General features: G+C 52.0%; 46 protein-coding genes and 7 pseudogenes (1 of these 53 running past the window's edge). 21 read left to right on the forward strand and 32 right to left on the reverse strand.

Annotation, left to right across the window (positions count from 1 at the left end):
- Positions 1 to 84: 84 nt before the first annotated feature.
- From panB to ACK3SD_RS20570, 7 genes and pseudogenes are all read right to left on the reverse strand, one after another.
- Positions 85 to 885, reverse strand: coding sequence for a 3-methyl-2-oxobutanoate hydroxymethyltransferase (gene panB / locus ACK3SD_RS20540; RefSeq protein WP_064357890.1), 801 nt, complete (start codon positions 883 to 885; stop codon positions 85 to 87).
- Between the two features lie 42 nt (positions 886 to 927).
- On the reverse strand, positions 928 to 1,218 hold the full coding sequence (locus ACK3SD_RS20545) for a hypothetical protein (protein ID WP_060210599.1): 291 nt from the start codon (positions 1,216 to 1,218) through the stop codon (positions 928 to 930).
- A 65-nt stretch (positions 1,219 to 1,283) separates the two neighbouring features.
- Positions 1,284 to 2,607, reverse strand: a pseudogene (gene brnQ, locus ACK3SD_RS20550) (branched-chain amino acid transport system II carrier protein).
- A 112-nt stretch (positions 2,608 to 2,719) separates the two neighbouring features.
- Positions 2,720 to 3,340: a LysE family translocator gene (locus ACK3SD_RS20555; protein WP_481128081.1), complete on the reverse strand. Its 621-nt coding sequence runs from the start codon at positions 3,338 to 3,340 to the stop codon at positions 2,720 to 2,722.
- Positions 3,341 to 3,576: 236 nt separating this feature from the next.
- Positions 3,577 to 3,984 carry a DUF2000 domain-containing protein gene (locus ACK3SD_RS20560; RefSeq protein WP_060591430.1) on the reverse strand — a complete coding sequence of 136 codons (408 nt, stop codon included), beginning with the start codon at positions 3,982 to 3,984 and terminating at the stop codon, positions 3,577 to 3,579.
- 59 nt (positions 3,985 to 4,043) lie between these two features.
- On the reverse strand, positions 4,044 to 4,919 hold the full coding sequence (locus tag ACK3SD_RS20565) for an AraC family transcriptional regulator (RefSeq protein WP_060591435.1): 876 nt from the start codon (positions 4,917 to 4,919) through the stop codon (positions 4,044 to 4,046).
- Positions 4,913 to 5,491: a recombinase family protein gene (locus ACK3SD_RS20570; protein ID WP_481128082.1), complete on the reverse strand. Its 579-nt coding sequence runs from the start codon at positions 5,489 to 5,491 to the stop codon at positions 4,913 to 4,915. The genes ACK3SD_RS20565 and ACK3SD_RS20570 overlap by 7 nt, the downstream gene beginning before the upstream one ends.
- A gap of 148 nt (positions 5,492 to 5,639) precedes the next feature.
- Between ACK3SD_RS20570 and ACK3SD_RS20575 the strand changes: the two genes are divergently transcribed.
- Positions 5,640 to 8,687, forward strand: coding sequence for a Tn3 family transposase (locus ACK3SD_RS20575; RefSeq protein ID WP_481128083.1), 3,048 nt, complete (start codon positions 5,640 to 5,642; stop codon positions 8,685 to 8,687).
- A gap of 323 nt (positions 8,688 to 9,010) precedes the next feature.
- Here the strand turns inward: ACK3SD_RS20575 and ACK3SD_RS20580 are convergent, their stop codons facing one another.
- The 3 genes from ACK3SD_RS20580 to ACK3SD_RS20590 all read right to left on the reverse strand — a co-directional run bounded on the left by ACK3SD_RS20580 (position 9,011) and on the right by ACK3SD_RS20590 (position 11,670).
- Positions 9,011 to 9,361: a hypothetical protein gene (locus tag ACK3SD_RS20580; protein ID WP_481128084.1), complete on the reverse strand. Its 351-nt coding sequence runs from the start codon at positions 9,359 to 9,361 to the stop codon at positions 9,011 to 9,013.
- A gap of 346 nt (positions 9,362 to 9,707) precedes the next feature.
- Positions 9,708 to 10,001 (reverse strand): hypothetical protein, encoded by a 294-nt coding sequence (locus ACK3SD_RS20585; RefSeq protein WP_481128085.1) that lies wholly within the window; start codon positions 9,999 to 10,001, stop codon positions 9,708 to 9,710.
- 745 nt (positions 10,002 to 10,746) lie between these two features.
- Positions 10,747 to 11,670 (reverse strand): Replication protein, encoded by a 924-nt coding sequence (locus ACK3SD_RS20590; RefSeq protein WP_481128086.1) that lies wholly within the window; start codon positions 11,668 to 11,670, stop codon positions 10,747 to 10,749.
- Positions 11,671 to 13,587: 1,917 nt separating this feature from the next.
- Here ACK3SD_RS20590 and ACK3SD_RS20595 point away from each other — a divergent pair.
- Positions 13,588 to 14,016 (forward strand): annotated as a pseudogene (locus ACK3SD_RS20595) (transglycosylase SLT domain-containing protein).
- Positions 14,017 to 15,348: 1,332 nt separating this feature from the next.
- Here ACK3SD_RS20595 and ACK3SD_RS20600 read toward each other — a convergent pair.
- Entirely contained in the window at positions 15,349 to 16,071 is a 723-nt protein-coding gene (locus ACK3SD_RS20600) for a replication initiation protein (protein WP_481128087.1), read from the reverse strand.
- Positions 16,072 to 16,885: 814 nt separating this feature from the next.
- Here ACK3SD_RS20600 and sopA point away from each other — a divergent pair.
- On the forward strand, positions 16,886 to 18,052 hold the full coding sequence (gene sopA, locus ACK3SD_RS20605) for a plasmid-partitioning protein SopA (protein WP_481128088.1): 1,167 nt from the start codon (positions 16,886 to 16,888) through the stop codon (positions 18,050 to 18,052).
- Positions 18,052 to 19,020: a ParB/RepB/Spo0J family plasmid partition protein gene (locus ACK3SD_RS20610; RefSeq protein WP_481128089.1), complete on the forward strand. Its 969-nt coding sequence runs from the start codon at positions 18,052 to 18,054 to the stop codon at positions 19,018 to 19,020. Before sopA ends, ACK3SD_RS20610 begins: the two co-directional genes overlap by 1 nt.
- A gap of 527 nt (positions 19,021 to 19,547) precedes the next feature.
- On the opposite strand, the gene ACK3SD_RS20615 is transcribed toward ACK3SD_RS20610, so the two are convergent.
- Together ACK3SD_RS20615 and ACK3SD_RS20620 are read right to left on the reverse strand one after the other, a co-directional pair.
- Complete coding sequence (locus tag ACK3SD_RS20615; RefSeq protein ID WP_481128100.1) at positions 19,548 to 20,030, reverse strand: glutathione peroxidase; 483 nt, start codon at positions 20,028 to 20,030, stop codon at positions 19,548 to 19,550.
- Positions 20,031 to 20,226: 196 nt separating this feature from the next.
- Positions 20,227 to 20,484, reverse strand: a pseudogene (locus ACK3SD_RS20620) (hypothetical protein); the annotation flags it as partial.
- Positions 20,485 to 20,749: 265 nt separating this feature from the next.
- On the opposite strand from ACK3SD_RS20620, the gene ACK3SD_RS20625 reads away from it, so the two are divergent.
- From ACK3SD_RS20625 to ACK3SD_RS20635, 3 genes are all read left to right on the forward strand, one after another.
- A complete protein-coding gene (locus ACK3SD_RS20625; RefSeq protein WP_481128090.1) occupies positions 20,750 to 21,046 on the forward strand; it encodes a chorismate mutase in 297 nt (98 codons plus the stop codon).
- Between the two features lie 304 nt (positions 21,047 to 21,350).
- On the forward strand, positions 21,351 to 22,328 hold the full coding sequence (locus ACK3SD_RS20630; protein ID WP_481128091.1) for a tyrosine-type recombinase/integrase: 978 nt from the start codon (positions 21,351 to 21,353) through the stop codon (positions 22,326 to 22,328).
- 384 nt (positions 22,329 to 22,712) lie between these two features.
- Positions 22,713 to 23,153 carry a hypothetical protein gene (locus ACK3SD_RS20635; RefSeq protein ID WP_481128092.1) on the forward strand — a complete coding sequence of 147 codons (441 nt, stop codon included), beginning with the start codon at positions 22,713 to 22,715 and terminating at the stop codon, positions 23,151 to 23,153.
- Here the strand turns inward: ACK3SD_RS20635 and ACK3SD_RS20640 are convergent.
- Positions 23,117 to 23,239 (reverse strand): helix-turn-helix domain-containing protein, encoded by a 123-nt coding sequence (locus ACK3SD_RS20640; RefSeq protein WP_481128093.1) that lies wholly within the window; start codon positions 23,237 to 23,239, stop codon positions 23,117 to 23,119. The genes ACK3SD_RS20635 and ACK3SD_RS20640 overlap by 37 nt on opposite strands.
- A 61-nt stretch (positions 23,240 to 23,300) precedes the next feature.
- Here ACK3SD_RS20640 and ACK3SD_RS20645 point away from each other — a divergent pair.
- Positions 23,301 to 24,008 (forward strand): annotated as a pseudogene (locus ACK3SD_RS20645) (tyrosine-type recombinase/integrase); the annotation flags it as partial.
- 498 nt (positions 24,009 to 24,506) lie between these two features.
- On the opposite strand, the gene ACK3SD_RS20650 reads toward ACK3SD_RS20645, so the two are convergent.
- From ACK3SD_RS20650 to ACK3SD_RS20670, 5 genes are all read right to left on the reverse strand, one after another.
- Entirely contained in the window at positions 24,507 to 25,508 is a 1,002-nt protein-coding gene (locus ACK3SD_RS20650; protein ID WP_481128094.1) for a LacI family DNA-binding transcriptional regulator, read from the reverse strand.
- A 30-nt stretch (positions 25,509 to 25,538) separates the two neighbouring features.
- Positions 25,539 to 26,945 (reverse strand): sucrose-6-phosphate hydrolase, encoded by a 1,407-nt coding sequence (locus ACK3SD_RS20655; RefSeq protein ID WP_481128095.1) that lies wholly within the window; start codon positions 26,943 to 26,945, stop codon positions 25,539 to 25,541.
- Complete coding sequence (locus tag ACK3SD_RS20660; protein WP_481128096.1) at positions 26,942 to 28,315, reverse strand: sucrose-specific PTS transporter subunit IIBC; 1,374 nt, start codon at positions 28,313 to 28,315, stop codon at positions 26,942 to 26,944. The genes ACK3SD_RS20655 and ACK3SD_RS20660 overlap by 4 nt, the downstream gene beginning before the upstream one ends.
- 33 nt (positions 28,316 to 28,348) lie before the next feature.
- Positions 28,349 to 29,890 (reverse strand): carbohydrate porin, encoded by a 1,542-nt coding sequence (locus tag ACK3SD_RS20665; RefSeq protein ID WP_481128097.1) that lies wholly within the window; start codon positions 29,888 to 29,890, stop codon positions 28,349 to 28,351.
- Positions 29,891 to 29,973: 83 nt separating this feature from the next.
- Entirely contained in the window at positions 29,974 to 30,927 is a 954-nt protein-coding gene (locus ACK3SD_RS20670) for an aminoimidazole riboside kinase (RefSeq protein WP_481128098.1), read from the reverse strand.
- 1,052 nt (positions 30,928 to 31,979) lie between these two features.
- Here ACK3SD_RS20670 and ACK3SD_RS20675 point away from each other — a divergent pair.
- The 4 genes from ACK3SD_RS20675 (at position 31,980) to ACK3SD_RS20690 (ending at position 36,453) form a co-directional block, all read left to right on the forward strand.
- Positions 31,980 to 32,677 (forward strand): IS1-like element IS1A family transposase gene (locus ACK3SD_RS20675; RefSeq protein ID WP_481128057.1). Its coding sequence is split into 2 segments (ribosomal slippage): positions 31,980 to 32,229 and positions 32,229 to 32,677, totalling 699 coding nucleotides; the frame shifts between segments, so codons are not numbered across the junction.
- Positions 32,678 to 32,798: 121 nt separating this feature from the next.
- The gene (locus ACK3SD_RS20680) at positions 32,799 to 33,365 is read left to right on the forward strand and encodes a sugar dehydrogenase complex small subunit (RefSeq protein WP_048783522.1); all 567 of its coding nucleotides are present in this window, start codon (positions 32,799 to 32,801) and stop codon (positions 33,363 to 33,365) included.
- 23 nt (positions 33,366 to 33,388) lie between these two features.
- A complete protein-coding gene (locus tag ACK3SD_RS20685; protein WP_481128099.1) occupies positions 33,389 to 35,044 on the forward strand; it encodes a GMC family oxidoreductase in 1,656 nt (551 codons plus the stop codon).
- On the forward strand, positions 35,041 to 36,453 hold the full coding sequence (locus ACK3SD_RS20690) for a cytochrome c (protein WP_038627221.1): 1,413 nt from the start codon (positions 35,041 to 35,043) through the stop codon (positions 36,451 to 36,453). Before ACK3SD_RS20685 ends, ACK3SD_RS20690 begins: the two co-directional genes overlap by 4 nt.
- Positions 36,454 to 36,555: 102 nt before the next feature.
- Here the strand turns inward: ACK3SD_RS20690 and ACK3SD_RS20695 are convergent, their stop codons facing one another.
- Together ACK3SD_RS20695 and idnO are read right to left on the reverse strand one after the other, a co-directional pair.
- Complete coding sequence (locus ACK3SD_RS20695; RefSeq protein WP_038627223.1) at positions 36,556 to 37,092, reverse strand: gluconokinase; 537 nt, start codon at positions 37,090 to 37,092, stop codon at positions 36,556 to 36,558.
- A gap of 16 nt (positions 37,093 to 37,108) precedes the next feature.
- Positions 37,109 to 37,873: a gluconate 5-dehydrogenase gene (idnO, locus tag ACK3SD_RS20700; protein ID WP_102046934.1), complete on the reverse strand. Its 765-nt coding sequence runs from the start codon at positions 37,871 to 37,873 to the stop codon at positions 37,109 to 37,111.
- A gap of 232 nt (positions 37,874 to 38,105) precedes the next feature.
- Here idnO and ACK3SD_RS20705 point away from each other — a divergent pair, with 232 nt between their 5' ends.
- The 3 genes from ACK3SD_RS20705 to ACK3SD_RS20715 all read left to right on the forward strand — a co-directional run bounded on the left by ACK3SD_RS20705 (position 38,106) and on the right by ACK3SD_RS20715 (position 41,613).
- Positions 38,106 to 39,098: a LacI family DNA-binding transcriptional regulator gene (locus ACK3SD_RS20705; protein WP_481128056.1), complete on the forward strand. Its 993-nt coding sequence runs from the start codon at positions 38,106 to 38,108 to the stop codon at positions 39,096 to 39,098.
- A 156-nt stretch (positions 39,099 to 39,254) separates the two neighbouring features.
- On the forward strand, positions 39,255 to 40,202 hold the full coding sequence (locus ACK3SD_RS20710) for a 2-hydroxyacid dehydrogenase (RefSeq protein WP_038627229.1): 948 nt from the start codon (positions 39,255 to 39,257) through the stop codon (positions 40,200 to 40,202).
- 88 nt (positions 40,203 to 40,290) lie between these two features.
- Positions 40,291 to 41,613 (forward strand): MFS transporter, encoded by a 1,323-nt coding sequence (locus ACK3SD_RS20715; protein ID WP_038627231.1) that lies wholly within the window; start codon positions 40,291 to 40,293, stop codon positions 41,611 to 41,613.
- Positions 41,614 to 41,745: 132 nt separating this feature from the next.
- On the opposite strand, the gene ACK3SD_RS20720 is transcribed toward ACK3SD_RS20715, so the two are convergent.
- The 3 genes and pseudogenes from ACK3SD_RS20720 to ACK3SD_RS20730 all read right to left on the reverse strand — a co-directional run.
- A complete protein-coding gene (locus ACK3SD_RS20720) occupies positions 41,746 to 42,861 on the reverse strand; it encodes an L-dopachrome tautomerase-related protein (RefSeq protein ID WP_038627233.1) in 1,116 nt (371 codons plus the stop codon).
- Positions 42,862 to 42,985: 124 nt separating this feature from the next.
- Positions 42,986 to 43,683 (reverse strand): IS1-like element IS1A family transposase gene (locus ACK3SD_RS20725; RefSeq protein ID WP_481128057.1). Its coding sequence is split into 2 segments (ribosomal slippage): positions 42,986 to 43,434 and positions 43,434 to 43,683, totalling 699 coding nucleotides; the frame shifts between segments, so codons are not numbered across the junction.
- A 56-nt stretch (positions 43,684 to 43,739) separates the two neighbouring features.
- Positions 43,740 to 44,078, reverse strand: a pseudogene (locus ACK3SD_RS20730) (multicopper oxidase domain-containing protein); the annotation flags it as partial.
- A 291-nt stretch (positions 44,079 to 44,369) separates the two neighbouring features.
- Between ACK3SD_RS20730 and ACK3SD_RS20735 the strand changes: the two are divergent.
- The 3 genes and pseudogenes from ACK3SD_RS20735 to umuC all read left to right on the forward strand — a co-directional run.
- Complete coding sequence (locus ACK3SD_RS20735; protein WP_052246553.1) at positions 44,370 to 44,600, forward strand: hypothetical protein; 231 nt, start codon at positions 44,370 to 44,372, stop codon at positions 44,598 to 44,600.
- Between the two features lie 294 nt (positions 44,601 to 44,894).
- Positions 44,895 to 45,221: a four-helix bundle copper-binding protein gene (locus tag ACK3SD_RS20740; protein ID WP_033755879.1), complete on the forward strand. Its 327-nt coding sequence runs from the start codon at positions 44,895 to 44,897 to the stop codon at positions 45,219 to 45,221.
- A gap of 349 nt (positions 45,222 to 45,570) precedes the next feature.
- A pseudogene (gene umuC / locus ACK3SD_RS20745) lies at positions 45,571 to 46,614 on the forward strand (translesion error-prone DNA polymerase V subunit UmuC); the annotation flags it as partial.
- A 261-nt stretch (positions 46,615 to 46,875) separates the two neighbouring features.
- Here the strand turns inward: umuC and ACK3SD_RS20750 are convergent.
- A complete protein-coding gene (locus tag ACK3SD_RS20750; protein WP_481128058.1) occupies positions 46,876 to 47,472 on the reverse strand; it encodes a DUF2913 family protein in 597 nt (198 codons plus the stop codon).
- 477 nt (positions 47,473 to 47,949) lie between these two features.
- Here ACK3SD_RS20750 and ACK3SD_RS20755 point away from each other — a divergent pair.
- Positions 47,950 to 48,270: pseudogene (locus ACK3SD_RS20755) on the forward strand (DUF2726 domain-containing protein).
- Positions 48,271 to 48,485: 215 nt separating this feature from the next.
- Here ACK3SD_RS20755 and ACK3SD_RS20760 read toward each other — a convergent pair.
- A complete protein-coding gene (locus ACK3SD_RS20760; RefSeq protein ID WP_481128059.1) occupies positions 48,486 to 48,707 on the reverse strand; it encodes a plasmid partition protein ParG in 222 nt (73 codons plus the stop codon).
- 47 nt (positions 48,708 to 48,754) lie between these two features.
- A complete protein-coding gene (locus ACK3SD_RS20765) occupies positions 48,755 to 49,378 on the reverse strand; it encodes an AAA family ATPase (protein ID WP_481128060.1) in 624 nt (207 codons plus the stop codon).
- A gap of 511 nt (positions 49,379 to 49,889) precedes the next feature.
- Here ACK3SD_RS20765 and ACK3SD_RS20770 point away from each other — a divergent pair.
- Positions 49,890 to 50,855, forward strand: coding sequence for a tyrosine-type recombinase/integrase (locus ACK3SD_RS20770; RefSeq protein WP_481128101.1), 966 nt, complete (start codon positions 49,890 to 49,892; stop codon positions 50,853 to 50,855).
- Positions 50,856 to 51,112: 257 nt separating this feature from the next.
- Here the strand turns inward: ACK3SD_RS20770 and ACK3SD_RS20775 are convergent, their stop codons facing one another.
- The 4 genes from ACK3SD_RS20775 to ACK3SD_RS20790 all read right to left on the reverse strand — a co-directional run bounded on the left by ACK3SD_RS20775 (position 51,113) and on the right by ACK3SD_RS20790 (position 55,863).
- Positions 51,113 to 51,529, reverse strand: coding sequence for a type II toxin-antitoxin system YafO family toxin (locus ACK3SD_RS20775; protein ID WP_481128061.1), 417 nt, complete (start codon positions 51,527 to 51,529; stop codon positions 51,113 to 51,115).
- Positions 51,520 to 52,047, reverse strand: coding sequence for a hypothetical protein (locus ACK3SD_RS20780; protein ID WP_481128062.1), 528 nt, complete (start codon positions 52,045 to 52,047; stop codon positions 51,520 to 51,522). Before ACK3SD_RS20780 ends, ACK3SD_RS20775 begins: the two co-directional genes overlap by 10 nt.
- A gap of 1,387 nt (positions 52,048 to 53,434) precedes the next feature.
- The gene (locus ACK3SD_RS20785; RefSeq protein WP_481128063.1) at positions 53,435 to 54,358 is read right to left on the reverse strand and encodes a TIM barrel protein; all 924 of its coding nucleotides are present in this window, start codon (positions 54,356 to 54,358) and stop codon (positions 53,435 to 53,437) included.
- Positions 54,359 to 54,411: 53 nt separating this feature from the next.
- Positions 54,412 to 55,863, reverse strand: a complete 1,452-nt coding sequence (locus ACK3SD_RS20790) for a sugar porter family MFS transporter (RefSeq protein ID WP_481128064.1) — start codon at positions 55,861 to 55,863, stop codon at positions 54,412 to 54,414.
- Between the two features lie 341 nt (positions 55,864 to 56,204).
- Here ACK3SD_RS20790 and ACK3SD_RS20795 point away from each other — a divergent pair, with 341 nt between their 5' ends.
- Positions 56,205 to 56,678, forward strand: coding sequence for a heme-degrading domain-containing protein (locus tag ACK3SD_RS20795; protein ID WP_481128065.1), 474 nt, complete (start codon positions 56,205 to 56,207; stop codon positions 56,676 to 56,678).
- 24 nt (positions 56,679 to 56,702) lie between these two features.
- Here ACK3SD_RS20795 and ACK3SD_RS20800 read toward each other — a convergent pair whose 3' ends face one another.
- Positions 56,703 to 57,671, reverse strand: partial view of a c-type cytochrome gene (locus ACK3SD_RS20800; RefSeq protein ID WP_481128066.1) — the 3' portion only. The gene runs 345 nt beyond the window's last position; only the last 969 of its 1,314 coding nucleotides appear in the window; the start codon falls outside the window, past its right edge; its stop codon occupies positions 56,703 to 56,705.

Raw genomic sequence — 57,671 nt, forward strand, 5'->3', positions numbered from 1 at the left:
GGGGTTCTACGCCGGAACCGCCGAAATTTCCGGCATGAGCCGGGACGTAATGCCCCGGCTCATACTCAACAATGAGGAACAAAGTTATTCTTTATAACAGTGTTCACTGGCTGGAAATGAACCGTTTTTTACTGCGGAGACATAGGATCTGATTGCTGCGCCAATACTCTCCTGCCCGGACATAAAGTTGCGCACAAATTTAGGTGTATGACCGGATAAACTGAGGCCCAGCATATCGTGCAGAACCAGGACCTGCCCATCGGTATCAACCCCGGCACCAATACCAATAACGGGCACCGATACGGTTTTACTCAACATTCTGCCAACAGAGGCTGGAACTGCTTCAACCAGGATCATGGCCGCTCCTGCGTCTTCCAGTTTTTTGGCTGTAGCGAGCAAATCATCAGCCTGCTCCTGGCCTCGCCCCTGAACCTTAAACCCACCGAAAACGTTAACGGATTGTGGCGTGAGCCCAATATGAGCACAGACGGGTACTCCCTGTCGGGTCAACTGGCGGATTACGTCAGCCAGCCATTCGCCCCCTTCCAGTTTGACCATCTGTGCTCCAGCCCGCATTAACTTTCCTGCGTTACACAATGTTTGTTCGGGGGATATACTGGACATGAATGGCATGTCAGCGATGATAAAACTCCCGGTATTACCTTTCCTCACACAATCTGTGTGATAAACCATGTCATCCACAGTGACAGGCAATGTGCTGTCATGTCCCTGTAAAATCATACCTAATGTATCGCCGATGAGCAGCATATCCACACCCGCAGTACTGGCTACGTGTGCAAATGTCGCATCATAGCAGGTCAGCATGGCAATCTTTTCGCCCTGCTGTTTCATCAGTTTCAGTTGTGTCAGAGTGGTCTTTGCCATATTCAGCTTCCTGGTTAACTTTTATTAACTGTCATTACACATTTATTCAGTCCGTCGGACATCAGGGACAATTATTCGCCAGACGCCCTCAATCCCCGGTGTTCCGCAGCGTAAATACAGGCCGTTTCGTTTTTTCTTTAACTCCGGAACAGGACGCTGATTGCCACATATGTCTTTCATTGCGGTCGGGATCAGCAGGGTAACATTATCAACGTCGCGTACGCCGGCAAGAAACGAGGGGTAATAATCTGTGGTTCGCCATAGCAAATTTTCTCCGCCCGCAAACAATATCGCCAGCGCAGTTACAATGCAGGGGATCATAACGGTCTTCATGCCTGTTTCCTCTGCATATGGGCTGATTGATGATGAAAGCGAAGAGCCCGCGTTTATATACCCATTCATTTTTTCACCCCGGATAATATCGACGGCGTTCTCATTATTCGCGACATAAAATACCCTATCAGCAGGACCACAGCGGTGGGCAACAGCCAGCTCATCTGTTGATCTGAGAGAGGTAAACGGAGGTAAACGGATGGTACCCAATTAGTCAGTCCTGCCGCATGAAGACCATCAAGAACTCCGCAAACAAATGCGACAGCTGTTGCCGGTGCGATCACCTTCACCGGTTCCGGCAAACGCTCTTTGAAGAAGCCACACACGATTAATGTAATAAACGGTGGATACACCATAATAAGTACCGGGATGGAGATCCGAATCAACGCATTCAGCCCCATGCAGGAAACCAGGAAAGATAATGTGGCGAAAAAAATCACCAGGGTTTTATAGCCGAAGGGAGTCAGTGTACTGAAATAACTTGCACAGGAGCATGTCAGTCCAATTGCCGTGACAATGCAGGCCAGCGACATCAGCACGGCTAAAAAAGAACTCCACGGTCGCCAAAAACATGTTGCACGAAGGCATGTAATACCTCAGTACCGTTAGCCGCATCCGGTATCAGGGAAACACTTTTCAGCCCAAGCGTAAAAAGACTCAGATAAGCGACGGCCAGGCCGGCACCGGCAATAATTCCGGCCCTGGTTGTGTAACGGGTAATATGGTGCCGGTCATGAAGTCCCCGGGCACGGATGGCATTCACCACAACAAGACCAAACGCCAGTCCGGCCAGGGTATCCATCGTCAGGTAGCCATTCACAATCCCACCCGAAAACGGGGAAGTGATGAATGCATTTCGGGGGCCGGTGCGGGAACATCCGGCAGCCAGAAGACGGCACAGCACAATACGATAAGGGCTACGATCTTCAGTGGTGCCAGCACCTGCCCCACAGACTCCAGTAATCTACCGGGGAAAAGAGAAATCAGTGCCGCCAGCGTGAAATAGCAAAAACTGTAGATAACCAGTGCTGACTGGCTATGACCAGCCAGAGGTGCCAGCCCCAGTTCATAAGCAACTGTTGCCGTCCGGGGAGAGGCAAAAAGAGGTCCAATGAAAAGGTAGCAGGCAATAATGAGCAGATTCCCCGCCACGTGGCCTACCGGACTGATGATATTCCCCAGTTCACCGCCCGCCCGGGCGAGTGCGATAATGGCCAGCACCGGCAATCCTACTCCCGTCAGCAGAAAGCCGGCAGCCGCCGTCCAGACATTACTCCCTGCCTGAATACCGATAAACGGCGGGAAAATAATATTTCCGGCACCCAGGAAAAGCGCAAATGCCATAAATCCGAGAGCGATCATCTCCCGGATATTCAGTTCTGATTTCATAAACAGTCCGCAGATATTTTTTAATTCTGTTCAGTTGTGTGTTGTCTGAGTTCGTTCGAACTAAATAGTGCCAGTCAACAATGAGCTGTTTGTGTTCCTTTTCACTGTGAGTTTAATAATGTGAAAGTTGACGATATAAAAGGAAGGCACCGAGTAATAACATAATGATCCCTGACACCCGACCAACAAAACAGGCTGCCGCCGGTCGGGTGCTGAGTACGATGCTTGCGCCATAACCCACGAGCATATAGACGACAGAACAGCTGACGGTATAGACCATTCCGAGCGTGAAAAGCTGAGTCGGGATCTGCCAGGCGGCGTCTGAGACGGTAAAGGGAGGGAGGAACGCCAGAAAGAACATAAAGGCTTTGGGATTCAGCCCGCTGACAAGAGCACCTTTCATTGCTGCCGAGCGCCAGCTGACCTGGCCTACCTCTTCTCCCACAGCGATGGGGGCCGGAGGGTGACGGAGCATACCAATGCCAAGCCACGCCAGATAGAGAGCCCCCATGACGGTGAGTAATGCCATCGCCGCTGTGTTACCTGCAACCAGGGGACCAATTCCGGCCGCGACAACGATTGTCAGGACAACATATCCGAAGACCAGCCCTGTTACTGCAGGAACCTGACGTCCCCGGATTCCGGCAGTAATGGCATATGCCCAGTCAGCACCTGGTGTCATAACGAACATAAGGGAAAAAAACCAAAAGGAAAGCAGGGTTGCAGCACTCATCGAACCTCCCCGTTAAAATCACTGTACGAGGAACAATCGCGATAGCTGTATGAAAAAAAGACGGTTTCGTAGTTGTCTTTATGTGAATTGCAGGTGTAATTTGCCATGGAATTTATACATCTGTAACCAATAACTATGGTGAAGAAAAACGGGTTTACAAGAGATAAACAGAGAGAGGTGATTGCCACCCGTTTTTCATACGATTCTGGTATTCGCCCTGAATAATCAGCCCCCGGTTACGGGTGCAGGGACAACCCTTTGATAACCTTATCCACGGCTTTTTTAGGACCGCGTATAGCCAGTCCAACCAGATCAAGCTGACTGGCATCTTCTTTCAGAAAAACCTGTCGGTTGGCTTCATCATGTCCGGTGGAGAACATGGCATGGATATAAGGGATCAGAACCAGCTCACGCTCAAGTCCTTTGCTGTGTGCTTTCTGAAGTCCGGCAAGGTCTGCTTCAAAAATAAGCATGGGTTGCCCGGACATGTTCCCGTAACGGCGTCCAAGCGAATCGACGTAGGCTTCCCCCATGATTTCAGGCGCAGCCGAAGCGATACCTGTGGCCAGAAAGGCCACGACATTGAGGCGCTGCCAGGTGGGCAGGTCATTACGGACAATAAAGGCAATTTTTGTGTCAAACATGAGCAAAAGCACTCCAGGTGTCATCATTTAATAAAAGATGATCGGAGATCTTCAGTCTGTCAGTCTAGAACGTTTGTGCACAGGCGCTGGTAAGCCGCCGGGGACAACCGGTATGCACGCCGGAACCAGCGGCCCATATGGCTCTGGTCAGAAAAACCGACCAGAGAAGCCACCAGGACAGGCTCTTTTCCCTGTGCAAGCAATCTGCGGGCCGTCCGAAGTCGCAACCGGACAAGATAGGCATGAGGAGACTGCCCGAACACATTCTTGAACTGCCGGCTTAACCTGAAGCGATCGAGGCCACACTGCCGTGATAACTCTTCCAGACCCGTATCCTGAGACATATGATCATGAAGATAATCCCTGAGCTGATAAATTTTCCCCAGTGAATCATTCAAAAAAGACTGAGGGCGGGTATCAATATGGCGTGAGAGAAGAGAAATGAGATGATCCAGACTTTGATCGCGCGCAAGGCGTCCTTCACCATGGTGAACAGCCATAAACGCCAGCTGTATTGCGCTGATTAGCAACGGGTCATCCGTTAACGTATGACGAAATACCGCCTCCAGAGCAGAAACATCACCCAGACCTCGCCGAGCCATCATGTCAGAGACCCATACCTGAGGAAGATACAACATGGAGTAGGTGAAACCTTCATCTTCCGCCGCATGGCCATCATGAACTGCGCCAGGTTCGATCAGTATGGCACGCCCCGGGTGGCTGGTATGGACAGCACGACGACAACTGAAACGCTGCAGTCCCTGCTGAGTGATACCGACCAGAAGCTCATCATGGTCATGTGGATCGTAAGCATGGCCATGAAAGTGAGCACTTATGCTTTCTATACCCGTCTCGTTATCACGGCAGAAATTAAGCCAGTCCTTTTCCCCGGCAGATGTGCCTTTACAGAATTGCGGATCAGGCTGAATCAACATGCCCGCCCCCGGGTCAGGGTCCGGTAAACAGTAGGACGTGATACAGAAAACAATTCCGCCAGATCGCTGATTGAATATTGCCCGGTATCGTGCATACGGCACAGCTCTTTTTGTTGTTTATTAGAGAGTTTGGGTTGTTTTCCTCTCAACTTACCTTTTTCTCTGGCTATAGCCATCCCTTCACGGGTACGAAGGCGAATCAGATCGCCCTCGAATTCAGCAAAAGTGGCCAGCACATTAAAGAACATTTTCCCCATCGGGTCTGCAGGATCATAAAGACTGGTCCCCAGTGCCAGTTTAACGCCTCTGGCCTGTAATGCATCGGCGATCTCCCGCGCGTCAGGAACTGAACGTGCCAGCCGGTCAAGTTTCGATACAACCAGAGTATCTCCGTTACGTACGGCAGCCAGGGCCTGATCCAGTCCGGGGCGTTGCCGGTTTGATCCGGTCAGCCCTTTATCGACATAAATTCTGTCCGGGGAAACACCGAGTTTCATCAGAGCCTCCTGCTGAGCAGTCAAATCCTGCCGGTCTGTGGAGCACCGGGCATACCCGATCCGTATTTCAGTCATAAATGTGTACGTTTAAGGGGCCATGAAAGAGATTGATATCGTACCAGCTATATGAGACAACATCAGCAGTGATTTTCCCTGGATGCAAAATTTCATTTTAACTGTCCGCAGAGCGATCCTCTTACGGACATGATTAATCGGGGTCAGGATGACTACTCGTGGCAAAGCGACAGGCAAAAGTGAACGACTGGCTGTTTTAAATAATGCCGAGCAGGAAGCGCTGTATGGCCTCCCTGATTTCGATGATGCACAGCGGCTGGAATTTCTGGATCTGGATGAAGCTGAGCTGGCACTGGCCTGTAGTCGTCAGGGGCTTCACGCTCAAATTTATTGCATCCTCCAGATCGCTTACTTTAAAGCCAAACACCTGTTTTTCCGCTTCGGGTGGGACGATGTTAAGGATGACTGTAATTTTATCCTGAGCCGTTATTTTCACGGTGAGCCACTTACTGAGCAGACCCTCACTAAGCATGAGCGCTATGTTCAACGGGAAAAAATTTGCGCCCTGTACGGTTACCGGCCGTGGTCATCTGCACTGTTTTCACAACTCGAATATCAGGCCATTCACATTGTTCGTCGTGATGTAACTCCTGGCTTTGTCGCCACGGAACTGATCATATGGCTCAACGAACATAAAATCATCCGCCCTGGTTACACCACGCTCCAGGAGGTGGTGAGCCGGGTTCTTTCTGATGAAAGGCTGCGGCTGGGGCATATTCTGGCGGAGCGGCTTGATGACACGACAATTACCGGGCTGGATAAGCTGATTGAGCGTGATGATACGCTTTCCCGGCTCGCGGTTCTCAGGCAGGATGCGCGTGACTTTGGCTGGCGCCAGATGGTCCACGAACGGGAAAAACGGGCCATCCTGGAGCCACTGCACCGCAAAGCCTGTGACATCTTACCGGCACTGAATATTTCCCAGCAAAACCTTTTGTACTATGCCAGCCTGGCAAATTTCTATACCGTTTACGATCTCCGCAACCTGAAGGCCGGACAGACCCGCCTTTACCTGCTGTGCTATGCCTGGGTTCGTTATCGCCAGTTCAGCGATAACCTGGTGGATGCGATGTTCTTCCATATGAAACAGCTCGAAGATGAGAGCCGCAGCGTGGCTAAACAGCTTATGGCTGATGTACAGGAAAAACACCGACGCGAAACATCCAAAATCGGGCGTCTGCTGTCGCTTTATGTTGATGACAGCGTTCCTGACCCCACGACCTTTGGTGAAGTCCGCCGGCGTGCCTGGAAAATCATGCCACGGGAGGCACTGAAAAGTACCGCGCAGCGCATGAGTGTAAAACCCGTCAGCAGACTGGCGCTACAGTGGCAGGCCGTGGACGGTATGACAGCATTAATCCGTCGTCACCTGCGGCCATTATACCTGTCACTCGACCTCACCAGCGTGGTCCGGGACAGTCCGTGGGCTGAGGCGCTGCACTGGCTCCGAATGGTGTTCGACAAAAAGCAGATACTTTCGCAGCGGTCACTTGAGGAATGCCCGCCTGAAACGTTACCCGCACGGCTGCGTCCATATCTGCTGGAATACGGTGAGGATGGTGAACCCACAGGCCTGAATGCCGGACGCTATGAGTTCTGGCTCTATCGCCAGATAAGAAAGCGTTTTCAGGCTGGTGAATTCCACCTCAATGACAGTCTCCGGCACCGCCATCTTTCTGATGAACTGGTACAGGAAGGGGAACAGGCCTCCGTGCTGGCTGAAATGAACATCCCATTTTTGCAAAAGCCGATTAAAACGCAGCTAAAGGTGCTGGAGTCCGAACTGCACCGACAGTGGAAAGCCTTCAACCGTGAGCTGAAGCAGGGGAAGCTAAAACATCTGGAATACGATAAAGAAACGCAGAAGCTGACCTGGCATAAATCAGTGGTCAGTCGTAATAAGGAGCAGAACAAGCGCTTTTATGAGCAGCTACCATTCTGCGATGTGACCGATGTTTTCCGCTTTGTTAACGAACAGTGCCGATTTCTTCATTCTATGAAGCCGCTACAACCCCGTTATGCCAAAAAAGAAGCGCATGCAGACAGCCTGATGGCGGTCATCGTTGCGCAGGCGATGAACCATGGTAATCATGTCATGGCGAGAACCAGCGATATTCCGTTCCATGTTCTGGAAACCACGTACGAACAGTACCTTCGCCTGGCGTCGTTGCTGACGGCCAATGACTGTATCACCGATGCCATAGAAGCACTGCCGGTCTTCCCGCTCTATTCGTTTGATCCGGAGACTCTTTATGGAGCCGTTGACGGGCAGAAATTTGGTGTTGAGCGTCCGACAGTGAAAGCCCGATACTCACGTAAATATTTTGGTCGCGGTAAAGGCATGGTGGCTTACACACTGCTGTGTAACCACATCCCAATCAACGGATACCTGATTGGCACAAACGAGTACGAAGGCCACCATGTCTTTGATATCTGGTACCGCAACACTTCAGCCGTGAAGCCTGCGGCCATTACCGGAGACATGCACAGCATCAACAAAGCCAACTTTGCGATCCTGCACTGGTTTGGCCTTCGATTTGAACCTCATTTTACTGACCTGAACAGACAGTTGTCGGAGTTATACTGTACCAGAGAGCCCTCGACATATAAGAAGTGCCTGATTCAGCCTGCCGGACAGATTGACCTGGAACTTATTACCCGTGAAAAAAGCAATCTCGAGCGCATTGTCGCCACGCTGGGGCTGAAGGAAATGACGCAGGGAACGCTGATCCGCAAATTATGCACATATACAACGGCTAATCCGACAAGACAGGCAGTATTTGAATATGACCGGCTGGTTCGCAGTATTTACACCCTGAAGTATCTGCGCGATCCCCAACTGGAACGAAACATCCGCCGCTCCCAGAATCGGATTGAATCTTATCACCAGCTCCGTGCTGCCGTCGCCAAAGTCGGTGGAAAGAAAGAGTTAACCGGAAAAAACGACATTGAAACAGACATCAGTAATCAGTGCGGGCGGTTGATCTGCAACGCGATCGTTTATTACAACTCAGCGATCCTGTCGCGATTACTGGAACGGCTGGAAGCAGAAGGAAACGACAAGAGCATTGAGGCTTTGACCCGGATATCGCCGGTGGCCTGGCAACATATCTTGCTGAACGGGCATTATACCTTCCAGAGCAGCAATGAAATTATTGACCTGGATGCACTGGTTACCGGGCTGAAACTGAGGTAACGGAAATTTCGGCGGTTCCGGCGTAGAACCCCATATATGTCCGTGTCGCCACCACTGGTGCGGACCGGCTGCGGCAGAAGTAGGGCTGATTCCCTGCCGCCGCCGCGGGTGCGGACCGCCGGCTGCGGATGAAGTAGGGCTGATTCCCATACATGGCTGTTGCTGCCGTCAGCAGTGGGACAACACAGGAGGCTTGCCGGCCTGACACGGCAGGCCATGAAACGTGTGGGATCGGGCGTGTGTAGCCAGCAGCCTATTCTACCCGTTCCGGCCACTTATCCACCGTTTCTGTGGATAACCCGCGGCCAGGTCTGGTCGGCCATTTACCACAACGCCGTCATGATGCTGGGTTCGCCGTCGGCCAAGCCCCAGAACATCACCTGCAACCGGGGCATCAGGCCCATTTCCGCCATCACCGGGTTCAGGGCCTGGGCCGGATCAGGGTGAGCCTCCCGTTCGGCCTGGAGTATGGTCTGTAACGCCTCGGCGTCAGCCAGATGTTCAAAGGTCAAAGCCCTGGTGACGTTCCGCCCCCAGTGGCCCGCCCCCAGGTAAAACAGATCGCCCGTCACGTCCGGGCAACGCACCACAAACCCCATTGGGCGAATATCTTGTTTCTTGTCTGACTGCACGATGTGCAGCCAGAATTCCCGCGTGCCAGCTTCCTTTCCCATTCTCACCTGCCCATGCGATTACCCCAATCCGGCAGTATGCCGCCAGCGCGGGCTGTCCGGGCACGTGCAGATCGCAGTATGGTGAAAATCAGACGGATGCCAGGGGAAAAAAATGCCGCCCCCTGTCGAAAGAGGCGGCACAAAATGACTACATGACTCGTCCTTATACGCAGCTTCTGGGGGGTGTGCTGCCCGAACACTGTGCCTCGACCAGACGGCCCCGGCCAGCACACAAGCGCATTTTCTCGGCACCGATCACATTTTTTTCATAATTATCCTATTGATAATTATAAATTAAATTCCGCCATCCCCAGGGGGTAGTCTGGCCCGTGTGCCATACGGGGCGTTACCAGAGCACCCGGATATAGCTGACCCGGTTATCCACCTTCCCCCAGAACATCACCTGCAACTGCGGCACGATCCCCAGATCGGCCATCATGGGGTTGATGTCGTCCAGCGGTAGACGATCAGGCTCAGCCTGGAGCTGGTCACACCGCGTAGCGGCGTCCTCAAGCTGCGTGAACGTTCTGGCCTGGCTGAAATCGGCGTCCCATGCGCCCTGTTCGGTGTAGAACAGATCCTGAGTGCCATTGGGCAGGCGGATGACAAAGCCCTGTGGCTGTACCGCGTTTTTTCCCACGGATTTTTAGGCATTCAGCCAGAATTTCAGGGTCTTCTGCTCGGCGTGCACATGCTTGTCTGTCATGGGGGCATCCTTCTGTGATGGCTATGCATCAGCCCAGTGTGGCACCGGATCGGGGAAGCCGGCAACTCGGGTCACACGAAACACCGGGATATCATGCCGGCGGAGGCCCGCCGCAGGCGGTTACCGGCGCGCAGATCCCCCTGGACACCCCCCGCCCTGCTAAGCCCAGCGGCCTGTCAGCAGCACAGGAGCCTTTCTGCGACCCTGTGCCGTTGATTTGGCGCACGTAGTGCGGGAAATCTTTTACGGCACGTTGCGCCGGCTCGCCGGCGCTTATGGTCGCAGGGGCACGGGCTTACCGCCCTGCCCGGCGTATCCCACCAGGCTGGTGTGCGTGATGACACCCTGCCCGGCGCCACGCGTCGGGAGGAACTTTCTATGCCCTGGACGGCAGGACAGGGCAATGCTGTCCTACCTCCTTTTTAAAGGACGTGTTTTGTTATGGAGCAATGTTCGAAACTAAGCTTAGTTACAACAAACCTTCGAAATTAACTGCCTGTTTTAGCATCAATCTGCCCGATGCCGGCTCCGGCGTCGTGTGAACACAGAGATTTTACTAGAATGCTGTAACTAAAAGACGGGGGTTGTGCGCCGAAAAATGCGCGGTTTCTGGCGGCCAGGCAGCACAACACCCGCGACGGGCGCGGGTAACAGGTCAGGGGGCAGGTACGGTGGCAGGCTAACGGATGCCGGCTTTCTCGAGCAGCAGGCGGTAGAAGGTTTCCGCGTCCGTCTGCTTCAGGCCCGGATGGGCGGCATTCAGTTCGGCCTGGAGGCGGGTGCACACCACCGGGGAGACGGTCTTTTCCCAGCGCACAAACGCCTGCCAGTGCGGACGGGTGGCTTTCGGTTTACGTCCGGCGACCCGTTTTTCCAGCGCGCGGCCCAGGTCAACCACCGTGCTCTCTTTCACGCGCAGCAGCTCCGGGCTGACCACCATCCGGCGCAGTTTGATGAGCATCTTTTTCAGCGCATGGTTGCGCACGATGTCGATGCCGTGGCGCGCCATGTTCAGCAGGTGGCGCTGATAGCGCTGCTTCAGGCTTTCACTCAGCCCGTGTTTAATGGCCCACTGACGGTACTGGTGCAGGGTGTGCCGGACTTCCTCAAGCGCAATGCCACGGGAGGTAAAGAAACGCGGCCCGAGCCACATCCGCATGGCCTTGTTCTGGCCGCTGTCGGTGTCTTTGTCACGTTTCACCACAATGTAGGGGTTATCTGCGGTGCCCATCTGCTCCAGCACCGCCAGCGCGTTCAGCGCCACGTCATAGGCTTTGCGGCCGTTCTCATAGACGTGCAGCACCCCCATGGCCCGGGCGATGTCCTCAAACGAGCACATCACCTCAAAGGCGTAGTCGCTGTCCGGGCTGTAGTCGCAGTGGGCGGCCAGCGCCAGGCTCAGCGCCGTCAGCGCCTCGCGGCTTTCGCGCCGGGCGGTCGTCCGCATCGGTTTGGGGGTAAAGGTCGGATCGTTGCGACGGGTATAGGGAATATAGCCCCGCTGGCGCAGCGTGATTAAATCGGGGTTGCGCGTCCAGTCATGGCCGCCGAGGCGGGCCACCATTTTGCTGGCGGCGCCGCGCGGCACGGTGCCGGTAAACACAGGCACGTGCCGGCGGTGGATTTTAGGCAGGCCCTGACGCAGCGCATTGGCCTCGCCGCGCCGCGTTTTGCGGCCAGGACGTGTCTCAGGACAGACGGATAGGGCTAGGGAATGTGTCTGCTCAATCACCCCATCCTGCACTTATGGCAGAATGGAGTTGTTTTAGAGTTGTCATGCGCTATAATCCTTCAAGGTTTATCGCCTAAGCCCCCCGTCGCCCTGGTAGTGTTCCGCCAAGTTCAGAACCAGTGTGCCGGGGGGCTTTCCAATTTCTGCAATAGATAATACTCAGTCGTCTCTGTTCTGCCAAGTTCAAAAACGCCGTTTGTTACCCGCGTACTTCCTGTAATTTCCTGATCTTTCCTGCATTTTCTGCGCTAATTTTGAGCGCCGTCATGGTTTGATGCTGTCCGGCAATATTTGGTTACCGGTTTACATCCTTGTAAATACAGCATTTATTATTTCCGGGTAGCGATACATGTTAAGAAACTTATCCATCCAACTTCTCTTTTAAAATTTTCAATTCGAAATACTGTAATCGCTCAATCGTAATATGTCCTTTAGAATGCCTACCGCGATGGGCCATTCCTTAGGCAGTGTGGTATAGCCAGAAACAAATTCTAGCCATCCTTCTGCTTCGGCCTCTCCTCGCTTTTTAAATTACGACAAATAGGTTATCAATTTTCTATATGATCTGCTGTTTCACCGCCGACTCCGCTTCCCTTGTGGCTTCTTTAGCTTTGTCACATCTTTGCCAGTTAAAATCCCAAATCTCACCAGATATTTATTAGCCTTAGTTAGTATGGCAAGCTGTCATTGATAATGCATTTATGTTTAAGGAGCTTAGCTTCGCCGTATATGCCGTTTTACGGGTGCTGTTAAGCCAGCGATAGTGCACCATACTAATTGTTGAAAATATGCATCACTTGGCCGAAACTACTCTCAAGCGCCGCTTGGCTACGCATTTTCAATCCCATTGAGCAAGCTATCTAAATTTGCAGGTCATACACTGATGAGGCTAGGCAAAAGAATATTTTTGTCTAGGCAAAATACACTAGACTAGGCCCCTGCCTTCTAGGCCAGTGGTTTGATAGGGAGTTCATCCAAGTATACTTTAATCATTCAAATTCTGTCGTTTTTGCCTAAATCCCTTCAAAGCTATTGATACCTATTTTAAATAATACAATCTTTTTAAGAATGTGTCGATAAAATAACCACACAAAAGGATGTACCTAATTTTTAAACACATACAAAAGAGACCACCTGATTTTACATTTTATCCTCAAAGGTTTAAGAGTAAATAAATTAGATGTAAAGTCCCTATGTTCTCCACCACTCATTAATCTTCACTTTAAGAATAGAAGAAGGTCTATTTCTGCGAAAACAAAAAAATTATAACTCATAGAAAGTAAGTCATTAATTACATTGAAAATAAAATAAGCTTGTCGTAATCTCCTAAAAAATCAGGAACACAAAGAACTGAACATTTATTTAAAATAATTGAGAAACTTGACATAAGACACTTAAAATAGCGAGTGCACTCTAGAGTATACCCTAGTCTTTAAATAATTAATTATCCGAGTATACTATAGACTATACTCTACTTAACCCAATGAAATTTTAGCCATAGTATATAGCGGGTATGTCTATACTCGCACAAGAGTACTATACGAGTATAAGGCGAGTATGTTTTCCGCAGACTCGCCATTTCACCCACACTGTTAAGGCCATAACCTCATGAACTAAAGTTAAAATATTGCAAGATGCAATCTTGCGTGGGGTGTGCCCATGACGTACCAAAGAGAAGGATGATCGATTTAATAGCGGCTTTTAAGGCTTGCACATATCCGTGGGGTTCCTTTTTTCCACCAAAATGGCATAGTGGGGTTTATTCCCGGCCCCCAGAAGGTAATGACTATGCGAAAGGTTATGTTATTCTCGGTGCTCGTGCTCTCTTTCGGCACCCAAGCCAATGATTGTTTTGATATAGCGGCGAGCGATTATAAAATCGATTCCGATTTACTCCGCGCAATATCATGGAACGAATTACGGTTCAAGACTGACGCCATTGGTAAGAACCCGGTCACCGGATATGGGGCGAGGCTGATGCAAATAGACTCGCAGAACTTCCCACACCTGGCGCAATTCGGCATTACGCCACAGCAGTTAAAATCATACGCCTGTATGAACATCTACATGGGTGCGTATGGCCTTTAAACGCTGGGGATGAACTGGAATGCCGGGTTCGACTCTGCACCGCGACAGGTAGAATGTCGCAACAGTTATGCGCGGAAAATTTATAACACATATATATCGCTCAAGGCACAAAGACAGACGCCTCACTGACAGAGTTCGAAAAAATTATCCCCATATTCACATGAGATAAAGCCAGTGAGTTTTACCCCCAGCAAGGGGTAAAGCGAACGGGAGCGGTTTTTTTTCGCGGAGCAAGCGAAAAAACGTCGATTGTGAATATGGGGATAATTTTTTTCTAACCAGGGCGTCCCCTCTGGGGATAGCGGGACAACGAAAATTTATTTTCGTTGGGGCGGGCAGGGGGAATTAAAGTCGACCCCCTCAATGGGGGTTGCCTTTGACAGGCGCGGTATTTCATCTTGTCACGAGGCTGAACCCCAAAAGGCAATCACACCTTAATAATAAAAAAGGCTAGAACCTATTCGGCTTTTCTGCATAAAGGTTACCTTTAACTTTTCAGCGCGGGCAGTTTCTCTACCCCGTAAATTGGTGTCTGTTTTTCTAAATTCCTCAACACAACCTTAATGGTCGGTTAAAGCATTAGTCAACGCTCATGGCAAAATTGCAGTACTAGTGAGTAGCACGAGTGCGAATTAGTGCAAACTGGACGGTTAACGAAAGCCGCGGCTGCGACAGATTTCAGCGGAGAAAGGGCCACAGTAAGACAGAATTCACCGGACACAAGACATGTAGACACTCCACTTGTATGGCCAGTGAGCCAGCTGCGCGGGGTTGAATCCTATCGTTCGCCATTTGACCCTCGCCAACAGGCTCGTAACCCGCAGAGGTTCGGCGGAGCTTACCGGCTTGCTGGTTAGCGCAGTGGGGCTGACGACTGGCTGGCCGGCCTGCCGGTTAGGTACCGAAGAGGGCTAGGGGGTGGCCGTGGCTGTTTCAGCGCAGAGAGCATCAGAGATACCGCCGCATGAGATGCTGTGGTGATTTTTTCCCTGACAGGTACAGATACTCCCTCAGAAGGATAAGCAGCAGGGACAGGATGGCAGGAGGAGCTAAGCGTAGGCGTAGGGAGGGCCGGTCAACTATTCTCGGCCAGCAACGCCGCTAGTGGAGTACAAGCCCATTGATAACACCGGCGTGCAACAGTACTTGTCATACAGCTTGAATAAGACAAATTGCGATCGCATCATTCACATGTAGACCGAGCCGCTAATAAGTTGGGCATACATCGGCACATGAGGCGAGAACGATATAGGTTTTTGATTACAGACACACGCTCCTTATGCAGTTGTGTCACAGACGTAATTGGTGAAAGACATACATACCTAGTGACCTGATGATTTAATCTTTGCGGGCAGCCATCGCCTCTGAGTGCCACTTATAACGTTCTTTGGTCGGATGGTGGTGACCAGCTAGGCTGTTTCTTTACCCGCGGCGTTGCTTAATAATAAATATGGGAAAGGCTTAAAGTTCTGGGACCAGCGACAGGCGGTTTTTGTTTTCGGTGATGGTGAATACAAGCTTGCCGTCTTCGGTTTCTGTCATAGCAGCACTGAGCGGGGTGTTCTCTGAAATTTTCTTTAGCGCCGGCAGCAGGAATGTGCGCCGCATTTCGGCAAAGTTTTGTCGTTGTGATTCCGGTAGCTGGTAGCGTTCTGCCAACCATTTGGGTGTGGTAACCCAAATACCGGAAGACCGGTACTGACAAAGGCTTTCATAGAGCCGGATCACACGTGTGCTATTAAGTTTTCCGCAATCATACAAGTTGTATGTAGTGAACTCCCGGGTCAAGCCTACCAGATATGGCATCACTTTTTGGTTGAATTCTAATGTCCATTGGCCGCGCCCGCGCTTTAAACCAACTTCCGAAAGCCAGGGGAGCATACGCTCTTCATACTCACCTTCTTCCATATAAAACGTCACTACGTTAGATGAGAGAGCCTGTACGCCCTTTTTTACATCAATGCTCGCCAGGGTCTGGCTTACATTAAAAAACCTCGCATAGTCCGCTACACGCACATTAAAGCAACCATCATGGTCATTTTCACGATAAACCTGAAGAAAACACAGCCATAGTACCCGTTTTGCTTGAAGCGACAGATGATAGGCAGCCTGTGTCATTTCATTGGATTGTGAGATCCGGGGACTGCGCTTTTGCGCCGGTAGATTGGAAGATGTGTCTGCCATAGTCGTCATAGGAAGTTTAAGGATTTCCCATAGTGTAACTGACCTGTGAGTAAGTCAATTCGTAATACCTATAATTGCTGGCTGGTGGGGAACTATGAACTTTAAGTATTTCCCATACGAACTTATGGTGATTCCCATAGTAACTTTAAGCATCTCCCATAGTAACTTTAAGTGTTTCCCATACGAACTTTAACTGTTTCCCATACTGACAGGTCCTCAGGCTAGAGCCGGCGCGGCTTGCAGGCTGTCTAAAAAGGTTTAAAAAGATTTAAAAAGAGAAAAAAGGTTTAAAAACAGGCTGTGGATATGTGAGAAACGCTGATACACAGGCGCAGAGGACGGGCATGCCATGGGAAGCACTTAAAGTCTTCGCTTATGGGAAACACTTAAAGTTGGAATGTGGAAGACTGCTAAAGTTTGTGAACAGTCACCTTTTATAAGGCAGATTATGTTCCAACCATCATGTTTTGCTTAGATACTGACCTGCTGACGTAAGAAAAATGGCCGTGATCTGGCTTAAACAGTAAGCCTCTACTGAGGCGTTATCAGTCGGTTTTATCGCCTAGCCTGCCCCAAGTCACAGATTTTGTTCTTGCCTCTTTATTCCTCTACACATTCAGGAACACTACCCTCTCTTCTGGCCCCCAAGGCATTTTCATAATGCTGACTTCAGCGATAAATAATGCACTCAGTTACTAATTCTTAATCACCCTAAACTTTGCAACTCTTAGCGTGGTTTGCAATTTTTCTGTTGCTTTGCGACAAACATCAAGATTTAATAAATTATTGCAAAGTTAACTGAAGGGATTTTGACATGGGATTGATGGACACACTTGATCAGTGTATTGCTGCAGGACATGAAATGACCCGAGCTATTGCGATAGCTCAGTTCAATGATGACAGTCCTGAAGCCAGGAAAATTACCCGCCGCTGGCGGGTCGGTGAGGCAGCGGATCTTATTGGTGTATCTTCGCAAGCAATCCGTGATGCAGAAAAAGCAGGACGTCTTCCCTATCCAGATATGGAAAAACGCGGTCGTGTTGAACAGCGTGTGGGTTATACGATTGAGCAGATCAATCATATGCGGGATGTGTTTGGGACACGCCTGCGCAGGCCAAAGGAAAGTATTCCACCGGTGATTGGTGTGGCAGCCCATAAAGGCGGAGTCTATAAAACGTCTGTTTCTGTCCACTTGGCTCAGGATCTTGCGCTCAAAGGGCTTCGGGTACTGTTAATAGAAGGCAATGACCCCCAAGGAACAGCCTCCATGTATCATGGGTGGGTACCTGATCTGCATATTAATGCGGAAAACACATTGCTTCCCTTCTATCTCGGAGAGCGTGATGATGCGTTTTACGCCATCAAGCCGACGTGCTGGCCAGGACTGGATATCATTCCTTCATGCTTGGCACTACATCGTATTGAGACTGAGCTCATGGCGCGCTATGACGAAGGCAAATTGCCTACTGAACCTCATATGATGCTCAGGCTTGCTATCGAGTCTGTTGCTCAGGACTATGATGTTGTCGTTATTGACAGTGCGCCTAACCTTGGGATCGGGACCATCAACGTCGTCTGTGCGGCTGATGTGTTGATCGTGCCTACCCCTGCTGAACTTTTCGATTACACCTCAGCGTTGCAGTTTTTTGATATGTTGCGCGATTTATTAAAAAACGTTGACCTGCAAGGGTTCGAGCCTGACGTCAGGATCCTGCTCACCAAATACAGTAACAATAATGGTTCCCAGTCTCCTTGGATGGAAGAGCAAATTCGGGATGCCTGGGGCAGCATGGTTCTCAAAAATGTTGTTCGTGAAACGGATGAAGTAGGAAAGGGTCAGATCCGCATGCGGACTGTATTTGAGCAGGCGATCGATCAGCGCTCTTCAACTGGTGCATGGAGAAATGCTCTCGCGATATGGGAACCTGTGTGTAATGAAATATTTGATCGGCTGATTAAGCCTCGGTGGGAGATTCGGTAATGAAGCGTGCACCTATTATTGCAAAACCTACGTCTCCGGCAAACACGACCTCAGCAACAACATCACCTGCCGCGCCCATGGTGGATTCCCTGATGTCACGGGTTGGGTCCATGGCCAAAGGAAATACCATTACGCTTCCTGTATGTGGCCGTAACGTAAAATTTGTGCTTGAGACTATTCCTGCTGAGTCTGTTGAAAAGACAACACACGTCTGGGCTGGTAATGAACGTGTTCAGGCATTTTTAACACCAGCGGCGCTGGATGACCTGATCCCTTCTTTCATGGCTACTGGACAGCTCAATCCCGCCTTTGGTCGTAAAGATCATGGTGTGATTGAGATCGCCGATGGCAGTCGCCGTCGTATGACCGCAATCCTGACGTCAAGCGAATATCGTGTTCTGGTTGGCGAACTTGATAACGAGCAAATGGATGCATTATGTAAGCTAGGAAATGACTATCGTCCTACCAGTGCTTACGAAAGGGGTAGACGTTATGCTTACCGACTCGATAATGAATTTAAAGGCAATATTTCTGCGCTTGCCGACGCAGAAAAAATATCAAGAAAGATTATCACTCGATGCGTAAACACAGCAAAATTACCCCAAGAAGTCATAGCCCTCTTCTCTCATCCTGGTGAATTATCTGCAAGAGCAGGTGAACAGTTACATCAGGTTTCTATGGGAAGAGAAACGGTATTGCTTGAAAAAGCACGTGAACTGGCAGAAAGGCACGCACAAGGAGTCGTTTTCGATGCCATTGATGTCATTAAAGAGCTGACCGCAGCCATCAATTCTCCAAAGAAAAAGCCAAATGAGCCGTCTTCGGTACGAGAATTTTTTCCCGGGGCAACAGCCCACTATAAGGGAAATAAGGTTATTTTCAGTTTGGATCGTTCAAAATTGCCTCAGAATTTGATTACGCAATTTGAAGAGCTTCTCGAACGTCTTGAACAGCCTAAAGTAGAGTAATTGCGCTCTTTGGTACATTTTTGGTTCTGACGACAAAAAATTAGTTGTTAAGAACTGATTTTGCATGAAAAGTTGGGTGACACATGGTCACTTAGGATGTGTCTGGGACCATGGTCCCAGATGTATCTTGAAAGGCATAGCCTCAAAAATCATCATGAATCTTGTCTGCAAAGTGGACTTGCTAGATGAGTGGGACCGCGGTCCCAGAAGAACTCTCAGATATATGGCTCATGCGTCTCAAGTACTAAGGTTCTCGCTTTCAATAACCTATACTGACTATAACTATGACTTGAGATAAAGAGGCGAGTGATTCAGTAAATGCCCCGCACTTTTAAACGTAGAATGGCATATATGACCTAAGAACTTCTCAGAACCATACCTCATATGCAATGCTATAAGCCCTCTCTAAGGTGGTGCCATGCCAGCATCTTTCCTCTGATGAAATGAAATTACTTAGAAAAGCTGCGGAATAACCAACTTGTTGTGCTCGGTGCTTTAAAGATGAATGATTCAAATCACTGAAGGGCTTAATTTTTAAGTGCAGCAAGAATCTCGGATTCCATCTTCTTCGGGGTAGAAATCGATGCGAAACGCTTAAGTGGCTTTCCATCACGTCCAATCAGGAACTTAGTAAAATTCCATTTGATCCGTCCACCCATGACGCCAGGCAATTCATCTTTCAGATAACGAAACACTGGATGCGTTGAGGTACCGTTGACCTCCACCTTCTCGAACATCGGGAAGCTAACCCCGTAGTTGATGTAACAGGTCTGCGCGATTTCGTCGGCACCGCCGGGTTCCTGCTTACCGAACTGATTGCACGGAAAACCAAGCACCACCAAACCTTGGGCAGCAAATCTTTTGTAGAGCGATTCAAGGCCAGCATATTGTGGCGTAAATCCACAGTGGCTGGCGGTATTAACTACGAGAACCAGCTTGCCAGCATAGTCGGCCATAGAAATAAGCTGGCCACTCAAACTGGTGGCAGTAAGTTGGTAAAACGTAGTCATGTCAAAATTACTCATATCGTAAATTCGTGTACAACGTAGGATAATTGCCTGTCGATCATAATTGCACATTTTCCAGATCCGCTTTTGGCACAAAGAGAAACTGGTGGATGCCAAGTCCACTATGCGTGAAAAGCAAAAGTTTGCAATTCTTCTTACAACTGATGAGGATGCATTTATAACAGGTCAAGAAGCGTTGTCACTCAACCCAAGGCACAGGATCACCAATATAGGTATGTGTGCAGCAGCGGCAGGTCACCTTAACGTCCTTTCCCGTAATCGAAGGGTTTACCTGTTGCAAAATACCATTACCATCAACAAATAGGCCTGGATAAAAACTGCTTTCTCCGATGCAGACTAAATCCCTTTGCTGATACTCGTGCATCGCAACCAGCCAGAACACAGGCTCGGTAGTATAAAGGCGGCCACATACTTCGCTAAATAGTTCATCCCACGGTGACCTGCTCCCAATAAATTATCATGGTTCGGGGTTAGTAATATCTGCTTTTGGCACAGAGCGGACTGATCCTTAGGCCAGTGTCCGCTATGAACGAGAAGCAGACATTCGCCCTATCTCTTTTATCGTACTCACAATAACCGCATATTCTTGATTGAATTTTTTGGTTTATCGTCCTTTCAGTCAGTCTTTACAAATTTTAAACTGTTTCGAAACAAATATTTATGTAATCTTTCATATCCATGTACTAGTCAGGTGGTTTGCAATGAATTTTTCGTCAATTGAGGAAGTTAGGAATCGTATCGATCAGATTGACAGTGAACTGGTTAAAATGATCGCGCAACGTAGCCAGTGTGTTAAAGCTGCAGCAGCTTTCAAAAGTGACCATTCAGCCGTGCGTGCTCCAGACCGCGTCCAGCAGGTAATTGATAAGGTAAGTATTCAGGCGACTGAAGCAGGACTTCCCACAGTGATTATCGAAAAAGTCTACCGGGCTATGATCGGTGCGTTTATCGATTATGAACTCGATCAACATGACCAATTGCGACAAGAAAACCGCTGAAAACGTGCGTCAAGTTACCATATAGGAGCTGTTGGATGTCCGCTTTTAGCACAAAGCGGACCTGCGAGCGGAGTCAGATTTGTCTAGAGCGAGAGGCCGGATCACTTTTAGAGTAAAGCCACGTCTGACACTTACCAAGCACGAGAACATAACCATTACCATCTACCTATCCATATCAGGACAGTTTTACTTATTAAAATGACACTTGAGAAAGCAGCTTTACGGCCGCCCGCCTAATTCCCGCCAGATTTTACCCTGCCGCCTCCTGTTGGAGTGGCCTGCCTCCGAGAAGAAACGCCTGTTCATGACCGATCCGATGCGCCCCGTTTTGTTACCCTTCGAGGGATCACCTGTTCAGGGCCCCACGGCACTGGCCCTTCCGGGCGACGCGTTGCCACTGAACCCGGCGCAGGCCTACCTGATCGGCCTGGCCTCGGCCGTCAGCCGGCGCACCATGCTCTCGTGCCTGACCATCCTGGCCAGCATGCTGGGTGCCGGTACGCTGCAGCACTGCGCCTGGGGCAGCCTGCGCCGGCACCATATACAGGGCCTGCTGGAGCTACTGCAGATCGGTGGCCGGGCGCCGGCCACCGTCAACACCTACCTGTCGGCCCTGAAAGGCACCGCGCGCGAGGCGTGGATGATGAAGCAGATGGACACCGACAGCTACCAGCAGATCCTGGCCCTGCGGACGGTGCGCGGCAGCCGGCTGCCGCGGGGGCGGGCGCTGGCCGCGGAGGAGATCCGCGCGCTGTTTACCTGCTGTGAACAGGATACAAGCTGTAAAGGCTCGCGCGATGCGGCAATGCTGGCAGTGATGCTCGGCTGCGGCCTGCGCCGCGCCGAAGTCATCGCCCTGGACACGGACAGCGTGCTGCCCGAGGCGCAGGCCCTGCGGGTGCGGGGCAAGGGCAACAAAGAGCGACTGGCGTTTATGCCGGCGGCGGTCTGGCAGCGGATCCGGTACTGGACCGACACCGTGCGCGGCGACGGCGCCGGGCCGCTGTTCACCCGGATCCGCGCCGGTGACGATGTCACGTTACCGCGCCTGACCCCGCAGGCGGTGTACCACATTCTTGGCCAGCGCCGGGCGGAAAGTGGCATTGCGGGGTGCGCGCCCCACGATCTGCGCCGCACCTTTGCGTCGATGATGCTGGAGAACGGGGAAGATCTGCTGACGGTGCGCGATGCGATGGGGCATGCCAGCGTCACCACCACCCAGAAATATGACCGGCGCGGGGACACGCGTCTGCGCGAGGCGGCCGATAAGCTGGCGTTCTGAGCGGAGGGACATGCATACCAGGGCCAGGGCTGCAGCAGACTCTGCCGGCCCCCGGTATGGGCCAATCATCGGGGACCGGCCGGGCTAAAGTCGCGACGCAGAAGTCGAGATGCATCGCGCATTACGGCCGTCTACTGGCACTTTTTTCAATGGCTCATTACACGCGATGGATGCGCCTACCTTTGCATCCGTGTATTCCTCTCGTATATACACAAGTGCCCCCACCTTTTCTGCAGCTGGGTATGCGCTAGTCTGAATAATGGCCGCCCGATACACAGCCCCTCCTGATGCATTAACTGCTCATAGGAAGATCTGGAAATGTCTATCGCCCAGACTTACAGGCGTAAAGTTTATATAAATATATGATTTTACATCAATATTGAAATGTATCTCTTCAGGGAGTGCTTCTTCCGACTTTCGCTTTGTGGCTCATTTATCAGATCTCGGCACCCGCGCAGGCCGCGCGTTTTTAACCCCATCTCCCAGCATATTCACTGTGCTACCCCGGATCGTCGTCTAGGAAGAAGCAGAAAAACAGGGGCTGCGCGCCAGCACCGAAGGGAATACTCGAAGCAGGAGGGAACCCCATGGAGCGTACAGCGTGTAATGTTTATGTCTCCGCTGGGTGTGCCTTGTTTCAAGCCACCTTTCGGCTCAATGATGGCCATCGACTTGACCACGGGTAAAACCCGCTGGCAGGTTCCTGTCGGCAGCATTCAGGATGCACCGGTCAACGGCGTAACTCCAGGCGTCAATATTCCTCTGGGTATGCCAACCATGGGCGGTCTTCAGGGCTGTGGGGTCTTTTTTATTTCATCGAGATAGTTGTAAACAGTGTACCGGGTTACGCCGAGCACTCTGGCAGCCATTTCCACACCGCCACGCACGATAAACAGCCCTTTTTCCTGCATTAGCCGGACGATCTCGACCTTGTCTTTTTTAGTTGTGCCAACCTGTAACTGTCCGGACGGCGGAAGGGCGCCGGCCACCGTCAACACCTACCTGTCGGCCCTGAAAGGCACCGCGCGCGAGGCGTGGATGATGAAGCAGATGGACACCGACAGCTACCAGCAGATCCTGGCCCTGCGGGCGGTGCGCGGCAGTCGGCTGCCGCGGGGGCGGGCGCTGGCCGCGGAGGAGATCCGCGCGCTGTTTACCTGCTGTGAGCAGGATACAAGCTGCAAAGGCCCGCGCGATGCGGCGATGCTGGCGGTGATGCTCGGCTGCGGCCTGCGCCGCGCCGAAGTGATTGCGCTGGACACGGACAGCGTGCTGCCCGAGGCGCAGGCGCTGCGGGTGCGGGGCAAGGGCAACAAAGAGCGGCTGGCGTTTATGCCGGCGGCGGTCTGGCAGCGGGTCCGGTGCTGGACCGACACCGTGCGCGGCGAAGGCGCCGGGCCGCTGTTTACCCGGATCCGCGCCGGTGACGATGTCACGTTACAGCGCCTGACCCCGCAGGCCGTCTACCACATTCTTGGGCAGCGCCGGGCGGAAAGCGGCATTGCGGGGTGCGCGCCCCACGATCTGCGCCGCACCTTTGCCTCCATGATGCTGGAGAACGGGGAAGATCTGCTGACGGTGCGCGATGCGATGGGCCATGCCAGCGTCACCACCACCCAGAAATATGACCGGCGCGGGGACACGCGTCTGCGCGAGGCGGCCGATAAACTGGCGTTCTGAGGGGGAGATGAGAACGCGCAATAGGATCAGTGCCTGGCGCTGCGTAAGCCTGCCCGGCGTGACGTAGGCCGCTCATCAGGGGTGAAAGCCGGGCTAAGGCCATGCTCGCCATAGCTGCCGCCGGCCTGCCGGTAAGGTAAAGGTCCGTTTTGAGCAAAAAGAGGACAATCAGTTTTTACATATACTGAGGGCAAGAAAGAGAGATATTCGTCCAGCAGCTTCACTTGCTGTGAGTTCATAAGCGGCTAAACTGGCTTGTTTTTCACCCTGTATCAGAGCCTGTAATCACATTAAGGAGTTTGTTTTGAAAATGTCAGGAGCTGTCGGCGCGCTGTCCGTATTCATCGGGGCTATTTCAGTCGCACTGTGCCACAAGGTTAAAATGTGATAACCAGAAAGGATTTAAGGTTTTTTTGCAAGAATAAAGGTGTTCTGTGCGCTCTGCCGGAACGCTTGATTTTATTGAAGGGTAGGATGCTTCCTACGGCATGAAGAAAATCAATGCCGTTTCCGGATACTGGCGGGTAAATAACGCTGTGGCTGCTGAGGGGGGATGCCTTCAATAAGTTGGTTAATCATTTCAAAACAGTTCCAGGCCAATTGCCGGTTATCCTGCACCACTGTATCAATTTTTACGGAAAGCGCATCATAGAGATAATGGTCGTCAAAGCTGCACAGCTTTATTTCTGCGTTGAGCAGCTTGTGCTGAGAAAGATATCGGAGCACCCCCTCCTGTAATCCACAGGCGGAGCAAAACAGCGCTTCTGGTAACCGGCCGAGGTACATCACTAAATCTGCAAACATCTCATAGCCGGAACTGGCGTTATAGTGCCCGTGGTTAATCCATTCAGGTTTCACCGCCAGTCCTGCCCGCTCCAGCCCAAGGCGATAACCGGCTAGGCGATCGCGCGTGGGGGAGATCCGAGGTTGCCCGCCAATAAAATAAAACTCACTGACGCCCTCAGCCAGCGCTTCCACTAGCCGGGCAGTCGGCTCGATTGATTCTGTGATCACTAACGGCAAACTTGATTCCCCTAGATGCCTGTCAAAAAGTACCACCGGGAGTTGTTTATTGATGCGTTGATACTCGGTGTCATTGAGCATACTTGAGGCCACAATAATGCCGTCCACCTGACGTTGAATGAGGTTATTCACGGCAAGCGTTTCCTGACTGGTATTTTCATCCGTACAGGCGATCAGCAGTTGCAAACCAGAATCACGGCACAAGGTTTCAAGGGCATGAGAAAAAGTGGCAAAGCCCTGGTTGGTCATTTCAGGGACGACCAACCCGAGCGTGTGGCTCCGGCTGGATGTCAGCGATCTGGCGTGAATGCTTGGCTGATAATTGGCCATGCGCGCCACATTCATTACCCGTTCTTGCGTGGACTCTGAGACGCGAAGTTCTTTGCCGCGGCCACTGAGAACAATACTGGCGGTTGATTTAGATACCCCCGCCATTTGGGCAATATCTTTGATAGTGACGCGCTTGGGTTTATCCACGTGTAAGCAAGCCTGAATGAACACAGAGGCTTATACTACCATGCTCGATTCGAGTTGCCAGTGTTCCACGGTCAGTTGCCCCCGCCCTTGCCAATGAATACGCTGTTCAGCGGCAGGGAAATACCGGCTGGTCATGGTCGCCTCACCGTGGTTGATGAAAATCTCTGCGATCGAATGATCGCACAAGATATGCAGGTGTTTCACCTGCCCGGACCAGTAACGCGTTTCCGGCTCACCGGTACGGCAATTGATCCGGCGGAGAGTTACCCCCTGTGCCGTGCAGGTCAGGATTAACGCCCCGGCCAGGTTAGCTTGCCACTCGCCTTGGGAGGCGATAACCAGCTCGGCCTGCGTGATCGTAAGCGGGGCCAGGTCATCAGCGCGCCCCTGTTGCCAGGTGTGTTCGCCACGGAGTGACTGAAGTTCTTTTACCGGCTGCTGGATAATTTTCCCGTTAATCAAATGCAGCACCCGCGGACAGCTCATCATATGCATCCAGCCATACTCTGCGGTGGGCTGGTAAAATTCATCCTCATCTGGCACGCCTACCCAGCCGAACAACAGCCTGCGGCCATCATCACTGAGGGTGGTCTGAGGCGCATAAAATTCAAACCCCAGATCGAGTTCATGAAAATCGCCATGAGTGAAATCAGCGTGTTCATAATCCAGCCGGCCAACGAAATAGCCGCTCTGGTGTGTATTAAGCCAGCTCTGTTCTTTCGCGACTAAGCTCTGGGGGCAGACCAACAGCACATCCTGCCCATCGAGCGCAAACAGATCCGGGCATTCCCACATGTACCCAAACTCGCCCAGCCCGTTCAGGCGACTGCCGGCAATTTCGCCTAACAATGTCCATTGCCTTAAAGTTTCGCCCCGGTAAAGCAGCACTTTCCCCTGTTCCTGTAGGTCTTGCGCCCCTAACACCATGTACCAATAAGGGCCATGACGCCAGACTTTGGGATCGCGCACATGCCCGGTGTAGCCGTCAGGCAAGCCAATGACCGGGCCGGCTTTGGTCACTTCGCCGTCCGGCCGGACGGTCGCCAGACATTGCCATGCCGTCCGGGAGTCCGGCAATTTGACATTCCCAGTGTAGAGCAGGCTCAAGGTGCCGTTATCGTTCACCGCTGACCCTGAATAACAGCCGTTAACGTCATAGACCTCCCCTGGCAGCAATGCGACCGGTTCATGCTGCCAGTGGGTCAGATCGTCTGAGCTCCAGTGCCCCCACCATTTTGCACCGTGCGCGCAGGCCAGCGGGTTCCATTGGTAAAAAAGATGATACCGGCCGTCAAACTGGATAAACCCGTTAGGGTCATTCAGTAATCCCGCCGCGGGTGAGAGGTGCCAGCCGGGGCGATAAGGGTCCTGTCTGACCTTGGGCGCGGCACTGACCACATTTTTCAGCGCTTTTTTTAACAACACATTTTCCCTCATGCTTTCTCCTCAACCCGGTATTTAAGCAGCAGCGATAAGATAAAGGCGATGCCGAAGGCGATAACCATGCCGATGATGTAATTCAGCAACGCACTGGCCTGCACAATCGCCAGGCCGGGTAGCGCAGTCAGCCCGACTGCCGTCATGCTGACGTGGGTGATCACGACATACGCGCCGCCCGCCGCCCCGCCGATAATGCCCGCAATAAAGGGTTTCATAAACCGCAAATTTATGCCGAAAATAGCCGCCTCGGTAATCCCTAACATGCCGGACAAGGCGGAGGGCAGCACCACGCTACGGGTTTTAACATCGCGGGTTTTAAACCAGACAGCGAGGCAGGCGCCTGCCTGGGCGATGTTCGCCATTGACCAGATTGGCAGCAGGAAATTCACGCCGATGGAAGGGTTACCCAACAGACCGGCTTCGATAGCATGGAAGCTGTGATGCACGCCGGAAATCACTATCACTGAATAGAGCCCGCCGAACAGCAGCCCGGCCAGCCAGCCAGCATGGGCAATCAGAGTACTCAAGATAAAGGAGATGCCATCGCCCAATGCCCGCCCGGCCGGGCCGATGACCAGCATCGCAACAAAGCCTGAGATTATCACCGTCATAAAGGGAGTGAGGATGATATCCAGGGCATTCGGGATCACGCGGCGTAACTGCTTCTCCACCCAGCTCATAAACCAGACGGTCAACAGCACCGGAAAGACGGTGCCCTGGTAGCCGATCATCGCAATATCCAGCCCGAAGAGATTCATCGTCTGGAACCCATCGGCCACGCCCCAGGCATTGGTCAGTGCCGGGTGCGTGAGGATGCCACCCAGGGTGGCGCCCAAGTACGGGTTACCGCCGAATTCTTTGGCGGCCGTAAACCCGATCAGAATCGGCAGGATGATAAAGGCGGACGAGCTGAACATGTCCAACATCACGAACAACGCGCTTTTGGGGTCTACCCAGCCATAGGTTTTCAGCATCCCCAGCAGCCCCATGAGCACGCCGGAGGCAACAATGGCTGGAATAATAGGCACAAAAATGTTGGACAATAGGCGGGCAATCCGTTGGGCCGGGTTCAGTTTGCGGGCGGCCGCGCTGGCGGCCTCACTTTTGGATGACTCACTGATCCCCACTTCTTGGATAAACGCAGCATGAACTTTATTGACTAACCCGGTGCCGAAAATAATCTGCATCTGGCCAGCATTCTGGAAACAGCCTTTCACTCCCTCAAGATCGCCAATCGCTTTTTTATCGGCCAATGCATCGTCATTGAGGACCAGCCGCAGGCGCGTGGCGCAGTGTGCCGCCGACGCAATATTCTCTTTCCCACCAAGCAGCGGCAAAAGCTGCCTGGCGACTTTATTCACATCCATAGTCTTCCCTTAATTACTGTCGAACATGTTTAATCAGAACCAGGTTTCCATCTGGATGCCAACGTTCCACTCGCCGCCGGCCGTAAACCCGCCGGATCCAAAGGCATCATCGCTGGCGTAACGATCAAGCGACGCATCCCAGTCCATCCAGCTGGCAAAAAAGCGTATTTCCGGGCGGCTCAGGAAATTGCCTATATCTCCGACTTTAAAGGTCGGGGCAAAGGTAAGCTTATAGAACCCGCCGCTGACGTCCTGCCTATCTTTGAAGCCCATAGGGCGCAAATCCATATACTGGTAGCTGCCTTCATAGGCCAGCATGAAGTTTTCCGTGATGTCCTGCATCAGGCGGACGTTCAGGGTGAGCCAGCGGTAGCCATCGCCGTTGATGTAGCGATCTTTACTCTGCTGGGCCAGCAGCGCCGGGGCCAAGTGCCAATGTGGGCTGAGGGAGGTTATGCCATAAGTGGCGACGCGCCAGGTATTCGCCTGTTCCGTAAGATTGCCGTCAGAGCCGATGCCTTTTACCTCCGCACCCAGGCCGTGCCCATACAACAGTGCCGCTTTCGCCGTTCCGTCTCGGAAACCGTAAAAATTATCACCATGCCAGGCCAGCATGGTGTGAACGCCTCTGTCGCCGGCCTGCGATGTGCGGCGTGCGGAGTTGGTACGGATATCATTATCTTTGGCGCGCAGGCCGCTCAACATAAATTGCAGCGGGCCGTTGAAGGTGTTGGCGGTCACGATGTAGTTTTCGATGCTGTTATCAATCGTTTCGATATCACCGAAATTACGGCCATAGAGGGAAAAGTTACTTTTGACATTATCTGACCATGTCACGTCATAGATACCGCCGCCAGTCCCCGCGAGGAAAACCACATCCGAATCGAGCCAGTGGATATCAAAGTTGTCACGGTCAAAACGTTTACCGGCCCACAGGGTGGCATTACCAAAGGCACCGTTAAAGGTGGGCAGGCTGCCTAATTCGACAAACGCCTGTCGGATATTCAGGTCACTAGTGTCGGCCGTCCAGTCGTTATAACTTTGCTGGCCGTCAGCGAGCATGACTTTAAAGCGCGTGGTAGCGCCGTTTGCCAGCCGGGTTTTTTGTTCGAGGTTGAGTTCAACATAGGTATTGTTTTCATTGCCTAAACGCCCGACCGCCCCGCCGGTTTCACCGGCCGGAGAGAGATAGGGGCCGCTTTGGGTACCGGCAGCGGAGTCGTTCATGATCACCCCGGAGCGGGCATAACCATGGAATTCAAACCCATCGATGAGCTTCTCCTCATCGCCCAGTTTCGGGTCAGCCGGTGGCACTACCTCGGTAGTGCGTGCAGCCAGTGTAGCGTCAGAGGGCATGGGCTGGGCCGGTGTCGCTGACCGGCTGAGCGACGCTACGCGTTCTTCAGCCAAATGGGCACGGTGTTCCGCGTTATCTGCCCGCCTTTCCGCTTTTTCCAACCTGGCTTCCAACAAGGCCAGACGCTGTTCAATCTCCGTCAAGTCAGCCGCAGCAAAAGCAGACTGCGGCATTATCGCGGCTACAACAGCCAGCGCCAACACGTTCTTCCTTATCATTATTATTCTCCATAGGGATTTCACTTTGCTAAACCGGTTTTGCAAAGAGAGTATTTAATCCCAACGGAGGTTTTCAATCAGATTTAGAGGTAGGAGCGTTTATTTGTGACAGGCATAACGTTTTTCAGAGCTGGGGAGCCACGTTTGGGTAGCGCTGTCATTGCACCTTTGGCCGTGGTAGCCAAAGCGCCGCAGTGCTGGGCAAGCTGGATGATCTGTTCCGGCAGCGGTGTAGTAAGGGGGTGTTCTGCACTCATTAACCCGGTTAACAACCCTGCAACGAAGGCATCTCCTGCGCCAGTGGTGTCAACCGGCGTAACGGCAGGGGCAGTGAAATGGCTGAGTTGCCCCTGCTGCCACACCATCACGCCTGCTTTCCCTTGGGTGATAAGCAGCAGCGCCGGGTGATAGCGTTGTGTAAACAACGCGATCGCCTCTTGCGTTTTTTCATTGCCGGTGAGCAGCCATAACTCCTCCAACGAGAGTTTTATCACGTCGGCCAGCGCCAGCGCCCGGCTAATAACCTTATGCAATATCTGCGTATTCTCCCACATATCTTCGCGTATATTGGGGTCGAAGCTGACGAAGCCGCCAGCCTGGTGAATGCGATCGATGGCGGTAAATACCGTGCTGCGTGACGGCTCAGCAGAGAGTGCAATCGAGCAAAAATGCAGGATTTCGCCCTCAGCAAACGGCGGCAAATGCTGTGCCGTGATAAACAGATCGGCGCTGGGGCGGACCATAAAGGTAAAGCTGCGCTCACCGTTCTCATCTAACCCAATCAGCACCGTTGAGGTACGCTGTTCAGCCAGCAGGCACAAAAAGGCGGTATCAACCTGTTCCACCGCCAGCACTTCTTGAAGGCATTTGCCGAAAGGATCATTGCCGACACAACCGATAAACGCACTGTCGCCGCCAAGCCTGGCAATGCCAACCGCAACGTTTGCCGGTGCGCCACCCGGACACTGACGCAACAACAGACCTTCTTCCGGCAGTAAATCAATCACGGCATCACCTAACACCCATACTCTTTTCATTTTTCACCTTCTTCTTCTGTTTCACATAAGCTAAACCGTTTTAGCTGAATTTAATACTGGTTTTCAAGAGCAATATGTTCTTGACGCTTTTACGTAATAAGAATCGGTTTATTCGCCACGGACTGGCTAGGCTCGTCTGTACTGGGTTATGGTGGACAGGCAGCAACTGTGGGAAATTCATGCGCTTCTGACCCACTCCTGTTCGAGCGTGCGTGCCAGCTGGGAGTGTGGCAGGAAGAAATGCACGAACAGTTTGACGATCCTCCTGACGTCGCACGGCACGTCCACATGCACAGGATGAGAAGAGACTATGCCAGCGACGACTTTGTTAACGCATAACTGAAGCCGCTTAACCCGTAGCTGCGGTCCGATACCTGCAAAAGATCAGGGCAGCGACAGGAACGTTTCCATACGTTGTCGTGCTGTACGCTCAGGCGACTATGCGGCCTTAAGCCGCCCCTGTTCGGTGCCCGTATTCTTGGAAGTAATGAGCGTTTCTGACGCCACCGAAATATTAATGGAGGCTAGCCGCTTGGCGGGGCAGGAGTGCAGTGCAGAAGCGAGTTTCCCGAAAATGTCACCGGCGTTCCCGCCGTAGCCCTGCGCAAATACGATCATCACCTAATGTAGTGTGGAGCCGGTATCAGCGAAAAGATGCGACGCAACTATCTGGACAGCCTTGATGATGGCGGGCCGGTTATGTTCACCGCCCGAATAGGCCTCTACCGGCTGCCGCCTGACGGCGCGATCAGTTTCGCCGCTACATCGCTGCATTTAACATAAGAGTTCTTGCTCGCACTTCCTGAGAACTCCTCAGCGCGCTTCTGCCGCTTCCGGGCGGTTTCCGGCCCCTTTCACTGTCGGAACCCCGGAAAATACCCTTGATGATTCCGAAGCCTCTGCATGGCTATGTAGAGAGGGCTGTTCTCCACGGATTGGTATATGCAGATGTTGGAAACGTCCGCTTCTGGCACAAAGCGGACATACACTAAAAGTGGGTGATGCTGCCAACTTACTGATTTAGTGTATGATGGTGTTTTTGAGGTGCTCCAGTGGCTTCTGTTTCTATCAGCTGTCCCTCCTGTTCAGCTACAGACGGGGTGGTGCGTAACGGTAAAAGTACTGCCGGTCATCAGCGCTATCTCTGCTCTCACTGCCGTAAAACATGGCAGTTACAGTTCACATACACAGCCTCTCAACCCGGTACGCACCAGAAAATCATTGATATGGCCATGAATGGCGTTGGATGCCGGGCAACCGCCCGCATTATGGGCGTTGGCCTCAACACGATTTTACGTCACTTAAAAAACTCAGGCCGCAGTCGGTAACCTCGCGCATACAGCCGGGCAGTGACGTCATCGTCTGCGCGGAAATGGACGAACAGTGGGGCTACGTCGGGGCTAAATCGCGCCAGCGCTGGCTGTTTTACACGTATGACAGGCTCCGGAAGACGGTTGTTGCGCACGTATTCGGTGAACGCACTATGGCGACGCTGGGGCGTCTTATGAGCCTGCTGTCACCCTTTGACGTGGTGATATGGATGACGGATGGCTGGCCGCTGTATGAATCCCGCCTGAAGGGAAAGCTGCACGTAATCAGCAAGCGATATACGCAGCGAATTGAGCGGCATAACCTGAATCTGAGGCAGCATCTGGCAAGGCTGGGAAGGAAGTCGCTGTCGTTCTCAAAATCGGTGGAGCTGCATGATAAAGTCATCGGGCATTATCTGAACATAAAACACTATCAATAAGTTGGGACCATTACCACCTATACATATAGCTCATATGACGATAGCAAAAAATTAATATTGATGTTAGGGTGCGTGACTTGGATCACATTCCCCCACTATCTGGTTTACGCAAGAAAAATCCATGAATCTAAAAATCGAACCCGACGTAATTTTTTCGCCTAAAAATGGAACCGGTTCCACACGAAGGGAATTTCTGCTGGCAACGGCCAGGCTGACTCTGGCTGGCGCATTCGCTTCACTGTCAGGTAATGCGTTCGCGGCCAGCGTGGCGCGCGCCAGCGATCCCGTCACGGCTTTTATCGCTCTTTCCCGCACCATCACCGAGCATAAGCAGATCGACAGCGTACTGGCAGCACGGTTTTTTGACGCTTTTGCCGCGCGGGATAAACACTTCGCTGCCCGTCTGTCGCATCTTGCGCAACTGCAAAGCCCGGACGACAGCGCGCAGCAACTGCTGAATAAAGCGACGCAGGCAGGCCTGCATGATTTTCTCTACCAGATCGTGGTCGCCTGGTATACCGGCACGGTGGGCGACGATTATCACGGCACCTTAGTTGCGTATAAGCAGGCGCTGATGTACCAGACCGTGAGCGATGGTTTGATCGTGCCGACATACTGCGGCAATGGCCCCATCTGGTGGACCGCGCCCGTTCCCGCTGAAAATCCCAGCCTGATTGAAAATCTCTGATTCATTTAAAAGTACTAAAAATCATGAAAAAACCAGTGTTTACTGCGCAAGGCGATGCTTCGGCAGATATTGTGATCGTGGGTTCCGGTATTGTTGGCGGTATGATGGCCAACGAACTGGTCAGTCAGGGATATTCGGTACTGGTGCTGGAAGCCGGCCTGCGTATCGATCGCGCGCAGGCCGTGGAAAACTGGCGCAATATGCCGTTCGCAAACCGCGCAGGCTCCGACTTTCAGGGATTATATCCTCAGTCAAAATTTGCTCCGGCACCGCTCTATTTCCCGCGTAACAACTATGTCAACGTGACGGGTCCCAATGCTGACAGTTTTCAACAAGGCTACCTGCGCACGGTAGGCGGCACGACCTGGCACTGGGCAGCCTCCTGCTGGCGACATCATCCAAGCGATTTTGTCATGCAGTCGAAATACGGCGTGGGCCGCGACTGGCCGATAGGCTATGACGAGCTGGAACCCTGGTATTGCAAGGCTGAAAACGAGATTGGCGTCGCAGGGCCAAACGATCCCGCCAGACAATCACCCACGGAGCGCAGCCAGCCTTATCCGATGGATATGGTGCCTTTTGCCCACGGCGATAATTATTTTGCCAGCGTGGTAAACCCGCATGGCTATAACCTGGTACCGATTCCGCAAGGGCGAAGCACTCGCCCGTGGGAAGGACGCCCTACCTGTTGCGGCAATAACAATTGTCAGCCCATTTGCCCGATCGGTGCGATGTATAACGGCATCCATCATGTTGAACGCGCCGAACGCAATGGCGCGGTGGTGCTGGCGGAGGCGGTGGTTTATAAAATGGACACCGACAGCAATAACCGTATCACCGCGGTTCACTGGCTGGATACCTCTGGCGCTTCGCATAAAGCCACGGCGAAAGCCTTCGCGCTGGCCTGCAATGGCATCGAGACGCCGCGTCTGTTGCTGATGGCGGCGAATGACGCTAATCCCAACGGTATCGCCAACGCTTCCGATATGGTTGGCCGTAACATGATGGACCACTCCGGCTTCCACTGTTCGTTTCTGACGAAAGAACCGGTCTGGCTGGGCAGAGGTCCGGCGCAGAGCAGCTGTATGGTCGGCTACCGTGACGGCGACTTCCGACGCGACTACTCCGCGAACAAAGTGATCCTCAACAATATTTCCCGTGTGGTCACCGCAACGCAACAGGCGATGAAAAAAGGCCTGGTCGGCAAAGCACTGGATGAGGAGATTCGCTACCGCGCAGTCCATAGCGTGGATCTCTCCATCAGTCTGGAACCGCTGCCCGATCCGGAAAACCGTCTGACGCTGAGCAAAACCCGTAAAGATCCGCATGGCTTGCCCTGTCCCGATATTTATTACGACGTGGGTGATTATGTCCGTAAGGGCGCGGAAGCTTCTCACGCGCAGCTGGAGCATATCGGGCAGCTGTTTGACGCCAAAGAATTCACTATCAGTCAAGGCCTGAATGCCAATAACCACATTATGGGTGGGGTTATCATGGGGGAAAATGCAAAAGAGGCGGTTGTGGACGGCAATTGTCGGGCATTTGACCATGAAAATCTCTGGCTGCCCGGGGGAGGCGCCATCCCCTCCGCCAGCGTGGTGAACAGTACGCTGACCATGGCGGCGCTGGGGCTGAAGGCCGCTCATGACATCAGCCTGCGCATGAAGGGGGACGCATGAAACAGCTGTTGATGGCAACGTCACTCATGGCAGCGTTGACGTTAAGCGCTCCGGCAGAGCAGACCGATCTGACATTGTTGCGCCAGGGGGAACAGGTCGCCATTGCTTCGGATTGTCAGGCATGCCACACCGCTCCGGGCAGTGCAACCGCCTTCAGCGGCGGTTATGCGATCGCCTCGCCGATGGGTGTGATCTATTCCACCAATATCACCCCTTCTGCCGACGGCATCGGGCCTTACAGCGAAGCTGAATTTTCGCAGGCGGTACGCCATGGCGTACGCGCTGACGGCGCGCAGCTCTATCCCGCGATGCCTTACACCTCTTACAGCAAGATCACGGATGAAGATTTGCATGCGCTCTATTACTACTTTATGCATGGCGTGAAGCCGGTTGAGCAGAAAAACCGACAAACCAGCCTGCCTTTCCCCTTTAACCTGCGCTTCAGCATGTTCTTCTGGAACCTGATGTTTGCGGACGATAAGCCTTACCTGAGCGATGACAGCCAGAGTGCTGAGTGGAATCGGGGTAACTATCTGGTTAACGGCCTTGCGCACTGTAACACCTGTCATACGCCGCGCGGAGTATTGATGCAGGAGGCAGGCAACCGGCCGCTGGCTGGTGCGCCGATCGGCAGCTGGTACGCGCCTAACATCACATCCGATGCGATAAGCGGAATCGGTGGCTGGCGTAACGATGAGCTGGTTCAATACCTTAAGACCGGCCGGGCTGAGGGCAAAAACCAGGCGGCGGGCGGCATGGCCGAAGCGGTGGAGCATAGCCTGCAGTATCTGTCCGACAGCGATTTGAAAGCGATAGCGGTTTATCTTAAAAGCACGACGCCAATCCGTGACGAAGGCGACACGCAACCCGCCTACAGCTTTGGCAAACCAGCGGATGTGGAGAACAGCATACGCGGACGTAACGCCAATAACGCCAATCACTCACTGACGAATGGCGCGGCACTGTTCAGCGGCAACTGCGCCAGCTGTCATCAGCCAGACGGAGCCGGCAGCGCTAATCAGGCTTACCCTTCGCTGTTCCACAATACCGCGACGGGCATGCATAACCCAGCCAATCTGATTGCCGCTATTCTGTTTGGCGTGCAGCGCAACACCGCCGCGGGTCAGGTACTGATGCCGGGCTTCAGCTCACCCTCTTATGTTGACAAGCTGAGCGATGCGCAGGTCGCTGATATCAGTAATTTCGTGCTGGCGCATTACGGTAATCCAGAGGTCACCGTGAGTGCAGGTGACGTTGCCTGGGTGCGTCAGGGCGGCCACCCGCCGCTGCTGGCCAGGGCGCAACCGTGGATTATGCCGGGCATAGTGGCGTTGATCGTCATTCTGCTTGCGGTATGCGCAGGATTAACCTGGCGGCGCCGACGTCGGATAGCCCGAGACAATGGATGATTGCAGGCGTCAATCCGCTCTGTGCATCGGCACAGAGCGGATGATGGCATTGCGGGAAGCGGGCGGAACGCGGATGCGATGCGCCCGTATAAAAACAGGCAATCAGGACGCGACTTTTGTCATCTGCGCTGGCGCGGCGCTGACCAGGCTGATGCAGTGTGAAACGATATGGGAAAGAGCAGGTGAAATATCGACCGGGATAACATCGCCTTCCTCTTCGCCAGGGACTTCCAGCGTAGCAAACTGGCTTTGCAGAAGCGCCTCCGGCATAAAATGGCCCTGTCGTTGCCGCATGCGGTTCAATACAAACTGATAATCACCCTGCAACCAGATAAAACGCACATGCGCATTGCCCGCGCGCAGCGTATCGCGATAGCGTTTCTTCAGTGCGGAACAGACCAGAACACCCGCTTCGTTTTTCTGGCCCAGGCTAAAAATCACGTCGGAAATACGCGTGAGCCAGGGCAGACGATCCTCATCGTTCAGCGCCTGTCCGGCAGCCATTTTCAGGATATTTTCACGCGGATGAAGGTCGTCGCCGTCAAGGAATTTCGCATTCAGCGCCCTGGCGAGCGCCATGCCTACGGAGGTTTTTCCGGTGCCGGATACGCCCATTAAAATGATACATGGTACTGCCATAGCCAGATCCTCCCTGTTATACCGCCGCCAGCATGCCGCCATCGACGAACAACAGATGCCCGTTAACGAAATCGGACGCTTTTGACGAAAGAAACACCGCCGCACCCACCAGTTCTTCAGGATTGCCCCAACGCGCGGCAGGGGTACGCTTGCATAACCAGTCGGTGAATTCTTTATTGTCTGCTAACGCCTGGGTCATCGGCGTGCGGAAATAGCCCGGGGCGATACCGTTAACCTGGATATTATGACGCGCCAGCTCCACGCACATGCCGCGCGTCAGCATTTTTACCGCACCTTTTGCCGCCGCGTAAGGCGTAATGGTATCCCGACCCAGTTCGCTTTGCATTGAACAGATATTGACAATTTTGCCCTTTTTGCGCGCAGCCATTTTTTTTGCCACGCATTGCGAGACGATGAATACGCCGGTCTGGTTGGTTGCAATAATATCGTTCCACTCATCAAGCGGAAATTCGGTAAAAGGATGGCGGCGTTGAATGCCGGCATTGTTAAATAACACATCAATCGGGCCTATGTTATTTTCAATATCCGCAACCGCCTGTTCCACCGCACGGGCATCGGCAACGTCAAACAGAGAAGTATGGGCTTTGAAACCTTCATCGCGTAATCGCATGGCAGCCTTTTCTGCCCGCTCTGCATGCGTGCCGTTGATGATGATTTCTGCCCCCTGTTGCGCCAGACCACGGGCCATAATGAAACCAATGCCCTGGGCGGCGCCGGTTATCAATATCCGTTTGTTGTTTAAGCTGAAAAGATCGTTCATCAACAAACCTGCCTTGTTTTGCCATTCATAACGCCTATATCACGGTTTTATGGCGTATAAAACTGTGACGGACGTCACTCTAATCCGTGTTACAAAACCCGGTTACCTTTGTTGTGAACTGTGGCAGGTCAGGCAGCCGAAATGGGCGGATCCGGTATCGGCGAATAATTCCTTTTCCCTCTGCCGGCAGGCATAATAATGTGATGGAATCGCCGTCTGACGGACATGAATAATGAAAATGCAACGCATAACGTTACATGATATCGCTACGCTGGCGGGCGTAACAAAAATGACGGTTAGTCGCTATTTACGCACGCCGGAAAAAGTAAAGGCGGAAACGGCGGAACATATCGCGAAAGTGATTGCGGAGGTTGGCTACCAGCCTGACGCCGATAATTTCGCCATGATCGGCAATACCCTGCCCCGCATCGGCGTGCTTATTCCTTCCTTTCATAATCAGATTTTTGCCGATTTGCTGGCAGGTGTGGAATCCGTTACCCGCGTACAGGGTTATCAGACGCTGGTGGTAAATTACGATTACGATCGCCAGCGCGAAGAAGAAAAGATCGCTACGGTATTGGCTTTTAATATTAAGGCATTGCTTCTGACTGAATCCGTGCATACGGTGCGCGCAGAAAAATATCTGAAAGCTGCAGGCATCCCGATTGCGGAAGTGATGGGCCTGACTCAGACGCCCGGACGCATCAGCGTAGGCTTCAATAATCACCGCGCCGGTCTGGATATGACGAATATGCTGCTGGCCAGCGGTAAAAAACACATTATCTATTTTGGTTCGATGTCCGATACGCGTGATGAACAACGCTATGCAGGCTATTGCGAAGCCATGACGGCGGCCGGACTCCCAGCGGGGCGCATAGCGCCGAATAAAATTTCTTCGGTTTCCATCGGTACAGGCATGATGACTCTGGCGCGGCAGATCTATCCCAATATGGATGGCATTCTCTGTACCAATGATGATCTGGCCGTTGGCGTATTGCAGGAGTGTCGCGCCGCAGGCATTCTTGTCCCCGATCAAATGGCGATCGCAGGTTTTCACGGGCTGGAAATCGGGCAGGTAACAACGCCGCAATTGGCCAGCGTGGTCACGCCGCGCTTCGAAATGGGCAAGGTCGCCACAGAAATTCTCATTAAAAAGATCCATCAACAACCCACCATCGAGCAGGTCGATTTGCATTATCGTCTGTCGATGGGCGCTACCATCTGAAATGTGTCACCCGATATAGCCGAATCGCCGTCACGATCACGCCATCAGTAACAGAGTTTCTTAACACTTTTTCATGTGATATTTATCACAAAAAAATACGTCAGAACGCCTTTAATAGTATCCATCTCAGGTAACGGAATGATTAAAGGAACGCTCATGACGCAACAAGCCCGCCCGAATATTTTACTGATTGCCCCGGTGCTCGATTCTCTGCTTGACCGTCTCAGCTCCGCCTTTGAGGTGCATCGTCTGTATGAACAGGATGAACCGCTGGCCTGGCTTGCCGCCGAGGGGACGCGCGTTCAGGCCGTTGTCACGCGTGGCGATGTCGGTATCAGCAATGCCGTACTGGAACAATTACCGCAGATCGGGCTGATTGCGATCTTCGGCGTAGGTACTGACGCCGTTGACCTTGATTATGCTCGCAAAGCGAATATTGCCGTCACCATCACTTCCGGCGTGCTGACTAACGATGTTGCTGACATGGCGATGGGACTGCTGCTGAGCGGCGCACGGCGCCTGTGTCTCGGCGATCGCTTCGTACGTGAAGGCCAGTGGCTCAGGCAAGCTCCCGCGCTCGGCACCCAGGTCAGCGGCAAGCGAGTCGGCATCGTGGGCATGGGCAATATCGGCCGCGCGATCGCTCAACGCGCGACGGCGTTTGATATGTCGGTATCCTATATCAGTTGTACGCCGAAACCGGAGCTTCCCTATACCCGGTGCGGGGACATTTACACCCTGGCGCGGGAAAATGATTTCCTGATCGTCGCCGCCTCCGGCGGCGCGGCAAACCGTGGACTGATCGATGCCTCGGTTCTTGAGGCGATGCCGGCGCACGCCTGGTTGGTCAATATCGCTCGCGGAACGCTGGTAGATGAAAACGCCCTGATTCAGGCGTTGCAGCGTAAAGCCATTGCTGGCGCCGCGTTAGACGTCTTCGAAGAAGAACCTCATGTCCCTGAAGCGCTTATCGCGCTGGATAATGTGATATTGCAACCACACGTCGGCAGCGCGACAGCGGAAACACGTCAAAAAATGAGCGATGTCGTTTTTGCTAATGTCGACGCGTTTTTTAAAGGGCGCCCCTTACCCAACGCTGTTTAATCCCGCATTCATTTTTATTCAGGCACTCACGATGTTGTTACCAACATCGTTAGCGCCGTACGTTCCGTAAATTCACAGAGGGCGCTGTATGGATAATAAAATACCGGGGACTCGGTGGTTACGTGTCATTGCCCCCATTCTGATTACATGTATTGTTTCTTTTATGGATCGGGTAAATATCAGTTTCGCTTTGCCCGGAGGAATGGAACAGGATTTGGCGATAAGCAGCCAGATGGCGGGTATCGCCAGCGGCATCTTCTTTATCGGTTATCTGTTTTTGCAGGTGCCCGGCGGCCGGATTGCGGTAAACGGCAGTGGTAAACGTTTTATCGCCTGGTCGCTTGCCGCCTGGATGGCGGTCTCGATTGCGACCGGCTTCGTCACTAATCATTATCAACTGCTGGCGCTGCGCTTTATTCTTGGCGTGTCTGAAGGCGGCATGCTGCCCGTGGTGCTGACCATGGTCAGCAACTGGTTTCCGGAAAAAGAGCTGGGCCGTGCCAACGCGTTTGTCATGATGTTTGCGCCGCTGGGTGGCATGTTTACTGCGCCGATATCCGGCTGGATTATCAACGCCTTCGACTGGCGCTGGCTATTTATTATCGAGGGATTGCTTTCTGCCGCGGTGCTGCTGGTGTGGTGGCTGGTCATCAGCGATCGGCCTGAAGAGGCACGCTGGCTCCCGGAGCGCGAGCGCGAATACCTGATTCGCGAACTGCAACGCGAGCGCGAAGCGCGGCGCGATCAGCAACCGGTAAGCCGTGCGCCGCTGAAAGATGTATTCCGTAACAAAGGCCTGATGAAGCTGGTAGCGCTAAACTTTTTTTACCAGACGGGCGATTATGGCTACACCCTGTGGCTCCCGAGTATCTTAAAAAATCTGACTGGCGCCAATATGGCGGGGGTCGGTGTGCTGGCTGTGCTGCCTTTCGTGGCGACGATTGCCGGTATCTGGCTGATTTCCTTGTTCAGCGATCGTAGCGGGAAGCGGCGTGTATGGATAATGGCGTCGTTATTCTGCTTCGCCGCAGCCTTGCTGGCCTCCGTTATACTGCGCAACCATATTATCGCAGCTTATATTGCTCTGGTGATTTGCGGCTTTTTCCTCAAGGCGGCAACCAGTCCGTTCTGGTCCATTCCGGGAAGGATTGCGACTCCCGAAGTGGCTGGTAGCGCACGCGGCGTAATCAACGGTCTCGGCAACCTCGGCGGATTCTGCGGCCCTTATCTGGTGGGCATAATGCTCTATCTCTATGGTCAAAATGTGGCAATCTGCGCGCTTGCCGCTTCGCTGATCATTGCCGGGATACTCGCCATTTCTCTGCCGAAAGCATGTGACCTGACAGAAACGCAGCGACGCGAACGCCTTCAGCAATCAGGGATGCGACAGCAGACACGCCATAGCGGATGACCTTGAGGTCTCGCTTATCAAGCGAACGCAGCTGGCCATCCCGCACGCTGATTCGGCAATGTCCCGACGCATAATTTTATAACATGATCAAAGTCATTACCCAGGCCTCATTTTTTCATGAAGCCTGAGTTTTTATTGGACTTTCACTTTAACAACCAAATAAGGGGGACGTCTCAGATCCTTGCCATCATTAAGCTCTGCCAGTCGATTCCATTGCCCTAAGGTCGCATAAAGAAAACCGTTTTTGTAAGCCAGCCCGTCAGGCCATACATAGTTTTTTTCATCATGAGAAAGCAAACTATAGTTTCCCTTTGCATCTCTTTTAATCAGGGACTGCTGTTCATAAGCGCCAAAGTAAAGATTACCGGCGGAATCTTCCGCCAATCCATCATTAGCAGGATGCTGGCCTTCGAAATGAACAGCAGCCTCAATAGCCTTTTCATTTTTAGAAAAATCACTCAACACCGCGGTATCAATACTGTAAAGGTTGCGCCCGTTTAATACTGTCCAGTACAGTTTTTTACTGTCAGGACTCAAACTTACGCCATCTGCGCCTCCCAAAGGAAAGCTTTGGTGGTTAAAATCATATTGGTGGGGCTGACCTTCAAGAAAAGCGATATATCCCGGCTCAGGAGAGGTCGAATAGTGGTTTGTCAGGACTTCCCTCTGCTTTCCTGAAGCGATATCAATAATCACCAGTGAATAATGTTGTTCAAACCCTGAATTTGCAATATAGATTTCCCCCTGATCGCCATGTGTTAAATCCACACGCAAATCATTATAATGAGAACCTGAATTCAGGACCGGCTTATGAATGACAATATTATGAATAACCTTATTGCTTTTTGTGTCGATAGCGACAACTTTAGCCGCTCCCTCAGGTATCTCTTTATTTCCGGCAATCTTGCCGTCATCAAGCACCCAGAGCACGTCATTTTTATCCATATACATGCCATGAGGTGAAACAAGCCAGTGGTCATAATCCTGTTTATTTTTCAGACCTAACGTATTATCAGGATAAGGCACCAGCTTATTGCCTTTGACTTCTGCCAATGAATACCAGTTATGGTTATCCGCATGTCGGGGAAAACCTAAAAACACTCGATTACTGGAGCTAACCGCAATGCCGGATGGATCCGGATAGGGAGGGTTAATACTGGCGACAACTTCTGGTTTGGTATTAGCCGTTGCTGGCTGTATTAAAAACAGGGAAGCAGATACCGCACAAAAAAATAATTTTTTCCTCATCAGACTGATTCCTGTGTTGTAAATGATTTTATTAAAAGTCTAGTTTGAAAAAATAAATTTGCGCGCAGGGCTTCTCGTCAGGGAATAATTCCGATCAGATTTCAGGGTGGGTAATGGTCCCAACTTATTGATAGTGTTTTATGTTCAGATAATGCCCGATGACTTTATCATGCAGCTCCACCGATTTTGAGAACGACAGCGACTTCCTTCCCAGCCTTGCCAGATGCTGCCTCAGATTCAGGTTATGCCGCTCAATTCGCTGCGTATATCGCTTGCTGATTACGTGCAGCTTTCCCTTCAGGCGGGATTCATACAGCGGCCAGCCATCCGTCATCCATATCACCACGTCAAAGGGTGACAGCAGGCTCATAAGACGCCCCAGCGTCGCCATAGTGCGTTCACCGAATACGTGCGCAACAACCGTCTTCCGGAGCCTGTCATACGTGTAAAACAGCCAGCGCTGGCGCGATTTAGCCCCGACGTAGCCCCACTGTTCGTCCATTTCCGCGCAGACGATGACGTCACTGCCCGGCTGTATGCGCGAGGTTACCGACTGCGGCCTGAGTTTTTTAAGTGACGTAAAATCGTGTTGAGGCCAACGCCCATAATGCGGGCGGTTGCCCGGCATCCAACGCCATTCATGGCCATATCAATGATTTTCTGGTGCGTACCGGGTTGAGAGGCTGTGTATGTGAACTGTAACTGCCATGTTTTACGGCAGTGAGAGCAGAGATAGCGCTGATGACCGGCAGTACTTTTACCGTTACGCACCACCCCGTCTGTAGCTGAACAGGAGGGACAGCTGATAGAAACAGAAGCCACTGGAGCACCTCAAAAACACCATCATACACTAAATCAGTAAGTTGGCAGCATCACTGAACGCCATCCATGTTGGCTGGCAGAATAATGCCATGCCAGTGAATGGAGGTTGTTTCTTTCAGACGGTTTTTAACCCGCAGCGTGACAGTATCACCTTCTTTCCAGCGCAGCAGGGGCCCCGGCAGGCCGCTATTGATGGTTTTGGCATAACGGATGTTGCCGGTGATATTAAGTGGCGTTTCGGCGATAAACAGGTCGAAATCATTACCGGTAAGCATGTGGGGCTGTACCAGACTTACCGCCGAGAAAGCATTGAACGTCTTTATACCAAGACCGCCAGCAACGCTGGCTGCTGCGATCCCTTTGATAAAATTGCGTCGTGAACTTTTAAGCTGCATAACTGTGCTCCGGAAAAATGCAGATCATCCCGGGAGAAAATTTCTCCACACCGGAAGTATTAATAATGCAGTCCGGTCAGGAACTTTATTTTTGTTACCGGCAAGCTAACACAACAGGAACCCCGACTTGATTACATTTATGTCATGTTAGAACCTGCTGTTTTTGAATTACATTTTTGTCATTTTCGTTCACGTTGTTTTTTTTCAGATACGATGAAAGTCACTGAGGCCGGTAAGGTCCTGGTCCAGAATTAACTGCTATTTTTATCCTTTAAACGTAAGGAATTATGAATGAAAAAGATTATGCTTGCCGCCGCTGCGGTCCTTCTGTCCGTTTCAGCCGCTCAGGCTCAACCAGCCCCCATGGACATGCCCTGCTGCATGAACAAGAAAGCCCCGGCGGCCTCCATGAATGAACATGAGCTGGCGATTCAGGCACATCAGAGCATGAATAACAGCAGTTCTGCCGCACATCAGAACATTATTGAAACGCACCGCAAGATGATGCAGGAAGATAAATAAACGCAGATGACAGCCCGTAGCCTTAGCTGAAAAAACGCGGGCAAAAATCACCCGGATTTTGTCCTGGTTACTGTTGTTACAGAATGTGTTGTGCATTAACCCTCATTACACTGAGTTATCTGAAAAACTTTGTTGAGGCTGTCATCAGCCAGCCCGTCTGACTGTGGCGGGCTTCTTTTTAAAACCCTGTTTCACCCCTCTCCTGTTACCGTCTGTATAAAACGCTTTTGCAGCAATCAACATTTTGTTCCATGCTTACCACTTCTTTGCACTTAACGATTACGGGAAGAAATTATGTCTGAACAATACCGCAACTGCATTGAGGCCTGTTATATCTGCGCTGCAACCTGTGACTACTGCGCAACGTCCTGCCTGAAAGAAGAAAATATTGAGATGATGCGCGAATGCATCCGGGCGGACATGCAGTGCGCCAGCATCTGCCGCCTGGCAGCTGAGCTGATGACAATGGACAGTGAATTCGCTGCTCAGATTTGTAAGGTTTGCGCAGAAGCATGCCAGAAATGCGGTGATGAGTGCGCGAAACATGAGCACGAGCACTGTAAGAAATGTGCTGAAGCCTGTTACCGCTGTGCTGAAGAATGCCGGAAAATGGCAGCGTGACAGCAAATGGAAGCTGTCCAGTCGCAGCTTCCGGAAAGTACCGCCTGTCTCATTCCAGCCGGTGATTTTTGATACATACACCCGGCGTCAGGGTGGTAAAAATCACCGTTCTTATCCGGACTGCCCGCTATACAGCCAGAAGGGAAATGCCGCGTCCCTGTTCAGGCTTTTTTAAACTGACATCCCCCTGTATTAAATATCGTAAAAACCCGGGCGTGTTTTTGCAGCCGGTCGGTACATATGCCCTCTGCCTTATCCACAAAAACGGGGGATAAGTCCTGTATAATTAATGTACAAATTTGTAGTGTACATCCTCTCAGAAAGATTTAAGTCTCGTGTTGAATTTCTATTCCACATAAATGCAGACTTAAGCGCGCGCGTCATGTCAGTGTTGGAGTCGCTGGCGCCGAAAGTGGAGGTGTATTCAATCGATGAAGCCTGGATGGATGTCACGGGGATAGAGGCCAGCTTCCCCTATGAGGCATTTGGCCGCCTGGTACGCGAGCAGGTGTATGCCCATACCGGCCTGACCGTGGGCGTGGGCTGCGCACCCAGCAAAACCCTTGCTAAAGCCTGCAATCATGCTGCTAAGACTTGGCCGGCGACGCGAGGTGTTGTGGCACTGACTGATCCATTGCGCATCCGCAAACTATTGTCCCTGCTTGATGTGGAAGACGTCTGGGGAATAGGCCGCAGGCTCTCCAGGACGCTAAAAAGCATGGGGGTTCACTCGGCCCTGCAATTAGCCGACCTGGATACAGGATTTGCTCGCCGGCATTTCGGTGTCGTCATGGAGCGTACCGTGCGGGAGCTGCGTGGCGAATCCTGTATTGCCCTGGAAGACCATGCCCCTGCCAAGCAGCAAATTGTCTGTTCGCGTTCTTTTGGCCGGCGCATTACACAGGAGCATGACATGCGGCAGGCAATCTGCCGCTATGCCGAGCGTGCCGCAGAGAAACTGCGTGAGGAGAAACAGTTCTGCCGGCACATTACCGTGTTTGTTCGTACCTCTCCCTATGCTGATGAGCCGCAATACGGCAATGCCGGCACCGAAAAATTACTGACCGCTACCCAGGATACACGCGATATTGTGGCGGCCGCCCAGCGTATTCTGGATCGTCTGTGGCGCCCTGGTTTTCACTATGCCAAAGCCGGCGTGATGCTCAACGACTTCTCGCCCAGCGGCGTGGCCCAGCTGCACCTGTTCGACGCCCATGCTCCCCGGCCAAATAGCGAAGCCCTGATGCACGTGGTCGATAAAATCAACCATACGGGTCTTGGACGGGTCTGGTTTGCGGGACAGGGCATTGAACCCAGCTGGCAGATGAAACGTGAAATGCTGTCACCTGCCTACACTACCCGCTGGACAGATCTGCCAAAAGCCAGATTTTGAAGTGCGGTTTTAGCCTGTTATGATCAATGTTTTTGCTTATTTTTATGAATTTTATGCTTTATTTTGGGGTCAGATGCCAAGGAAGTATGTAGTGATAGGTACAATGTTATTCGCGGCGTTGGTGGTAAGTGGTTATTTGTGGCTAAGGCATTCAGCGGCAGAGGCGCTCTACCTCGTTCCCGAATCTATTCCATATAGTCCCTGATAGGGGGAGCCAGGGCGCCCTGTATGGCAGCCGGTGCCCTGTCAGACCTATAAGGCTCAGTCCACAATCGCAATTTGCATGTAATGACCGACTTCAACAGGTTGCGTATGGTGAAGATATGCCTGGGCTAATGCCGGTAAAAGAGCCACTACGTTGCCTGTAAACCGCATCTCGACGGGTTGCAGGCGCTTCATATTGTCATCATAGGCATGGATGAGATCCATTTTACGCATATAGACCGTCTGTTTTTTGGGGTAAGAGTAACTCTCATCTATCCAGTCTTTGTCATCGACCAGTTCGCTCTGCCAGCCAGCCTGTTGTGCCCGTTCAATAAAGTAGGTCAGGCGGAACAGGTCATCCTGATTCGCCACCTGCCCTGAGTGAATTTTCCACCAATAATCTGCGTTGCCAATGAGATTGGCCTTGGCACCCTTTTTCTTGCCTTCACTTTGTAGCCACAAAATATCTGAGGCCACAGCCCGCGAAAATAACTTGTACTTCTGCGCGTTAGCCAGCCACCCCATAACAAACAGATGCTCACTGGTTTTGTTAGTAACTTTTCCTGACTGCTGCGCTAATTTTAACGCCACCAGAAGGCACCAGGCGAAATGGCCTAACTCCCCATTTTCACGCTTAATTTCTTGTTGAGACAAATTAATAACCTCAGAGGTGATATTGCATAAGTGCCTCACGCCCTGCGCGGGCTGCGATATATGCCGTAAGCTGGTTAACAGTTGCTCAGACAAGTGCTTATTTTACCGATAATTGCGGGATGTTTCATCTTTAAACCCAATGCTATGATTGAAAACAGGCAGATACGTGGATGATAGACAGGTCTTTTATTCAGGAGATTATTGATCATGGAAGTGAAATACTGGCTGTTTCTGATCGTTGCTGCGTTTATCTTTATCCTGGTCAGGGCAAAGAAACCTAAACCAACTCCTCGGTCTGGCCAGCGCCAACCTGCCGAAAGCACAAAGAGTGTCGAAAGGACAAGGAGTGTATCTACCGAAAGGATAAGGAGCGTATCTAACCATGAAGATCAGCTCTATTTTGTTACCAACAACGCCTTTCAGAAACGTCGCATTATGAACAAAAGTGAGTATGCACTGTTCTGCAAATTGGAAAGGATGCTGTCGAACAATCACCGAGCCTACCGTGTGTTTCCTCAGGTCTCCTTGGGAGAACTCCTCAGCTCTAGGAATGACAGCGCTTATCGGAGCATCAACAGCAAGCGCGTGGATTTTGCCATTATCAATCCCTGGGGCTAACCCTGTGCCGTGGTGGAGTATCAGGGCACAGGCCATTACCATGGCAACGCTGAAGAGCGGGATGCAGTCAAACGTGAAGCCTGCAACAAAGCGGATGTCCGTTTTTTTGAGATCCCAGCGCAGTACAGTGATGATGAAATAGCGCAAGTAGAACGCTTCCTTAACTCGATATCCGATTAAGGAAATTCAGCTATCACATACAGAACAGATGTCTTGCTCTCTATAGATTAAGCCATCTTGAATGATTCTGAAATTTTCGATAAACCCATATCAATTCAGAGTGGTGAAAAGAAGGCTCCTTTAGAGCCTTCTTTTGGCATACACGAATATAAAATATATAGCTTTTATCATATCAAGTTACAATGACACAATGACACAATGACACAATGACACAACTATTTGTGCTCGCTCAACCACCTATCAATTAAGTCGTTAACAACGCTTGTAATATTTGTGCCATTTTTCAAGCAGGCAAGCTTAAATTCCATATGCTTTGCTTCTCCGAGAACAACCTGGATACGTTTATCTTTACCCGCAGGTTTCAGCACCTCTTCTAAGTTACGATGCTCTCCAAGCTCCATTGCCGGCTTTGATGGATTCTGTTGTTTAAGCGCCATGATTCACCTCAATGACAATATGATGTTTTGAGTATATGACAAAAGTGTCATTTTGTTAAAGTGTCAATAATTTCATTTGTCAGGATCTCAACTTCACCTTTGGCTGCGCTGTCTTTGGAATCAAACGCAGTATCCCCGTCAACCAACGTTTTAATGTACGTCTGACGATGACTCAACGCAGTTTTGAAACGTGTAACCTTGGTGCTTTCAATACTCTGCTTTAACAAGGTCACCATTGAGGCATTATTCATTTTTCTTGTAATCAGAAATCGAGCTTCTACTGGCCGATTATAGGCTTGCGCTTCGATAACAGTAAGTACGCTACCAGAAGCTGAAAAATCCAAAGGCGATGGACTAACTGGGATGATTACAAGATCACTGACCATCACCGCTGCAGAAGTGATAACACTTAGTGATGCAGCACCATCAATCACCACAAAATCGTAATCATTTAATTCTTTTCTTACCTGGTAAACATCTTTCTCGGAATCCGCAGTGAACACAGCAAAATTAGCTTTCCCCTTTTTGTTCCAATTAGTCAGGCTCATTTGCGGGTCAGTGTCGACAACTGCGACTCGATGGCCAAGGCGCGACATACATGTTGCCACATTGATGACAGACGTGGATTTACCTACACCACCTTTAGGATTAATGAATGAAATCACTTTCATATAGAGTCGCCTCACATAGGATAAATGTGTCAAAAATATCAGGATACTCACACACAAGTGTCATAGTGTCAATTCATCAATAAACACAATGACAATCTTGTCATAATCACATAACAACAAATTAAACTTGTGTCATTGTATCATGATATCATTGTGTCATTGTGTCATTAATTAAACATAAATTACTGTTATAAAATATGTTTTTCCAAAAATAAGGGCGGGCTATTGTATTTAGGAAGTGAGCGGCACAGTGTGATGCGAACACGTGAAGCTCATACATTTTCTTTCTGAGGGAATCGAGAGGGCTTAGGGCATACCATGTGATTAAGGCCACTAGGTAAACGCCAAGGCTAAAAGCTAAGGCAGGTTGTCTACTTATTAAAATGACGCTTTGAGAAAGCAGCTTTACGGCAGCCCGCCCGCCGGGGGATAATCTGGCCAGATTTCAACGGCCGCATCGCGCTGCGGCGACCTGCGCTCAGAGGAGATGCGCCTGCCCATGACCGATCCGATGCGCCCCGTTTTGTTGTCCCCGGATGAATATCCTGCACAGGGCCCCACGGCACTGGCCCTACCGGGCGACACATTGCCACTGAACCCGGCGCAGGCCTACCTGATCGGCCTGGCCTCAGCCGCCAGCCGGCGCACCATGCGCTCGTGCCTGACCATCCTGGCCGGCATGCTGGGCGCCAGCGCGCTGCAGCACTGCGCCTGGGGCAGCCTGCGTCGTCACCATATACGGGGCCTGCTGGAGCTGCTGCAGATCGGCGGCCGGGCGCCGGCCACCGTCAACACCTACCTGTCGGCCCTGAAAGGCACCGCGCGCGAGGCGTGGATGATGAAACAGATGGACACCGACAGCTACCAGCAGATCCTGGCCCTGCGGGCGGTGCGCGGCAGCCGGCTGCCGCGGGGACGGGCGCTGGCCGCGGAAGAGATCCGCGCACTGTTTACCTGTTGTGAGCAGGATAAAAGCTGCAAAGGCCCGCGCGATGCGGCGATGCTGGCGGTGATGCTCGGCTGCGGCCTGCGCCGCGCCGAAGTTATCGCCCTGGACACGGACAGCGTGCTGCCCGAGACGCAGGCGCTACGGGTGCGGGGCAAGGGCAACAAAGAGCGGCTGGCGTTTATGCCGGCGGCGGTCTGGCAGCGGATCCGGTGCTGGACCGACACCGTGCGGGGCGACGGCGCCGGGCCGCTGTTCACCCGGATCCGCGCCGGTGACGATGTCACGTTACAGCGCCTGACCCCGCAGGCCGTCTACCACATCCTTGGGCAGCGCCGGGCGGAAAGCGGCATTGCGGGGTGCGCGCCCCACGATCTGCGCCGCACCTTTGCCTCTATGATGCTGGAGAACGGGGAAGATCTGCTGACGGTGCGCGATGCGATGGGCCATGCCAGCGTCACCACCACCCAGAAATATGACCGGCGTGGGGACACGCGGCTGCGCGAGGCGGCCGACAAGCTGGCGTTCTGAGAGGAGGGAGATGCACACCAGGGCCAGGTCTGAAGCAGACTCTGCCGGCCCCCGGTGTGGCCAATTATCAGGGGCAGGCCAGGCTAAAGTCGCAACACAGGAGACGAAACGCACCGCGAATTGCCTCGTTTAGTGGCGGATACGATTTGGTTCTTTCTCGGGCATATCAGTCATTTTCATGACGGAGATATTATTCAGACTCATATTGAGCATCATACGGGTAGTCATCACATCATCATATGCGTAATGCGATTTGCTTATGAAGCGTGGAAGTTTTCTGCAACATCTGAAAAATATTTGAGCAATCGCGTGTCTCTGGCAGGCATACGTGCGTGGGCAGGGGTAATCAGGCCCATCAGTAAAAAGCGGCCACTCTCCCACAAGTGCTCAGTGTAAACGAGATAATGATCGGAGGTTCGGTTGTAGTTAGCTTGTTTAGTGTTCCATGTCAGTCGAAGGTGTAGATTGACATGTATGTGCTGCACAGCGGCATCAACCGCGAACGGTGGGAAGTCAAAGGGTGCATCTCGTCCAAGCAAGTTTGATGGCGCGCCAGATGATTTATAGGTAATAAACTCAGCTTTAAGTTGTTCTTCAAGATTGGGGTAAACGGCAAACGTGGGCTGAAAAAAACCATCCCACGTCACTGAACTGTATTCAGCTGTTAATGCCATTTAGCCGAGGCCTTGTTGCCCGTATCCAGCAGGTGATTCATGGCTATAATATTAACGCCGGAATCACGCACATCCGTTTCGCGCGTAAGCTGGTCAATAAGACTGAGGTAACTTTTGGTCGCGATACTTACCATTTTGATAGCCCGAACGAACGCAAACTCAACGGAGTTCTTGTCGTAAGACATGATCACCTCTTTTTCAGGCAACATCAAAACGAAGGATTCAGCAATGCCAGCGATCTGGATGGTCTGGCTCTGGATTTCCTTAGCCGTTCTAACTGCGCTTTCAAAATCGTGGTCAGCATACTGGGAAAGTTTGGCGCGGCTATCGCGCAGTTCTTTGGCCAGTGTATTGAGCACAACGGATAGCTCACTGATGTCAGTTTTATTGACTCTAGCGCCCATTTCATAAACCCGTTCTACAATCGTAGGCTGGCACGCAACCGCTTTTGGTTGCGGTTGGAGACTGGCAAGCACCAGTGCCACTGCTGCCTGCAAATGCTGGATTTTGAATTTCACGATAGACTCCATAATCGCCCTTTCTCGATGAGGCGTGGCATTCTACTACTGAACTTAACTATAAGCTAAAAAAGTTAGCTGTGTATGCGGCATGTGCGGCAGGACACGAAAGACAAAAGACATGCAGTTAGCATGTCCTACAAGGTTAGACTAGGATTGCCATCACAAAGGGCCGTACGATGTTTTGATGCTCCGCTGCAGCCTGTGGACACGGACAGTGTGTTGCCCTAGGCGCAGGCACTGCGGATACAGAGTATCGTCAACAAAGCGTGGCTGGCGCTTATGCTGACAGCGGTCTGGCAGAAGAGACAGCGCTGGCCCCACATCGTTCGAGATGCGATGTCCACGCCAACATCACCATCATCAGAAATGTGGCCAGCGCGAAGCAGCTGATAAGCTGACGTTAGAGGGGGGAGACATGCAACAGGACCAGTGTCCGGGGCAGCGGCATGCCTGGCCTCGGTGTACGCCAACTACCAGGGCTAGGCCAAGCTTGAGTCGCGGCATAGAAGATGCGTCGAACCGCGCATTGCATTGTAGTCTTCTACAGAAACTTTTCTTTTATGATTAAAAACGCGCTTGAAAGCATCATAGACATTCTACAGTAAGCACAGATTAGTAAGGCCAGAGCTTGAGCGCCTGGTACCTGCCTTTTATAAAAGTCTTTCTCTGCACGACTGGCAGATGGCATGACTGCTTCTTGCAGAAATTGTGCTACTGCTGGGCCTGAGTGTCTCCCGCATCAGCCGCGCCGTTCAGCCACTTTCTGTAACGGAAAAAACAAATGAAAGTCGTGGTCCTGTCCTGTATGGCATGCGCACTCTTATTATTTTTCGGTGCCGAAAATCAGCTCAGGCACACGATAGGGTTTTATCCTTCTTTTCTTGCTCAGGTGCGGTGTGTCAGTGATTTTTTTATTAATAACACCTAATGCAGCCAGAGAGATATGTCATCAGCCTCTCACACCGCCAGACCTCAGGACGAAAAGCGGCCTGCGGCCTTCGCAAATTGGAGGGAAGCTGGCGTATTGAGAAGTGTCCTTAAAACGGCGGGGTTGATTCATTGCGGTCAACCGCGATTGAACTGTCATCTGACATCTAGAATCTTTAGAGGATTATCATGACATCAATCACATTTTCACATGTGAAAACCTTCAAGCAGCGGTGTGAGAAAATCATAATGCTTTGTTGTCTTCGCGCATGAGTTCAGTTCAGTGGGCATCGACATGCTGTTAACTGGCGATACACGACGGGTGATCCAGCAAGGTTACGACAGCACTCTTAGATTTTTTATAGGCCAGAAAAATACAGGGATTATTTTTCTTGCGGTAAACATAATTGCGCCTGTCAGTGATAGTCGATATGTCACGACAAGCGCATGTTCTTGGTCAGAATCCAGCTTGTCGTAGGTAGTGCAGGCTGGCGGTCACATCCTGCAGGCTACCTGCAGCATTGCGCGGATCGCGCTCCTGCTCAATGGTGATCCATCCGTCATACCCCCGCCGCACCAGTAGGTCATGTACAGCTGCATAATCGATGTCGCCCTGGCCCAGCGGGCACATCACGCCTTCAGCACAGGCACTGAAGAAATCGGTGCCACGCGCCAGTACCGATTGAAAGACCTGCCGGTCTACATCTTTGAAGTGCAGATAATCAATCCGTTGCCAACATTTATCCAGCCAGGTGACCGGATCCATCCCTGCATAGTAGAGATGTCCGGTATCCAAACACAGCCCGGCCAGATCATGCGGAATATCTTCCATGAGCTTTTCCAACTCATCCGCAAATTCAATATAACCGCCGGCATGGGGATGGATAACAGGCCGGACACCATATTCATGCCAGGCAATTCGGCTAATCTCCGCAATATGCTGCATCATGCGTTGCCATTCGGTATCAGGCAGGCGGGGAGAGCGGGCGCTTTGCCCTGCCTGCCTGGCACGCTCCTCATGACCAAAATCAATAATCACCAGATAGGGTGGCTGCCGCCCCGGCACGCCAGTTTTTACTGCCGTAGGCACCTCGGCCAGTCTGCGGCAAATCATGTGCGTCAGGGCCAGAAGGTGATTGAAATTGGTCTCACTCACTAAATCATCAAAGAGAGTACCGGCTACCAGGGAAAGGCCGTAATGATTCAGCGCCTCCGCCAGTACCTGATTGTCAGCTGGAAGGTACCCCGCCGGCCCAGACTCAATACTCTGATATCCGGCCTGTGCGGCCTCTTTCAGCACGGTTTCCCATGGTGGGAGAAAGGGGTTGTCCGGGTCATCGACGCCCCAGCTGCAGGGTGCGTTGGCGATAGGCAGTGTCATCAGGGGTTCCTTATCGTAAAGGATTGGGCCGCTTGTGCTACCCGATCACAAGATTAATGGGGTTTGGCTGTTTCTGTTGGCGGCGTCACTGGGGCCGTAGTTGGGGCCTTGATGTTGAATTTTTTCAGAACTAGGGCCTGTACCTGTTCTAGCGGGACGTTGGCCGTCTCGGGCAGGAAGCGGAAGGTAAAGAAATACATGCCAAGAGAGAATAACGCGAACAGCAGCAACGGGAAGCCGCCATGGAACAATTCCAACAGTAATGGGTTGCTATTCATGATTGGGAAGGTGGTACTGATGATAAAGTTAGCTACCGACATCATGCAGATTGAGATCCCTACACAGATGGAGCGGATCTCGGTTGGGAAAATTTCGCCCAGTACCGTCCAGACTATCTGGCCCCAGGTTATGCCGAAAAACACCATATAGGCAAACAGGCCAATGACTGCCAGCATCCCTGGCAGGTGGGCGTAAAACGCCACAAAGGAATAGGTCAGGCACAGGCAGGAGGCAATAGCTCCTATCAGCAATAATTTACGGCGGCCCAGCTTATCGATCAGGGACATTCCAATAAGGATGCCGGCAAACTGGCATACCGACAGCCAGAACGTTTGAAGTAGTGCAGAGGAACCGTCCGGGAAGACATTGCGCAGCAGAGAGGGGCCAAAATACTGAATGACGTTAATGCCGCTGAGTTGGTTCCCGACCGCCAGACCGATGCCCACAATCAGTAACGGCACGGTAGTTTTAGTTAAACGGAAGCGCGTCTGGTGCCCTTGAGTTGAAGGCGACGTCAGCGAGCTTTTGATTTCGTTCAACACAGTGGCCGCATGTTCAGGGTTAGAGATCTTGGTCAGGGTATCCAGTGCAGCTTTGTCGCGTCCTTTAAGCACGTTCCAGCGGGGCGATTCAGGGATAAAGGCAATAAAGATCAGAAACAGGGCGCACGGCAGCAACGCTGTTGACAAGATATAACGCCAGCCGATATCCACCAATACCGTCGGCAACATGGATTTGCTGATGAAGTAGTTGGTCAGCAACACCACGGATTGCCCGCCCACGCAGCAGACAGAGTAAAGCGCCGTGGTACGTCCACGAAAGCGGGAAGGGGAAAGCTCCGCCAAATAGACTGGCGAAATGACGGATGCCAGGCCAATTGCCAGCCCGCCAAACATACGGCAGATCACGAACACCGCGAAATTGTGCGCCATCGCTGTGCCCAGTACGGAAACAGTGAAGACCAGCGCAGTAATCGCCAGCGTTTTTTTACGGCCCAGTTTGTCGCTGAGTTTGGGGGCAATAAAACAGCCCACCAGGCTGCCAAGTAAAATGTTGGAGACCGCCCAGCCCGTTTCTGCTGGAGAGAGTTGGAAGTAGTCGCTTAGTGGTTCGATCGCGCCAGAAATGATCGAAGAATCATAGCCCATCAGCAGCCCGCCAAAGGCGGCGACCGTGCAGCAGAGCATAACGTACTTCATATTATAGCGTGTTTGCCTGTTATCCATTTTGCTTGCCCTTATCGCTGGTTTCTGTCCTGCCGCCCGGCCAGAAAGTGAAGTGAATTGTGTGGCCCAATCGGCGATATCAGTAGATGCAATATGGAATATATTTTCTATTTAATATAATTCGAACTATTTGATTTGAATTGTGTGAGCAGGTTAAAATAATTTTTGCTACCGGGTGCAAAAGTGTCAGGATAACGTTATATAGAAATGGCACTGACTCGAATAGACTAAAAGTAGGGAGTGATCTGTGCGAAATGCGTAAGGCTCGCTATCAGGAAGAAAGAATAGGAAGCAGCCTTAATGAAATTTAATTTTCAAAAATAAACATTAAGGAAATTCTCATGTCTAATACTCTCACCCTCTCACAACTGCTGCAACAAGAGGTAGATAGCCGTCTGAGGGACTTCGATTTTACGTTGGCTTGGCAACTGGGGCAGCGTTTGTACCAGCGCGCGCGAGAGCTGGACGCACCGGTGGCAATTGAAGTTTTTGCGTTTGGGCAGGTGCTGTTTTTCGCCGCATTACCGGGCGCCAGTGCGGAAAACAGCGAATGGGCAATGCGCAAACGAAATACGGTCTTGCGTGGTGGCCACGCTTCGCTGTATGTCGGGCAGGTAAACCAGCAAAGGGGCGAACCGATGGCCATGCAGGCATTCATGGATCAAACACAATATACTGATCATGGCGGCTCATTCCCGCTGCTGAACCGCAGCGGCGCCGTGCTCGGTGCAGTAAGTGTCAGTGGGTTGCCGTCACATGAGGATCATGCGCTGGCATTATGGGGCATTCAACAGATCCAGGCGCTGGCCGGTTAACCCCGCCAGCGCCTGCTGTGATTGTTACTGCTGCGACGGTACGGCCAGTTTTTCCCGGGCATCTGTGGCCCGGCGTAATGCCCTTACATCCGCGGCCGTGACTTCTGCGGCCTGATTTCCCCAACTGTTGCGCACATAGTTCAGTACGGTCGCAATCTGTGTGTCATCCATTTTCCAGCCAAAAGAAGGCATCCCGGCGGCCGTCTGACGGCTTTCGGTGTGCGGTGCCCGCGCGCCGGCAAGCATGGCATGGATCATATTGGTTGGGTTATTCAGCATGGCAGTATTGCCCGCAAAAGCGGGCACCATGCCAGCAATGCCTTCTCCTTTCAAACCATGGCACGCGGAACAATTCACTTCATAGCTCAAGGCGGCACCTGAACGTACCGACTCCGCCATCCTGAACGCAACCGGCGGCTGGGTATCAGAGGCGGGCAGGCCACGCAGGTAGGCGGTAATCGCCTGTAAATCGTCATTTGTGAAGTGCTGGGTTGAGTGTTCCACCGCCTCTGCCATCGGCCCCGCTGCCACACTACGGCCGTCTGATCCGGTTTTGAGGTACTCCACAATATGCGCATCACTTACAGAACCGATGCCGCTGTGGGGATTAGGGGTAATATCTGGCGCATACCATACGCCCAGGCTGCCGCCTTGCAGGTACCCGTCACTGATCTCACCGCCTAACGCATTGCGGGCGGTATGGCAGACGCTGCAGTGCGCCGGCCCGTCAACCAGGTATTTCCCCCGATTCCAGGACAGGTCCTGCTGGCTATCTGGCTGGAACGGCGAGTTATCGAAAAACAGCAGGTTCCAACCAGCCATAGCCGGGCGCAGGTTATAAGGGAAATTCATTCCGGCATTTTCTTCAATATGACGAGACACTGGCGATATTGTCGACATATAGGCCCACAGGTCATGCATTTCCTGATCGTTTATCTGCGTATAGGAAGTGTAGGGCATTGCCGGGTAGAGCAGCCCATGATCGCCTTTGCC

The organism is Chimaeribacter sp. YP20170169, assembly GCF_056739715.1.

What these genes read in the sequence shown, in the direction of transcription:
- ACK3SD_RS20640 (WP_481128093.1), bottom strand. Translation starts at nt 23,239, where the DNA reads ATGCAGGAAAAAGGGCTGTTTATCGTGCGTGGCGGTGTGGAAATGGCT.
- ACK3SD_RS20685 (WP_481128099.1), top strand. Translation starts at nt 33,389, where the DNA reads ATGAAAAAACCAGTGTTTACTGCGCAAGGCGATGCTTCGGCAGATATT.
- ACK3SD_RS20740 (WP_033755879.1), top strand. Translation starts at nt 44,895, where the DNA reads ATGTCTGAACAATACCGCAACTGCATTGAGGCCTGTTATATCTGCGCT.
- ACK3SD_RS20795 (WP_481128065.1), top strand. Translation starts at nt 56,205, where the DNA reads ATGTCTAATACTCTCACCCTCTCACAACTGCTGCAACAAGAGGTAGAT.
- ACK3SD_RS20660 (WP_481128096.1), bottom strand. Translation starts at nt 28,315, where the DNA reads ATGGATGTGAATAAAGTCGCCAGGCAGCTTTTGCCGCTGCTTGGTGGG.
- ACK3SD_RS20615 (WP_481128100.1), bottom strand. Translation starts at nt 20,030, where the DNA reads ATGACTACGTTTTACCAACTTACTGCCACCAGTTTGAGTGGCCAGCTT.
- ACK3SD_RS20655 (WP_481128095.1), bottom strand. Translation starts at nt 26,945, where the DNA reads ATGAGGGAAAATGTGTTGTTAAAAAAAGCGCTGAAAAATGTGGTCAGT.
- ACK3SD_RS20770 (WP_481128101.1), top strand. Translation starts at nt 49,890, where the DNA reads ATGCGCCCCGTTTTGTTGTCCCCGGATGAATATCCTGCACAGGGCCCC.
- ACK3SD_RS20695 (WP_038627223.1), bottom strand. Translation starts at nt 37,092, where the DNA reads ATGGCAGTACCATGTATCATTTTAATGGGCGTATCCGGCACCGGAAAA.
- ACK3SD_RS20765 (WP_481128060.1), bottom strand. Translation starts at nt 49,378, where the DNA reads ATGAAAGTGATTTCATTCATTAATCCTAAAGGTGGTGTAGGTAAATCC.
- ACK3SD_RS20680 (WP_048783522.1), top strand. Translation starts at nt 32,799, where the DNA reads ATGAATCTAAAAATCGAACCCGACGTAATTTTTTCGCCTAAAAATGGA.
- ACK3SD_RS20710 (WP_038627229.1), top strand. Translation starts at nt 39,255, where the DNA reads ATGACGCAACAAGCCCGCCCGAATATTTTACTGATTGCCCCGGTGCTC.
- ACK3SD_RS20610 (WP_481128089.1), top strand. Translation starts at nt 18,052, where the DNA reads ATGAAGCGTGCACCTATTATTGCAAAACCTACGTCTCCGGCAAACACG.
- ACK3SD_RS20560 (WP_060591430.1), bottom strand. Translation starts at nt 3,984, where the DNA reads ATGTTTGACACAAAAATTGCCTTTATTGTCCGTAATGACCTGCCCACC.
- ACK3SD_RS20545 (WP_060210599.1), bottom strand. Translation starts at nt 1,218, where the DNA reads ATGAAGACCGTTATGATCCCCTGCATTGTAACTGCGCTGGCGATATTG.
- idnO (WP_102046934.1), bottom strand. Translation starts at nt 37,873, where the DNA reads ATGAACGATCTTTTCAGCTTAAACAACAAACGGATATTGATAACCGGC.
- ACK3SD_RS20785 (WP_481128063.1), bottom strand. Translation starts at nt 54,358, where the DNA reads ATGACACTGCCTATCGCCAACGCACCCTGCAGCTGGGGCGTCGATGAC.
- panB (WP_064357890.1), bottom strand. Translation starts at nt 885, where the DNA reads ATGGCAAAGACCACTCTGACACAACTGAAACTGATGAAACAGCAGGGC.
- ACK3SD_RS20775 (WP_481128061.1), bottom strand. Translation starts at nt 51,529, where the DNA reads ATGGCATTAACAGCTGAATACAGTTCAGTGACGTGGGATGGTTTTTTT.
- ACK3SD_RS20705 (WP_481128056.1), top strand. Translation starts at nt 38,106, where the DNA reads ATGAAAATGCAACGCATAACGTTACATGATATCGCTACGCTGGCGGGC.
- ACK3SD_RS20555 (WP_481128081.1), bottom strand. Translation starts at nt 3,340, where the DNA reads ATGAGTGCTGCAACCCTGCTTTCCTTTTGGTTTTTTTCCCTTATGTTC.
- ACK3SD_RS20735 (WP_052246553.1), top strand. Translation starts at nt 44,370, where the DNA reads ATGAAAAAGATTATGCTTGCCGCCGCTGCGGTCCTTCTGTCCGTTTCA.
- ACK3SD_RS20570 (WP_481128082.1), bottom strand. Translation starts at nt 5,491, where the DNA reads ATGACTGAAATACGGATCGGGTATGCCCGGTGCTCCACAGACCGGCAG.
- ACK3SD_RS20715 (WP_038627231.1), top strand. Translation starts at nt 40,291, where the DNA reads ATGGATAATAAAATACCGGGGACTCGGTGGTTACGTGTCATTGCCCCC.
- ACK3SD_RS20580 (WP_481128084.1), bottom strand. Translation starts at nt 9,361, where the DNA reads ATGGGAAAGGAAGCTGGCACGCGGGAATTCTGGCTGCACATCGTGCAG.
- ACK3SD_RS20665 (WP_481128097.1), bottom strand. Translation starts at nt 29,890, where the DNA reads ATGATAAGGAAGAACGTGTTGGCGCTGGCTGTTGTAGCCGCGATAATG.
- ACK3SD_RS20630 (WP_481128091.1), top strand. Translation starts at nt 21,351, where the DNA reads ATGACCGATCCGATGCGCCCCGTTTTGTTACCCTTCGAGGGATCACCT.
- ACK3SD_RS20600 (WP_481128087.1), bottom strand. Translation starts at nt 16,071, where the DNA reads ATGGCAGACACATCTTCCAATCTACCGGCGCAAAAGCGCAGTCCCCGG.
- ACK3SD_RS20635 (WP_481128092.1), top strand. Translation starts at nt 22,713, where the DNA reads ATGTATCTCTTCAGGGAGTGCTTCTTCCGACTTTCGCTTTGTGGCTCA.
- ACK3SD_RS20565 (WP_060591435.1), bottom strand. Translation starts at nt 4,919, where the DNA reads ATGTTGATTCAGCCTGATCCGCAATTCTGTAAAGGCACATCTGCCGGG.
- ACK3SD_RS20760 (WP_481128059.1), bottom strand. Translation starts at nt 48,707, where the DNA reads ATGGCGCTTAAACAACAGAATCCATCAAAGCCGGCAATGGAGCTTGGA.
- sopA (WP_481128088.1), top strand. Translation starts at nt 16,886, where the DNA reads ATGGGATTGATGGACACACTTGATCAGTGTATTGCTGCAGGACATGAA.
- ACK3SD_RS20670 (WP_481128098.1), bottom strand. Translation starts at nt 30,927, where the DNA reads ATGAAAAGAGTATGGGTGTTAGGTGATGCCGTGATTGATTTACTGCCG.
- ACK3SD_RS20790 (WP_481128064.1), bottom strand. Translation starts at nt 55,863, where the DNA reads ATGGATAACAGGCAAACACGCTATAATATGAAGTACGTTATGCTCTGC.
- ACK3SD_RS20720 (WP_038627233.1), bottom strand. Translation starts at nt 42,861, where the DNA reads ATGAGGAAAAAATTATTTTTTTGTGCGGTATCTGCTTCCCTGTTTTTA.
- ACK3SD_RS20625 (WP_481128090.1), top strand. Translation starts at nt 20,750, where the DNA reads ATGAATTTTTCGTCAATTGAGGAAGTTAGGAATCGTATCGATCAGATT.
- ACK3SD_RS20575 (WP_481128083.1), top strand. Translation starts at nt 5,640, where the DNA reads ATGACTACTCGTGGCAAAGCGACAGGCAAAAGTGAACGACTGGCTGTT.
- ACK3SD_RS20690 (WP_038627221.1), top strand. Translation starts at nt 35,041, where the DNA reads ATGAAACAGCTGTTGATGGCAACGTCACTCATGGCAGCGTTGACGTTA.